This is a genomic window from Leptolyngbya sp. CALU 1928 (genome assembly GCF_056784215.1).
Genome location: NZ_JBXBCE010000002.1, coordinates 115,343 through 170,104, shown reverse-complemented (window position 1 = coordinate 170,104; position 54,762 = coordinate 115,343). Strand labels below are relative to the sequence as shown.

Annotated in this window: 64 protein-coding genes (2 of these 64 only partly in view); 47 read left to right on the top strand and 17 right to left on the bottom strand. The window is 49.6% G+C overall.

Going from position 1 to position 54,762, the window contains the following annotated elements:
• From AC1S5B_RS16425 to AC1S5B_RS16360, 14 genes are all read left to right on the top strand, one after another.
• Positions 1-520, top strand: partial view of a hypothetical protein gene (locus AC1S5B_RS16425; RefSeq protein ID WP_482036784.1) — the 3' portion only. It extends 128 nt beyond the left edge of the window; 520 of the gene's 648 nt are visible here — the last part of the coding sequence; the start codon falls outside the window, past its left edge; the stop codon is at positions 518-520.
• A 71-nt stretch (positions 521-591) separates the two neighbouring features.
• The gene (locus AC1S5B_RS16420) at positions 592-1,041 is read left to right on the top strand and encodes a hypothetical protein (RefSeq protein WP_482036783.1); all 450 of its coding nucleotides are present in this window, start codon (positions 592-594) and stop codon (positions 1,039-1,041) included.
• Between the two features lie 198 nt (positions 1,042-1,239).
• Positions 1,240-2,382, top strand: a complete 1,143-nt coding sequence (locus AC1S5B_RS16415; RefSeq protein WP_482036782.1) for an RNA-guided endonuclease InsQ/TnpB family protein — start codon at positions 1,240-1,242, stop codon at positions 2,380-2,382.
• A gap of 121 nt (positions 2,383-2,503) precedes the next feature.
• Positions 2,504-3,991: a hypothetical protein gene (locus tag AC1S5B_RS16410; protein WP_482036781.1), complete on the top strand. Its 1,488-nt coding sequence runs from the start codon at positions 2,504-2,506 to the stop codon at positions 3,989-3,991.
• A gap of 91 nt (positions 3,992-4,082) precedes the next feature.
• Positions 4,083-4,520, top strand: a complete 438-nt coding sequence (locus AC1S5B_RS16405) for a hypothetical protein (protein ID WP_482036780.1) — start codon at positions 4,083-4,085, stop codon at positions 4,518-4,520.
• Between the two features lie 4 nt (positions 4,521-4,524).
• Positions 4,525-4,713 (top strand): hypothetical protein, encoded by a 189-nt coding sequence (locus AC1S5B_RS16400; protein WP_482036779.1) that lies wholly within the window; start codon positions 4,525-4,527, stop codon positions 4,711-4,713.
• Positions 4,714-4,769: 56 nt separating this feature from the next.
• Complete coding sequence (locus AC1S5B_RS16395) at positions 4,770-4,937, top strand: hypothetical protein (RefSeq protein WP_482036778.1); 168 nt, start codon at positions 4,770-4,772, stop codon at positions 4,935-4,937.
• A 76-nt stretch (positions 4,938-5,013) separates the two neighbouring features.
• Complete coding sequence (locus AC1S5B_RS16390; RefSeq protein WP_482036777.1) at positions 5,014-5,412, top strand: hypothetical protein; 399 nt, start codon at positions 5,014-5,016, stop codon at positions 5,410-5,412.
• A gap of 19 nt (positions 5,413-5,431) precedes the next feature.
• Positions 5,432-5,635 carry a hypothetical protein gene (locus tag AC1S5B_RS16385; protein WP_482036776.1) on the top strand — a complete coding sequence of 68 codons (204 nt, stop codon included), beginning with the start codon at positions 5,432-5,434 and terminating at the stop codon, positions 5,633-5,635.
• A complete protein-coding gene (locus AC1S5B_RS16380; protein WP_482036775.1) occupies positions 5,635-7,710 on the top strand; it encodes a hypothetical protein in 2,076 nt (691 codons plus the stop codon). The genes AC1S5B_RS16385 and AC1S5B_RS16380 overlap by 1 nt, the downstream gene beginning before the upstream one ends.
• A gap of 8 nt (positions 7,711-7,718) precedes the next feature.
• On the top strand, positions 7,719-8,210 hold the full coding sequence (locus AC1S5B_RS16375) for a hypothetical protein (protein WP_482036774.1): 492 nt from the start codon (positions 7,719-7,721) through the stop codon (positions 8,208-8,210).
• 12 nt (positions 8,211-8,222) lie between these two features.
• A complete protein-coding gene (locus AC1S5B_RS16370) occupies positions 8,223-8,954 on the top strand; it encodes a glycoside hydrolase family 19 protein (protein WP_482036773.1) in 732 nt (243 codons plus the stop codon).
• Between the two features lie 93 nt (positions 8,955-9,047).
• On the top strand, positions 9,048-9,179 hold the full coding sequence (locus AC1S5B_RS16365; RefSeq protein WP_482036772.1) for a hypothetical protein: 132 nt from the start codon (positions 9,048-9,050) through the stop codon (positions 9,177-9,179).
• Positions 9,166-10,419, top strand: a complete 1,254-nt coding sequence (locus AC1S5B_RS16360) for a CIS tube protein (RefSeq protein ID WP_482036771.1) — start codon at positions 9,166-9,168, stop codon at positions 10,417-10,419. The genes AC1S5B_RS16365 and AC1S5B_RS16360 overlap by 14 nt, the downstream gene beginning before the upstream one ends.
• Before the next feature lie 18 nt (positions 10,420-10,437).
• On the opposite strand, the gene AC1S5B_RS16355 is transcribed toward AC1S5B_RS16360, so the two are convergent.
• Positions 10,438-10,581: a hypothetical protein gene (locus tag AC1S5B_RS16355; protein ID WP_482036770.1), complete on the bottom strand. Its 144-nt coding sequence runs from the start codon at positions 10,579-10,581 to the stop codon at positions 10,438-10,440.
• 99 nt (positions 10,582-10,680) lie between these two features.
• Here AC1S5B_RS16355 and AC1S5B_RS16350 point away from each other — a divergent pair, with 99 nt between their 5' ends.
• The gene (locus tag AC1S5B_RS16350) at positions 10,681-10,926 is read left to right on the top strand and encodes an excalibur calcium-binding domain-containing protein (protein ID WP_482036769.1); all 246 of its coding nucleotides are present in this window, start codon (positions 10,681-10,683) and stop codon (positions 10,924-10,926) included.
• Positions 10,927-11,006: 80 nt separating this feature from the next.
• On the opposite strand, the gene AC1S5B_RS16345 is transcribed toward AC1S5B_RS16350, so the two are convergent.
• Positions 11,007-11,339: a hypothetical protein gene (locus AC1S5B_RS16345; protein WP_482036768.1), complete on the bottom strand. Its 333-nt coding sequence runs from the start codon at positions 11,337-11,339 to the stop codon at positions 11,007-11,009.
• A 230-nt stretch (positions 11,340-11,569) separates the two neighbouring features.
• Between AC1S5B_RS16345 and AC1S5B_RS16340 the strand changes: the two genes are divergently transcribed.
• The 5 genes from AC1S5B_RS16340 to AC1S5B_RS16320 all read left to right on the top strand — a co-directional run bounded on the left by AC1S5B_RS16340 (position 11,570) and on the right by AC1S5B_RS16320 (position 14,009).
• Positions 11,570-11,725: a ribbon-helix-helix domain-containing protein gene (locus AC1S5B_RS16340; RefSeq protein WP_482037104.1), complete on the top strand. Its 156-nt coding sequence runs from the start codon at positions 11,570-11,572 to the stop codon at positions 11,723-11,725.
• A gap of 86 nt (positions 11,726-11,811) precedes the next feature.
• Positions 11,812-12,900 carry a KilA-N domain-containing protein gene (locus tag AC1S5B_RS16335; RefSeq protein WP_482036767.1) on the top strand — a complete coding sequence of 363 codons (1,089 nt, stop codon included), beginning with the start codon at positions 11,812-11,814 and terminating at the stop codon, positions 12,898-12,900.
• Positions 12,897-13,223 carry a hypothetical protein gene (locus tag AC1S5B_RS16330; protein ID WP_482036766.1) on the top strand — a complete coding sequence of 109 codons (327 nt, stop codon included), beginning with the start codon at positions 12,897-12,899 and terminating at the stop codon, positions 13,221-13,223. Before AC1S5B_RS16335 ends, AC1S5B_RS16330 begins: the two co-directional genes overlap by 4 nt.
• Positions 13,223-13,522, top strand: a complete 300-nt coding sequence (locus AC1S5B_RS16325; protein WP_482036765.1) for a hypothetical protein — start codon at positions 13,223-13,225, stop codon at positions 13,520-13,522. The genes AC1S5B_RS16330 and AC1S5B_RS16325 overlap by 1 nt, the downstream gene beginning before the upstream one ends.
• 109 nt (positions 13,523-13,631) lie before the next feature.
• Positions 13,632-14,009, top strand: coding sequence for a hypothetical protein (locus tag AC1S5B_RS16320; RefSeq protein WP_482036764.1), 378 nt, complete (start codon positions 13,632-13,634; stop codon positions 14,007-14,009).
• Here the strand turns inward: AC1S5B_RS16320 and AC1S5B_RS16315 are convergent.
• The gene (locus AC1S5B_RS16315) at positions 14,006-14,179 is read right to left on the bottom strand and encodes a hypothetical protein (RefSeq protein WP_482036763.1); all 174 of its coding nucleotides are present in this window, start codon (positions 14,177-14,179) and stop codon (positions 14,006-14,008) included. The genes AC1S5B_RS16320 and AC1S5B_RS16315 overlap by 4 nt on opposite strands.
• On the opposite strand from AC1S5B_RS16315, the gene AC1S5B_RS16310 reads away from it, so the two are divergent.
• A complete protein-coding gene (locus AC1S5B_RS16310) occupies positions 14,178-16,457 on the top strand; it encodes a CHAP domain-containing protein (protein ID WP_482036762.1) in 2,280 nt (759 codons plus the stop codon). The two genes, AC1S5B_RS16315 and AC1S5B_RS16310, sit on opposite strands and share 2 nt — an antisense overlap.
• Positions 16,457-17,095 carry a phage baseplate assembly protein V gene (locus tag AC1S5B_RS16305; RefSeq protein WP_482036761.1) on the top strand — a complete coding sequence of 213 codons (639 nt, stop codon included), beginning with the start codon at positions 16,457-16,459 and terminating at the stop codon, positions 17,093-17,095. The genes AC1S5B_RS16310 and AC1S5B_RS16305 overlap by 1 nt, the downstream gene beginning before the upstream one ends.
• Before the next feature lie 2 nt (positions 17,096-17,097).
• Here the strand turns inward: AC1S5B_RS16305 and AC1S5B_RS16300 are convergent, their stop codons facing one another.
• On the bottom strand, positions 17,098-17,286 hold the full coding sequence (locus AC1S5B_RS16300; RefSeq protein WP_482036760.1) for a hypothetical protein: 189 nt from the start codon (positions 17,284-17,286) through the stop codon (positions 17,098-17,100).
• A 262-nt stretch (positions 17,287-17,548) separates the two neighbouring features.
• On the opposite strand from AC1S5B_RS16300, the gene AC1S5B_RS16295 reads away from it, so the two are divergent.
• From AC1S5B_RS16295 to AC1S5B_RS16280, 4 genes are read left to right on the top strand one after another with little or no spacing between them, the layout of a single operon-like run.
• A complete protein-coding gene (locus AC1S5B_RS16295) occupies positions 17,549-17,896 on the top strand; it encodes a GPW/gp25 family protein (RefSeq protein WP_482036759.1) in 348 nt (115 codons plus the stop codon).
• Positions 17,896-18,192, top strand: coding sequence for a hypothetical protein (locus AC1S5B_RS16290; protein ID WP_482036758.1), 297 nt, complete (start codon positions 17,896-17,898; stop codon positions 18,190-18,192). Before AC1S5B_RS16295 ends, AC1S5B_RS16290 begins: the two co-directional genes overlap by 1 nt.
• Positions 18,193-18,206: 14 nt before the next feature.
• Positions 18,207-19,370, top strand: a complete 1,164-nt coding sequence (locus AC1S5B_RS16285; RefSeq protein WP_482036757.1) for a baseplate J/gp47 family protein — start codon at positions 18,207-18,209, stop codon at positions 19,368-19,370.
• On the top strand, positions 19,370-20,020 hold the full coding sequence (locus AC1S5B_RS16280; RefSeq protein WP_482036756.1) for a phage tail protein: 651 nt from the start codon (positions 19,370-19,372) through the stop codon (positions 20,018-20,020). Before AC1S5B_RS16285 ends, AC1S5B_RS16280 begins: the two co-directional genes overlap by 1 nt.
• Here AC1S5B_RS16280 and AC1S5B_RS16275 read toward each other — a convergent pair whose 3' ends face one another.
• A complete protein-coding gene (locus tag AC1S5B_RS16275; RefSeq protein WP_482036755.1) occupies positions 20,021-20,866 on the bottom strand; it encodes an NUMOD3 domain-containing DNA-binding protein in 846 nt (281 codons plus the stop codon).
• Positions 20,867-21,046: 180 nt separating this feature from the next.
• Here AC1S5B_RS16275 and AC1S5B_RS16270 point away from each other — a divergent pair, with 180 nt between their 5' ends.
• The 5 genes from AC1S5B_RS16270 to AC1S5B_RS16250 all read left to right on the top strand — a co-directional run bounded on the left by AC1S5B_RS16270 (position 21,047) and on the right by AC1S5B_RS16250 (position 26,292).
• The gene (locus tag AC1S5B_RS16270; RefSeq protein ID WP_482036754.1) at positions 21,047-22,384 is read left to right on the top strand and encodes a hypothetical protein; all 1,338 of its coding nucleotides are present in this window, start codon (positions 21,047-21,049) and stop codon (positions 22,382-22,384) included.
• Complete coding sequence (locus tag AC1S5B_RS16265; RefSeq protein WP_482036753.1) at positions 22,385-23,698, top strand: hypothetical protein; 1,314 nt, start codon at positions 22,385-22,387, stop codon at positions 23,696-23,698.
• Entirely contained in the window at positions 23,699-24,235 is a 537-nt protein-coding gene (locus tag AC1S5B_RS16260) for a hypothetical protein (protein ID WP_482036752.1), read from the top strand. It abuts the gene before it with no gap.
• A gap of 19 nt (positions 24,236-24,254) precedes the next feature.
• Positions 24,255-24,908: a hypothetical protein gene (locus AC1S5B_RS16255; RefSeq protein WP_482036751.1), complete on the top strand. Its 654-nt coding sequence runs from the start codon at positions 24,255-24,257 to the stop codon at positions 24,906-24,908.
• A gap of 337 nt (positions 24,909-25,245) precedes the next feature.
• Complete coding sequence (locus tag AC1S5B_RS16250) at positions 25,246-26,292, top strand: zinc-dependent dehydrogenase (RefSeq protein WP_482036750.1); 1,047 nt, start codon at positions 25,246-25,248, stop codon at positions 26,290-26,292.
• Between the two features lie 7 nt (positions 26,293-26,299).
• Here AC1S5B_RS16250 and AC1S5B_RS16245 read toward each other — a convergent pair whose 3' ends face one another.
• Positions 26,300-27,007 carry a DUF533 domain-containing protein gene (locus tag AC1S5B_RS16245; protein ID WP_482036749.1) on the bottom strand — a complete coding sequence of 236 codons (708 nt, stop codon included), beginning with the start codon at positions 27,005-27,007 and terminating at the stop codon, positions 26,300-26,302.
• A gap of 113 nt (positions 27,008-27,120) precedes the next feature.
• Here AC1S5B_RS16245 and AC1S5B_RS16240 point away from each other — a divergent pair, with 113 nt between their 5' ends.
• On the top strand, positions 27,121-27,486 hold the full coding sequence (locus AC1S5B_RS16240; protein WP_482036748.1) for an EamA family transporter: 366 nt from the start codon (positions 27,121-27,123) through the stop codon (positions 27,484-27,486).
• A 19-nt stretch (positions 27,487-27,505) separates the two neighbouring features.
• Here the strand turns inward: AC1S5B_RS16240 and prmA are convergent, their stop codons facing one another.
• Both prmA and serA read right to left on the bottom strand, forming a co-directional pair.
• The gene (gene prmA, locus AC1S5B_RS16235) at positions 27,506-28,417 is read right to left on the bottom strand and encodes a 50S ribosomal protein L11 methyltransferase (RefSeq protein ID WP_482036747.1); all 912 of its coding nucleotides are present in this window, start codon (positions 28,415-28,417) and stop codon (positions 27,506-27,508) included.
• Between the two features lie 138 nt (positions 28,418-28,555).
• Positions 28,556-30,139, bottom strand: coding sequence for a phosphoglycerate dehydrogenase (serA, locus tag AC1S5B_RS16230; protein WP_482036746.1), 1,584 nt, complete (start codon positions 30,137-30,139; stop codon positions 28,556-28,558).
• A gap of 348 nt (positions 30,140-30,487) precedes the next feature.
• On the opposite strand from serA, the gene AC1S5B_RS16225 reads away from it, so the two are divergent.
• The 5 genes from AC1S5B_RS16225 (at position 30,488) to AC1S5B_RS16205 (ending at position 36,014) form a co-directional block, all read left to right on the top strand.
• On the top strand, positions 30,488-31,867 hold the full coding sequence (locus AC1S5B_RS16225) for an LCP family protein (protein WP_482036745.1): 1,380 nt from the start codon (positions 30,488-30,490) through the stop codon (positions 31,865-31,867).
• 301 nt (positions 31,868-32,168) lie between these two features.
• On the top strand, positions 32,169-32,966 hold the full coding sequence (locus AC1S5B_RS16220; protein ID WP_482036744.1) for a hypothetical protein: 798 nt from the start codon (positions 32,169-32,171) through the stop codon (positions 32,964-32,966).
• 121 nt (positions 32,967-33,087) lie between these two features.
• Entirely contained in the window at positions 33,088-34,218 is a 1,131-nt protein-coding gene (locus AC1S5B_RS16215; RefSeq protein WP_482036743.1) for an ABC exporter membrane fusion protein, read from the top strand.
• A gap of 11 nt (positions 34,219-34,229) precedes the next feature.
• Entirely contained in the window at positions 34,230-35,387 is a 1,158-nt protein-coding gene (gene devC / locus AC1S5B_RS16210) for an ABC transporter permease DevC (protein ID WP_482036742.1), read from the top strand.
• A 147-nt stretch (positions 35,388-35,534) separates the two neighbouring features.
• The gene (locus tag AC1S5B_RS16205) at positions 35,535-36,014 is read left to right on the top strand and encodes a Dps family protein (protein WP_482036741.1); all 480 of its coding nucleotides are present in this window, start codon (positions 35,535-35,537) and stop codon (positions 36,012-36,014) included.
• A 34-nt stretch (positions 36,015-36,048) separates the two neighbouring features.
• Here the strand turns inward: AC1S5B_RS16205 and AC1S5B_RS16200 are convergent, their stop codons facing one another.
• Positions 36,049-36,216 (bottom strand): hypothetical protein, encoded by a 168-nt coding sequence (locus AC1S5B_RS16200; protein WP_482036740.1) that lies wholly within the window; start codon positions 36,214-36,216, stop codon positions 36,049-36,051.
• A gap of 96 nt (positions 36,217-36,312) precedes the next feature.
• Complete coding sequence (locus AC1S5B_RS16195; protein ID WP_482036739.1) at positions 36,313-37,371, bottom strand: metal ABC transporter solute-binding protein, Zn/Mn family; 1,059 nt, start codon at positions 37,369-37,371, stop codon at positions 36,313-36,315.
• Positions 37,372-37,432: 61 nt separating this feature from the next.
• Here AC1S5B_RS16195 and AC1S5B_RS16190 point away from each other — a divergent pair, with 61 nt between their 5' ends.
• The 4 genes from AC1S5B_RS16190 (at position 37,433) to AC1S5B_RS16175 (ending at position 41,375) form a co-directional block, all read left to right on the top strand.
• On the top strand, positions 37,433-38,182 hold the full coding sequence (locus AC1S5B_RS16190) for a metal ABC transporter ATP-binding protein (protein ID WP_482036738.1): 750 nt from the start codon (positions 37,433-37,435) through the stop codon (positions 38,180-38,182).
• Positions 38,183-38,215: 33 nt separating this feature from the next.
• Positions 38,216-39,091 carry a metal ABC transporter permease gene (locus tag AC1S5B_RS16185; protein ID WP_482036737.1) on the top strand — a complete coding sequence of 292 codons (876 nt, stop codon included), beginning with the start codon at positions 38,216-38,218 and terminating at the stop codon, positions 39,089-39,091.
• 154 nt (positions 39,092-39,245) lie between these two features.
• Positions 39,246-40,424 (top strand): hypothetical protein, encoded by a 1,179-nt coding sequence (locus AC1S5B_RS16180; RefSeq protein WP_482036736.1) that lies wholly within the window; start codon positions 39,246-39,248, stop codon positions 40,422-40,424.
• Positions 40,425-40,547: 123 nt separating this feature from the next.
• Positions 40,548-41,375: a metallophosphoesterase gene (locus AC1S5B_RS16175; RefSeq protein ID WP_482036735.1), complete on the top strand. Its 828-nt coding sequence runs from the start codon at positions 40,548-40,550 to the stop codon at positions 41,373-41,375.
• Positions 41,376-41,397: 22 nt separating this feature from the next.
• Here the strand turns inward: AC1S5B_RS16175 and AC1S5B_RS16170 are convergent, their stop codons facing one another.
• Together AC1S5B_RS16170 and AC1S5B_RS16165 are read right to left on the bottom strand one after the other, a co-directional pair.
• Positions 41,398-42,024: a dioxygenase family protein gene (locus tag AC1S5B_RS16170; protein WP_482036734.1), complete on the bottom strand. Its 627-nt coding sequence runs from the start codon at positions 42,022-42,024 to the stop codon at positions 41,398-41,400.
• A 42-nt stretch (positions 42,025-42,066) separates the two neighbouring features.
• A complete protein-coding gene (locus tag AC1S5B_RS16165) occupies positions 42,067-44,868 on the bottom strand; it encodes a sensor histidine kinase (protein ID WP_482036733.1) in 2,802 nt (933 codons plus the stop codon).
• A gap of 269 nt (positions 44,869-45,137) precedes the next feature.
• Here AC1S5B_RS16165 and AC1S5B_RS16160 point away from each other — a divergent pair, with 269 nt between their 5' ends.
• The 3 genes from AC1S5B_RS16160 to AC1S5B_RS16150 all read left to right on the top strand — a co-directional run bounded on the left by AC1S5B_RS16160 (position 45,138) and on the right by AC1S5B_RS16150 (position 48,810).
• Positions 45,138-46,367, top strand: a complete 1,230-nt coding sequence (locus AC1S5B_RS16160; protein WP_482036732.1) for a quinone-dependent dihydroorotate dehydrogenase — start codon at positions 45,138-45,140, stop codon at positions 46,365-46,367.
• Between the two features lie 272 nt (positions 46,368-46,639).
• Entirely contained in the window at positions 46,640-47,716 is a 1,077-nt protein-coding gene (gene acsF / locus AC1S5B_RS16155; protein WP_482036731.1) for a magnesium-protoporphyrin IX monomethyl ester (oxidative) cyclase, read from the top strand.
• A gap of 122 nt (positions 47,717-47,838) precedes the next feature.
• Entirely contained in the window at positions 47,839-48,810 is a 972-nt protein-coding gene (locus AC1S5B_RS16150; RefSeq protein ID WP_482036730.1) for a hypothetical protein, read from the top strand.
• Here AC1S5B_RS16150 and AC1S5B_RS16145 read toward each other — a convergent pair.
• Positions 48,807-49,220: a hypothetical protein gene (locus AC1S5B_RS16145; RefSeq protein ID WP_482036729.1), complete on the bottom strand. Its 414-nt coding sequence runs from the start codon at positions 49,218-49,220 to the stop codon at positions 48,807-48,809. The two genes, AC1S5B_RS16150 and AC1S5B_RS16145, sit on opposite strands and share 4 nt — an antisense overlap.
• 63 nt (positions 49,221-49,283) lie before the next feature.
• Here AC1S5B_RS16145 and AC1S5B_RS16140 point away from each other — a divergent pair, with 63 nt between their 5' ends.
• Positions 49,284-50,123: a prephenate/arogenate dehydrogenase gene (locus tag AC1S5B_RS16140; RefSeq protein ID WP_482036728.1), complete on the top strand. Its 840-nt coding sequence runs from the start codon at positions 49,284-49,286 to the stop codon at positions 50,121-50,123.
• Positions 50,124-50,130: 7 nt separating this feature from the next.
• Entirely contained in the window at positions 50,131-50,295 is a 165-nt protein-coding gene (locus tag AC1S5B_RS16135; RefSeq protein WP_482036727.1) for a hypothetical protein, read from the top strand.
• An 83-nt stretch (positions 50,296-50,378) separates the two neighbouring features.
• Here the strand turns inward: AC1S5B_RS16135 and AC1S5B_RS16130 are convergent, their stop codons facing one another.
• The 4 genes from AC1S5B_RS16130 to AC1S5B_RS16115 all read right to left on the bottom strand — a co-directional run bounded on the left by AC1S5B_RS16130 (position 50,379) and on the right by AC1S5B_RS16115 (position 54,068).
• Complete coding sequence (locus AC1S5B_RS16130) at positions 50,379-51,284, bottom strand: ABC transporter ATP-binding protein (protein ID WP_482036726.1); 906 nt, start codon at positions 51,282-51,284, stop codon at positions 50,379-50,381.
• Positions 51,285-51,340: 56 nt separating this feature from the next.
• Positions 51,341-52,132 carry an ABC transporter permease gene (locus AC1S5B_RS16125; RefSeq protein WP_482036725.1) on the bottom strand — a complete coding sequence of 264 codons (792 nt, stop codon included), beginning with the start codon at positions 52,130-52,132 and terminating at the stop codon, positions 51,341-51,343.
• A 22-nt stretch (positions 52,133-52,154) separates the two neighbouring features.
• Complete coding sequence (locus tag AC1S5B_RS16120; RefSeq protein ID WP_482036724.1) at positions 52,155-52,943, bottom strand: methyltransferase domain-containing protein; 789 nt, start codon at positions 52,941-52,943, stop codon at positions 52,155-52,157.
• A 162-nt stretch (positions 52,944-53,105) separates the two neighbouring features.
• The gene (locus AC1S5B_RS16115) at positions 53,106-54,068 is read right to left on the bottom strand and encodes an orange carotenoid protein N-terminal domain-containing protein (RefSeq protein ID WP_482036723.1); all 963 of its coding nucleotides are present in this window, start codon (positions 54,066-54,068) and stop codon (positions 53,106-53,108) included.
• Between the two features lie 230 nt (positions 54,069-54,298).
• Between AC1S5B_RS16115 and AC1S5B_RS16110 the strand changes: the two genes are divergently transcribed.
• Positions 54,299-54,762, top strand: partial view of a hypothetical protein gene (locus AC1S5B_RS16110; protein ID WP_482036722.1) — the 5' portion only. The gene runs 319 nt beyond the window's last position; the window shows 464 of its 783 coding nt (coding positions 1-464); it begins with the start codon at positions 54,299-54,301; its stop codon lies off the right edge, out of view.

The following is a 54,762-nucleotide window of genomic DNA, read 5'->3' as shown; positions in this document are numbered from 1 at the left end:
TGCAGCGGTGGAGATCCCGGTCAAAGATTTTGGGCTGATGATGGCGGAGGGCTACACCGAAGGCGAGGGGCGCTTTACCTATGGGCTGCTTTACCGTTTCAGCGGGAAAGCGGCAAAACATCAACTGCCTGTGTCATCGGTGGAAAACTTGATTTGCTTTTTATCGGAGTACGCGATCGCTAACCCTGCGGCGCTCTGGGATGGAATTTTACACATTGAAGTGGATAATGTTGCCAGCCCGGTGAGCATCAATCGGGTGGAAGGGGAGGATCAGGACTGGCTGATTGTCGGGCGGCTGGAAATGAAGATTAAGTTTGTTGCCAGTGCCGCCGACCTTGAACCCGGTCAGTTCACGGGCTTTGATGTGTTGCAGCCTGCGACATTAACAGAAACCACACCGCCCATTGAAATCAACGAAATTCGCACCGGGCTATATCGGGCAACGTTCCCACTTAACCCTGATGATCCATCTACTTACATCAAAGACCAGGAAATTAAGATTGATATTTTAGGAGATTAGATTTTGGAATTTTTAATAATCGCCTTACTCCTAGGCATTTAGTAGCTCCTGGGTTTGCCAATAATTCAGAGTTGAAAGATATTGCCGAAAAGCTTAGATCAGAGCTTAATAGCTTGGTTCGACCTGACGATGACTGGAATAAGCCAGAAGACTTGAAACCATTGAACATACAATCTCCGCCAGACTGGAATGATTACAACGAATATTTACTTGAAGGCGGCAAGCTTGAGTACTCGGAGTGGAGGCTTCAAAGATTAGCAGCGCTGACTCAGATCCCTGAAAATATTTTGAATAAAACGCATGAAAACTCAAACGAGATACCTCGTCGCAATCGCCTTGACTTGCTTGTTCCCTCTGAACTTGCTGTGTGGCAAGCCAAGCAAACCGTAGAAGAATCGGGCTGTCATCCATTGCTAACCGAGGCAGTTATCTTGCTGGCGCAGGCTCAAGATAAGGTTTCAGACTATGTTGACCAAATCAAAACAAATGAACAAAATTCATCTGAAAGGGATTCCTTGTAAGTCAGGCTCTCGATGGTCTAGCAGTGTTCTTTCAAGTACAACAAACGCAGCAAAAGTCACCTGCCTGCTTTGCAAAAAGCAGATTGTTAAAAAAGTAGAGACTGAAGTGTTTCAACCGTCAAGCATTCAACAGCCCTCAATGCGAACTGATCTTGATGAGTATGTGTTCAACTCGTTTGTTGAACGGTGGTGCGAGGAATGAAGCGTACCGTCTCTATTCCCGTCAACTTACCCCGTGAAAGGTTTCTGCCTTTGATGGGGTTTTGTGCTGACATCTTTAATCAGCACGTTGATTGGGCGTTGAAGGAACGGACGTGGAACAAAAACAAAGCTCACAAAGCCTTGTATGCTGACCTCAGAGCACAATACCCCAACGTACCATCAGCATTGGTGCAAACGATTCGGGATAACGCAATGGAGGCAGTTAAGGCGACTAAGTTCAAGAGGCATCCGAAGAAGAAGCCGACATCAGGATTAAGGTACGACAAACGCACCATGACACTGAGAGGTCATCAATTAACCCTTTCGTGCATCGGCAAGCGTGAAAAGCTCATCCTGAATGTGCCAGAACACTTTAAGGAAATATTTGAAACCTGGGAGTTTTGCGCGGCTACGCTGACCTACTCAAAGCAAAGTAAGCAGTTTTGGGTGAGGTTGGTGTTTGAAGCTGAAACGCCTGAAGTTCAAAACGATAACGCTCAAGGAATTGACCGAGGGTTGTACCATCTGGCAACAACCTCGGACGGTCAGTTCTTTAGCTCCAACAAAGTTCGTGCTACCCAAAGACGGTATTTGTACAATCGGCGTAAGTTGCAGCAAAAAAGCACTCGAAGCGCAAAGCGTCGTCTACGGGCGATGTCAGGCAGAGAGAAGCGGTTCATGCGAGACGTTAACCATTGTGCAACCAAGAAGCTTGCTAGGCAGTCTGATTACACAGTTTTCGTGTTAGAGGATTTGTCAGGCATTCGCACTCAGCGACGGGGTAAAAAGCTCAATAAGTGGCTCTCTAGTTGGAGCTTCTATCAGTTTGAGCAATTCCTTTCCTATAAAGCTGAGGCGCTTGGGAAACGTGTTGTTTTTGTGGATGCTCGATACACCAGCCAGAAATGTTCTCGGTGTGGGCATCGCAGTAGTGCGAACCGCAAGAAATCTCGATTCCGTTGTGGCTCTTGCGGCTATACGGCACACGCAGACATCAATGCTGCGGTGAATGTGCGAGATAACTACATTCTTTCCCTTGCTCAAATTGAGACGGGGGAACAGGGGTCAGTCAATGCTCCTCATGGTTCGGGGACTCTCGGTTCCCAGAGCCAAGCCGCATCCCCTTGTGGGTGCGGTTAGTTGACGAGGGTTCTTTCACGATGCGATCTTGATTTAGCTCGGACAAATTCTAAAGAATAAAGCCTCAATCTCTACCCTTCACCCCGCCTCAAAAGCGGGGTTTTTTATTGGAAACCCCACTATGGTTAATACTCTCAATTCCAACATTGTTCTTGCTCCGGGCACTTACGTTTTCGCGCAGGAACAAGGTTTTCTCCCTGTAGAACTTGCCCCCTTCAATGCCACATACCTCATTGGAACCGCACCCCTAGGGGAATACAATGCCCCTACTCAGGTGATCAGCGCTGAAGATTTTACCAACCAATTTGGTAGCAGTTCCAGCCTCCAAATGGTGAAGCTGTACTTTATCAACAATCCCAATGGCGTGCTGTTTTTCGTCAATGCGCGATCGCCCCAAGTACACGAAATCACCATCACTAGCCCAGTAGAAGGCGATTACAGCCTTACGATCGCGGGAACCACGGTCACCGTTGCTTATGCCGATGCCACACCCAGCAACCCTGAAATCGCGGTGGCGCTGGTGAATGCGATTAATGCCAACAATGCCATTAATGCCACCGTGTTTGCCTACGATGCATCGGTCGGTGACAACAAGCTACGGATTCGGGGGCGATCTGCAGAAACTGCGACCTTTACGGTGACGGGTGCGACGGCTCCAGTCGGTTCAACCATGACGATCGGTGCTGATTTGGCTGAAAACGTGAGCCACTTGGATGCAGTCTGGGCGTGTGAAAATGCCTTTGATGACGAGATGGTGCAAGGGTTTCTCTGCGCTCCTGAGTTTTTCGCCACATTGACTAATCAGAGCGATCGCACGTCTGTTGCAGTCGCCATGGAAAATTTAGCCTCCAAAGAAGGTTTTGACTGGATGGCGTTTATTGATTCAGGTCCATTCGAGACGATTAACACTCACGCGAAAGCCGTGACCGAAGGGCAGCTATACACCAGCCCTAGAGGGCACATTGCTTATTTCTTCCCCTATGTCGTGGATTTAGAGGATTCTGTGATTCCGCCATCGATGGCGATCGCGGGTCTGGCAATCCGTCGCTATCGCAATGAGGGGTTCCAAGAGCCACCTGCGGGTGCAAAATTTCCGGTGAAGGGCGTGAAGGATGTGGCGTACAAAGTCACGAAAGCTCATCAAGAAATTGGCAACCCGCTGGGTATCAATGCGATTCGCAATCTGCCGAATAAAGGCATCGTGGCGTGGGGTTCTCGCACTCGCAGCAGCAGCCCGTATTACAGATTCGTGAATACTCGGATCATTCTCAACATCTTGTCAGGGACGCTGAAACACGCTTTTGATACGTTGATTTTTAGCGCGATCGATGGGCAAGGGATTCTGTTCACTCGGATTGCTGAGACGATAAACCAAATTTGTTACCGCCTGTGGATTGGCAATGCGTTGTATGGGCAGCGCCCCACAGATGCATTTCACACAGAGGTTTCAACCCGCAATAATCCTGCACTGGATTTGGAAGCTGGCATCGTGAGGGCGGATCTGTGGGTGGTGCCCGTGCCCACGATGGAGCGCTTGTTTATCAACGTGATCCGCACTCCGATCGGGCAAATTCAAACTGTCGTTCAACAAGCATTTGCTAACCGATAAGGACATCAACAAGGTGTAGACCCCTAGCTCAGTAGTCACCCCACGCGATCGCCTCCCACGGCGATCGCTTTTTATTTACCCCAAAAAACCCATGCCAACAACTTTAAAACCGCTCTCCCAGAGCGATTATCTGGTCACTATCTCCGATGTCCAGGGCTATTTTACGAAATGCAGTGGATTAGAGGAAAAATTTGAATCCACCGAGTATTCAGATGGCATCTCCAAGCGGATGAAGAAAATTCGCGGGATGTCGCAAATTGATGACCTCAAACTAGAAAAGCCCTTTGATCCGGTTTTTGATGACGCTCTGTTGACGCTTTGCCAAGAGTATTGCGACCTCGAAACCGAGATTACCGTTACCATTCAGCCGATCAAACGCTGTGGCGAAATCAGACAGTATGGCAATAAAAAGCTGACCTTGTTGGGCTGTCGGATCATCCTACTCAAAGGCTTTGAAGTCGATGCCAAAGGCAAAGATGTTTCGATGCTGGAGATCCACTTGAGCGTTGATGATTGGCAGTGGGCTTAAACTCATGCCTAAATCTGCACGGATCACCATTGGACTCGCGATCGCCCTTCTAGGCGTAGGCGAAATATCTGGAGCCGTGATGGGGCTATCCCAAAACCCGCTCACCTGGCTTGCCTTTGCGATGGGCGGCGGCGTGAGCCTATTGATTATCTGGTATGGGCTAGCGATCGCGGCTGGAGTGGACTGGGAATAGATTAAAACGCTGAATCGCGGTTTCTCCTGACAGATCAACACTCTGGAGAAAAACCGATGAACTGGCGTTTAGCTCTATCTTTATTGGCTCTGATCATTGGGATTGCTGGCTTTTGGGTGCAATGGCATCAGGCTGAGCCGCAAAAGCAGTTGATTCCAGTTGAGGTGATCACCGCAGCGCGTGACGGGATACCCGATCGCAGAATTGGCGGTGGAACCCGGTAGGACAAAACCAAAAGTTAGATGTGGCGGTGTGCGACAGATCGCCGCATCTTTCCTGTCGCACTGTCAGCTATAAACCATGAAACTAACGCCCATCGTTGAACCGACTGCAACAGCCAACAGCGTCGATCCTTCCCCCGAAAAGGTGATTGATCGCTTCTTTATCGAAGAAAACGACGATAACTCGGTGTCCTTTACCCTGACTGATGGCACCCCCATTGTCATGCGAGAACTGCTGACAGAGGACATTACCAAGATTGAACAGTTTGTGTTGCAGCAAGACGGTAAGTCGGGGTCAACAGCGATCGCGATGAAGCTGATCTCTTTGCTCTGCATTGCCTGGGGCGACAAAAAAACCGTGAGCTATGAAGAGCTATTGAAAAAACCGCTTCGCAAGTTCGCACCAGATCTGAAGAGGTTTAACAAAGTATTTGAATTTTTTCGGCTTGAAGATCTTCTGTCCGACGAAGGCGACTGATGGTGAGGTAATTTTCGAGTTGCAGGGGCGATTATTTAAGCCCGGTGACATTGCCAAATCGCTGCTGCTGATGTGCGGTGGCGATTTTAATGATTTTTATGTGAGTGCTCAAAAGATGGCGATCGCTCAGGTGCTGTATCTGTTTGAGATGTGGCTGGACTTGAAGCGTGAGCGCAATGGTGGCGATGGCAGCGATGTTTTTAAGGACACTGAGTACTCCTGATGGTTAGATCGAGAGTCGAAGTAACTATAGAGGCTGTGGACAACGCCAGCCCCGTGATTGCAGGGATTGGGCGTGGGTTGGCAGGCGGTGTGCTGAGTATGGGCTTCGACCTGGCGGCTAAGGCGGCGGGTGGGTTCATGAGCGCGGTAGACAAAGCCTCTCAAGCGGTGACCGACAATATCATGGCGGTGGGTTCCCTTGCGTCTGTGATGGGCACGGGGTACGACACAGCGGATAAACTCAACAACAAAATCACCCAAGGACTTGCAAAGCAAGCGGCGATGCTGCCGGGAACGACTGACGATTATGTCAGGCTCTACCGCACGGTTTCCGACGATGTGATGGATATGAGCAAAGCGCTCAATGGGGGCAGGGTTGACACTGCCAAGTTTGAGAAGCAAGTGGTGTCGCTGACCTCCAAGTTTGGGGCGTTGGGTGTGGGCGGTGGCGCGGGTATCGCCGAGACTACGATGGGCTTGCAGGCGATTTTGGGCGGACGGGATGCGAACAAGCTGACCAAGCTCAAGTTTTTCCGGGAACGCAACCCGCTCCTGACTAAGAATCTGGGCAAGATGGAAGAAAAAGAGGGGAAATCCCTCAGCAAGATGGACAAGGGCAAGCGACTTGAAGTCATTCTCAAAGCCGTGGACATGACCTTGACCGATGACACGATCGCCCGAATGAACGCCAGTTTTGATGCGATCAAACAGTCATTCCTGACAAAATTATTTGACCCGAATGTGGGGATGTTTGGGCTGTTGCGAGATGTGGATAATAATCTCGATAACGGGATGCAGACGGCATTTGAGGGCATCACCGCAGCGCTCGATAGCGTGATTGGCGAGAAGGGCATTTTGATGTCATTGGCGGGATTGCTCAGCGCTTTGGGCTTGGGTGGGCAAGATCCAATGATTACGATGCGGAACGGGTTTCTGAGCTTCGCCGCGTGGATGAAGGATATCGCCAATTGGCTGCAAAGCTTGACGGGGATTATTAATGCGGGGGGTGATGGCAAGCAGGTTGCGATCGCTAATCTGCTCAAAGGGGCAATGAAGATCCCAGAGGCTTTGGGTAAGGGAATAGCGCGACTTGTCAATAGTGCGACAGGAGCTTTGTTCAATCTGGGCGCCTGGACTGGAGCGGCGCAAATTGGCGGCTTGCTGATTACGGCGATCGGTCGGGGGTTGGTTTCCTTTATCACTAACTTATCGCCCCAATCTTGGTTTGCAGCGAGTGGGGCGGTCGTGCTGATGGGAATCGCCATGCCTGCACTAACAGCACTGGCGACTACCTTGATGGGTGGCATAATCTCAGCGGTAGCAGGGGCGCTGGTTGGGGTTCCGGTGCTGATGATTGCAGCCGGGGGGCTGTTTTTGATCGGAGTAGGGCTATTGATTGCCCAGAATTGGCAGACGATTTCAACCTGGTTTGCAACAACATGGCCGGTCGTCACTGCTCAAATTGTTGGGTTTTGGAATGGACTGACCGGGGCGATCGGCGGCTTTTGTAGCAATGCGGTGATGTTTATCCAAACCAAGTTTACTCAGGCAGTTGAGTGGGCATCGGCGCGGGTGACTAGCTTTGTGCAGGGAATCCAGAACGCGATCGGGAATTTCTTCAACATGATTGGAGCCAAGATTCAGGAGGCGATTAGCAATATCAAATTGCCCGATATTGGCGCGATCGCTGGCGGGGTTGCTGGCGGGGTGCCTGGGATGGTGGCAGCCGGAGCCGGATCGATGCTGTCGGGGGCGGCTTCTAAGATTATGGGCGGCGCTGCGACGGGATATATGCCTAGTAGCGGTTTGGGCGGTTTGCTGGGCGCGGCGATCAAAGAGTCACGGGCGATGCCATCGGGTTCTAGTTTGATGATGGCGAATAGTTCTGAAGCCATCTTGAACCGTGGGCAGCAGGGCGCAATGGCAGGAGCGGTGAATGGGGGAAGAGGCGGCACGTTTGCGCCTAACATCTCGATTCAGGCAAGCGCCGGGATGGACGTTGGGGCGTTGGCAGATGAAGTGATGAGGCGGATATCGAGCGCCTATAGCCAGTATGAAAGCGGATTTTTAACCTAGGAAAAATAATGAAACCTACCCTTCGCCCAGGCGATGTCCATGTGATCATCAACGACTGGGAGAGCAAATATATTGGCGAGGCGAAAGCCTACGACACAAGCGGAAAAATACTTTGGAAGATTCCAGCGCTGTGCAAAGGGATTGAAGGATCGCGCTGGAGTGTGCGAAATGGGGATACGCCACCGGGGTTGTATTTGGCTGGGGAGTTGATCATCACATCCCAGAATGAGCCTGCCTCGATTTGGAACGCTTACGGTAGGCACTGCATTGACATGATTGAGCAGGAAAACCAGGAAAGACGCTATGACCGGGGTGGAATTTGCTGGCATGGGGGTGGAACCGCAGCGCCCGATCCATTGGCTCCATTGCAGCAGTTGGTGCCGACGTTGGGCTGTGTGCGATCGCATAACGCGGATCTGGCTCAATACGTGGTGCCGTTGCTGCAATCGTTGAAGGCTAAGGGCAGCAAGTTATGGATCACGGTCAACCAAATCAATTAACGAGGTTTAACTTTGAAAATTACTGCAAAGGTGCCAACCAAGCTGAAGAAAGCTCCGGTTAGCTCTGCCCATCTGTCAACCGCTGAAGTAGTCGCAGTCGATGCTGGGAAAACTTTTGGCGTGGTGAGTGCGATCGCCGCCAAAAATGGACATACTGAAGTGACGCTGGGTTATGGCGGGGGAACTTGGTTTATTTTTAATCAGCATTGGCACGGCTTGAATCCCTGGATTGTCAGCAGAGCGACGGCTGAATACGTCTTTGAGCGAACTATTAGCGATGTGCTTTTAGCGGATCTCAATAGCTGCCTAAATCGCTACGAAATCAACACCTCACAGCGGCTGCGTCATTTCCTCAGTCAGATTGCCCATGAATCTGGCGGGTTGAAGTGGCTCAAAGAATTAGCGAGTGGTGATGATTACGAATGGCGCGAAGATTTGGGCAATGTGCGGTTTGGAGATGGGCGCAAATATAAAGGCGCGGGGGCAATCCAATTAACCGGACGGGCCAACTATCAGGCGTTTGCTGACGCGATCGCTGATCCAAAAGTGATTGAGCAGGGCGTTAATTATGTGGCTGCAAAATATCCGTTCACTTCGGCGGGGTTCTTTTGGAGCAATAACCACATGAATGATTTATGCGATCGCGATGCCACTGTGGAGCAAATCACCCGGCGCGTCAATGGCGGTTTGACAAACTTGGAAGATCGCATTTACTACTACAACCGTTGCTGCAACGTGATTTAGCGACCCAGCACTCTTTTAATATCCCACCCTTTTTTGAGTCTCTTGTAGAGCAGGACAAGAAAGATAGATAGAGCAAGCATTTTGGCGAGATAGATGGCTGACCGAGAAGAACGCCCCTTAAGCGATCGCATGAAGGAAACGGGCTGGGTGCGAATAGGCGACGTGCATTACCCCCCGGAAGAAAAGCCCAAGCCCAAAGAGGAGAAACCCGATGGAAGGATTTAGCGGTCTGAGTCCTGCGGTGATTAAGGATTTGCAGAATCCACCGGGCAAACTGGATAGCCTGTTTGAGCAAGGCGGGGCGTTAGCAGATCCCAGCGGTTTGCAGAGTGGCAGTGGGCAGCAAAAAGGGAAAGGGCAGGCTCCAAGCTGGATGAATCCTGCGGTTTTAAGTCAACTGCCACCCGCTGAAAAAACAGCCCGGATTTTTGCCTATTTATTAGAGGAGCCTCAAACCGCGAAACCTAAGCCCCTGAAACCGCCTGAACCGACTCGCGCTGCCCAGGATAAGATTGCCACCTTTAATCCAAAGGATGCGAACGGGCTGGATGAACTGCTGAAAGGCGGCAAATTGGGCACAAGCAAGAACACTGCTTTGGATGGGCTGCTGCAATCGAGCGCCCCTGCTCAGGGATTGCCACCGGGGGCGGAGGCGACCAGTGGCACGGCTCCTGATAAGCAACCTGTGTTTACGTTTTTAGTGAATCCGCAATCGCTGAAATGGAAGCGGAAGGCGGTGTATGCTCAGGCGGTGACGGCTGCAACCTCCACTCAGGCGCAACAGTATTACCATACGACCGGGCGCGAATTGCAGGTGGATGGGCTGCTGATGGAAACGTTTAGGCTGGGGCGATCGCTCAGACCGATTTTGGAACAATTGCAGGCATTGTTGGTGCCTGATGTGGCAAATCAAAGCCTCGCGCCCAAAGTGTTGAATTTTATTTGGGGCAATCAGAGTTTTCGCCCGTGTGTGCTGACGGATATCAACTGGACTGAGAAAAGCTGGCTAAATGGGGAGCCTGCCACGGTGGAATTGAGTCTATCACTGGAGGAAATTCCTGCGAGTGACGATGACCCGGTGAAGCGGTGGGTGAGTGACCAAAAGAAGGCGACTGCCACCAGTGGGCAACCGGGCGCGACGACTGCCGATAGCAAAGACGGCAAAAAAACGATTCAGACCGGGTTGACCGATCGCCAGGTTCAGGATGCTTCTACAAAAAGCCAAGAATTTTTGAAGGCGAACCAGACTAAATATAGTCCTACGGTGCGCGATCGGATTAAGTCGGGTAATTATTTGCTTCAAACTGACCGGAAAACTGGGAGCGTAGAGATGTTTACAAAATTGCCCGATGGCAGTCCGGGCGAAAAGTTGGGCAAGGTGGGGTCGTGGGATGGCAAGGTATTTGATGCGGATAAAAACACGCTGAAGAAAGCTGCAAAGGTGCCAAAGAAGAGAAGAAGATAATCCCCAACGGTTGGGGATTTACTTTGAACTGTTGCGTAACAGCGCTTCCATAACGTCTGTGGCTTCCGCTTGCCAAGCCTTTTGAGCAAATAAATTGGCAATAACGACTAGATCAAAGGCGATCTGTCCAACGATAAGAATGATGGCGAGTCTTCGGGTCATGGTAGATGCTTTGTTTGGACAATTTTAGAGTGCCCAAAGTCCGTTAGCGATTTGAGCATTGGGGAACCCTAAAACTGCAAACGTTTTTAGGTTTCTATTATGTTCAAATGGTTCTGTGGCATCGCGATCGGTTTGTGTCTGACCTTTGCCTTTTCTGCTTTTACGCCTCAACCGATGCAGGCGGCTAGCGGCTGTGACAAGTCCTACCCTGATTTCTGCATTCCACCTGCACCGCCTGATCTGAACTGTAAAGATTTTAGTCAGAAGAATTTTACGGTTAGGCAGCCTGATCCACACAAGCTTGACCGCGATAAAGATGGGATTGGCTGCGAATCTAGACGCTAATAAACAAAACCCCAGGGCTGTTAAAGCCTTGGGGTTGTAAACGTTTTAGGTGCCTGGTTTAAGTATGCCCAAAACTAGGGCTATGCTGCTAGCTCAGCTTTGCGCTGCGCTAGTTTTTGCTCTTGCTTTTGCTCATATAGAAACCAGCTTGCTTCTACTGGGTCAAGGTAGACATTGCTCTCTAGCTTGGGGATTTTGTTACGCTCGATTTCGGTGATGAACCAGCCCTGCTGCTTTTCATCGCGCTCGATTTGACCCAGGTAGACGCGACGGTTTTGGCGACGTTCATGATAAATGTCGTAAACTGTGCGCCCCAAATGCCACTCCCATTGAAAGACGATGGCTGAACCATCATCTAACATGGCGTAAGCGGGTGGGTTTTCTGGTGTGTATTTCGGAATTGCAGATATCATTGGTTTAAGAACCTTGTTACTAGGGTTTGTGAGAGAGGGCGGTTTTGCTTCCAGGCGATCGCCCTCTCTCTTTGTCTATTATGGCATACTCAGTAATACTTTACGGTATTTTTATATATTGAGTAATACTTGACAATACGGAGTATTACCTGATAATACTTTAGTTATACAAAGACATCCGCAGGCATACTAGATATGTCGTCTTGGGATGTCATGCTGTGAGCGAAAAAATGAGTAGAACGAGTGTCACAATTCCTGAGCCTCTTTTGCAGTGGTTCCAGGATTACTGCAAAAAGCAAAAACGCTCCGTTTCATCGCAGTTCAGCTTCATGATTGAACAAATGAAGGAGGCTGATAACCCAAGCGATGAAAACAAAGCTAAGTAAAAAAGTCTGAAGCGATCGCCGCGAATTGAGACCTCTCAGCGATCGCCTTGTACTCCACCTACCAACGTTTAGCCATAGGTAAAGCCATGTCTATTATTACCCGCCAAATCAATTCTGTTGAAATTGGTCAACGTGCTGAAGACGGTTATGTCGATTTGACCAAAATGGGTCAAGCAGCCGGAAAGCTGATTACCGACTATTTACGCTTAGATTCCACAAAAGCCTTCCTGGAGGCGCTTTCGAGTGATACGGGAAATCCCGTAACGGTCTCTGAAGAAAGTATGGGATTTCCCATAGTTTCTCTTCTTTATGTCAAAACTGGTCGAAACGGTGGCACATGGGCACATCCTCAGATCGCCATTCATTGCGCTCAATGGTGCAGCCCTCAGTTTGCAGTATTGGTCAGCAAGTGGGTATTTGAATGGATGACTCAGGGCAAAACCCCAGTTCTCAAATCAGAACCTCAACCTCAGATCGCGCCCCAAACCATCACCATTACTCCGCAGCCCATCACAGCCACCCCACAGATCACGAGCAATCCCTTTTGGGAATCAACCTTAGCAGCATTCAAACCTCAACAGGCTGTAGATTTGCTCAGCCAGGTGAAGCCGCTGGCTTTCATGCGCTATAGCAACCGCTCTTATGTGATCAACGAAGATCTGATCCTCTTCTTTGAGGTGGAGCTTAAAACCATCCGGGCGGTGCAAACCCGGTTACGAACCGAACTAAAGCAGCATGGTTTTAGAACCATCAAAGGCAAAGCGGTTAGAGCGTTTCGCAGCCATCCGAGGGTGCATGAATGTGCCAACGTTCTGAACGTATGGACTCCCCATTCGGTTTTGCTGCTGGCGTTGTCACTAGACAGCCCCATCGCCAGACAAGTGCAGGTGCAACTGCTATCGAAGGGCGATCGCACTGGTAAAGCTCTCCCCAGCCAAACCGCCACTCTGTATCGACGGATTTCTGAAAAGTGGGAAAACCGGAAAGCAGAGAAAGCCCCGACCCCGCCAGACTCAGCCGAACATGAAGTGACGGGTTCTTCTAGATCTCGCCTGTTTGTGCTGGATAAAGCGATCGCGTTGGGTGAAAAGCTGGGCGGTTTTGACGTAGAACAGCGGACACAACTGAAAAATCAACTACTTGAATTAGCGATGGAAGGGAGGACAGACGCATGAAAACCCTGAAAGACACCATTGAATTTGTGATTCCGCCTGATGTGCCCATGCCCCGGTTCAACCTGTTCCAGAAAGTTCATGTCAATCGAAAAAATCGAGGCAAAGAGGGCAAGCTTGGCAAAGTTGGCACCATCAGCGGGATGTATTACGACGACTTCAACACCACGATGCTAAAACACTCCGGTTTCATGGGCTGGCACTACATCGTCAACTATGCGATCGGTGCATCCCAAGAAAAGCTGTTGCGATTGATTGACGAAGACCCCATCGATTATGTGGGCGAAGATGAGCTAAAAGAGTACCGCGAAGTAGAGGTGGCGTGATGGAAGAACTATTTCTTTATCGCTATTCCCTCAACTACAAGGGCTATCTCATCGTGCCAGTGCAGCGGTTTAACTCAGGCAATCACTGTTTAGGCTGCACCGCAACCGTCTTTGACCCCTTCGGTTTGCCCATTGCTTGGCAAGGAACCCAGATTGTTTCATCGTTTGAAGCTGCCTGGAAACTAGGGAGGGATGCCGTTGAATCGGATATCAACTTGTGGAGGAATAACCCAGACTTGCTAGGTGGTTCAGTTGGGTTTGTTTTCAACCGGGTTGGGGCTTTGCCTAGCAAGCAATAAGGTGAATAAGCAAAAATGAATCAACAAACGCCCTGGCAAATCGTCAGGGTTTTGTTTTGGGACTAATAGAAAGAGTAGAGCAAGGCAAATCCCCAACCGTTGTGTTTTTATGCTGCAAAACATCACTTCTCTTTCCCCAGGTGACTCGCTTTCCAAAATCGCCTTCGATAAAATGGGCGATGCCTCCAAATGGAGGGAGTTGGCAGAGTTTAACGGACAAGATATTTTTGAGCAGTTGCCCATTGGGAAGGACTTGCAGATTCCCAACGCTCAGGACTTACAGGCGATCGCAATTAACCAGATTCAGCAGCAGTTGGGCAAACTGCCGGGGGATTTGGGCAGTATTGCTGGCGACTTGGATTTGAGTTCTATCGCCAGTGGGCAATTTCAAGAGGCGCTGTTGGGCAAACTGGCTGGCAAGTTGCCTGGGAAGGCGGGGGAGTTGGTGCAGCAGTACAAATTAATTGACTGGTTATTCGGGAGTTAAGCAGCTAGCTTAAACCCTTGCCGTTCTAGAGTTTGCTGGCTTCCCGTGACTGCCGATTCTTTATCCAAATCCTGTATCTGCAACACGATCGCCCAATCGGTGCTAACGACCTGATGCAATTTGCCAACGGGTGATACGACGCGATCGCCCACAAACCATTTACGCCCCATGACTGCATTAATCTCCATCAACTCGAACCCAGCGAGACGGGTTCTAGTTCCTATTGTGCGTTGCCAGATTGGGGTTGATATTTTCATGTCGGGGGATGGGTCGCTAATGAGTGCCAGCGTGACACTGGGCGAAGGCGATCGCAGCAGTCGATGTAGTTTTGAGCTATATGACCCCTTTCAGCAGTGGGCACAAAAGTATTTTTCCGCTTCTTATGAGCAGGGCGGTTTGGTGGGGATTGGGACAAATTCATCAGGAAGCGCCGCACCTGTAGGTCAAATTGTGGGCGGGGTCGGGGGCACGGCTGCGGATATGACCCCAAGACGCAAAGCTTTTTTAGACATGATCGCCCTCGCTGAAGGCACCAGTGGGCAGAACGGTTACAAGACGATGTTTACGGGTAAGCAGTTTTCTAGCTTTGCAGATCATCCACGGGCGATTCAGGGGGGAGGGCGCTTGCGATCGGATGCGGCGGGGCGGTATCAATTTCTATCAACGACTTGGGATGGTGCCAAACGATCGTTAGGGCTGAAAGATTTCACGCCAGCCAGTCAGGATAAGGCGTGTATCTGGAAAATTCAGCAGCGGGGCGCGTTGGGAGATTTGGATAGTGGCAACTTTGAAGGAGCCGTCAACAAACTAAACCTGGAATGGGCTTCCTTGCCCGGATCTCCTTATGGGCAGCCGACAAAATCCATGTCAGTCATTAAGGCTTACTACAATCAGCGCCTTAAGGTTTATCAAAATGGTGGGCAGGCGCAAGAAGGGGCGAAACAGTCAGCGGTTTCGCCTGTGAAAGAGGCAACGCCCCAAGTGGAAACTGCCGATAAGGGATGCCAGATCATTATCTCGATGGGCTATGAGATGGCTCAATTGGTGGATTTTTCGTTTATCCACACAGGTTCGCGGTTTAGTGGAACCGATAAAAACATCACCAGCTTTGAGGGACAGTCGGTGCGCTGGCTGCTGTCGCGCCGGACGAAAAACACGACCTATCAGGGCATCACTTTAAGGCAGCTATCGGAAAAGGTGGCGAACTCTTACGGGCTAAAACTGGAAATGGTGGGGGATGGTCCCAAGTTTGAACACCTGGATCAGACGGGCATGAGCGACTTTAAGCTGTTGCAAAGAGAGTGCGATCGCATTGGCTACCGCCTCTACGACAAAGGCGCGAAACTGATCGTAGAACCCAGACACAGCAAGCCGTTGGGGTTTGTGTTGGAGTATGGGGTAAACATGGATTCGTTCGAGTGTACGGATTCTGCCCAGAAAGACAGCAGCGCGGGTGCGACGGCTTCGCAACCCAGTACCACGGGATCTGAGGGTGAGATTAAAACGGTGACCGACCCATTGACGGGGGCACTGGAACAGAAGAAGCAAGAGAACAAGGCGGCTACTGGATTAGCCAGTGGAACAGCGGCGATCGCCCAGACGGGTGCAGCGATTCCGACGATTACGCCCAAGCTGTTGCCTGTCACTCCGACGGATAAAAAGGGCAGAAAGAAAGAGAAGAAGGAAGATTCTAAGGTGCTGTTTTTGCCCGGTGTGGCAGACAAGCCGCCAACCGCAGTGCCGAAAGAGGTAACGGATGAGGCAACCGCCCAAACATCGAAGGAATCGGTACAGCGGGTGAAGGGGTTTCCCGGTTCTGCGACATTTACCACGACCGATGCAGCGCTGACGGTGGCACCGGACACGCCATTTGTGACGGAGGGGCTAGAGGCTGACTTTTTTAACCGGGTGTGGGCGATCGACACTGTGACCCATACCTATCAAGGGGGGAACCTCAAGACCAGCATCAAGTTTTATAGTCCGATGCTGGCTCCGGTGACGGGCAGCGTGGAAGCAACAATTACGCCCAATGTCCAGGGAAGTAACTGTAATCAGCGGATTTTGAATGCTGCAAACGCACTTAGAGGGATGAACACGAAGGCAGGACCCGATGGGGGGAACAATGCTTGTGTTTGGGCGATTAACAAGGTGCTGGCAAAGGCAGGCGTAGCGAACCCGTGGGGAACTAGCGTTTATGTGCCAACCGCAGAACAAAGCCTGAAAAGCAGCGGCGCTCAAAAAGTTCCTGTCGGGCAATCCATTCCGGGGGATATCGTGATTTGGGATGATGGCGTGGCAAGGGGGCATATTGGGGTGGTGACCGCAGCGGGGGGAGCCAAGGTTTTAAGCAATTCGTCCAGCCGGGGTTCGTTCGCCTGGGAAGCGCCCAATAGTTCCTATGAAAATTTCTATCGGGCAAAAGGACAGATTTACCGGGTGAAATGCTGATGGACAATATTTTTGCAGTCATCAAAGATTCTAAAAAAGCGAATCAGCAGGCAGCGGATTTGGAGGGGCGATCGCCGTTTACTTGTCTGGGAATCGTCACTGAAAACGAAGACCCGACGAACAAGCGCCGGATCAAAGTGACGCTGCAATCGAAGGGTGGAATGGTAAACACAGACTGGCTCTGGCGCAGCCTCAACACGCCTAGCCATGATCCGCCGTTGCCTAAGATTGGCGCGACAGTGGAAGTTTCATTTATTGATGGCGATCCTCATAAGGGCAGCTATGGCGGGGTGCTGACGAATGAACCCAACCCTGAACGGGCGAAAACCAGCGGGGTGCTAGATGACTGGCTAAGCATTGAGGGGAATCAGACGGTGGAGGTGGGGGGCGATCGCATTCTCACGACTGAGGGCAAGTGGGATATTGAGACGAAGGGTAAAACCTTTCACAAAACCGAACTGGTGATGGAGGATCTGTTCCGGTTGCAGTTGGCAGATAACCTGCCGGAAGCCAGTGAGGAGAATCGGGGGAAGATGGTAGTGATCAAAGGGCTTCCGGGCGATCGGGATAGAGCTTTTATTTGCCTCAAGAGTGTTTTGGATACTTATTCTTGGAAAGAGTTTGCGAATGGGGGTTAGGGCTACTCTAGCCTTGCTCTAACAAAGCAATCTTTAGCTTCTAGCAATTTTCGCATTCCGGTTGATTTTTCTGCCCCATCTGGTAATGATGCCTCCATTAATTTTGCAAGCTCTGCTATGGGCTTACTAATTTCTTGTAGATGTTGAGGTAGATGCTCAAACGTGAAAAATTTATCGACATTGGTAGGCATGGCGGATGTTGTGTTTGTTAGTTATTGGGTGCGATCGCGCTTGCACCGTTGCCGCCTAGACGCTCTTAACTGGGTTTGCTAATTAGTGAAGGCACCCACGCCTCACTCTAGACAATCAGTGCCCAGTCCTACAACACTGGTTCTTCGGTTTCCCTACTCCCTCAGTTATCGGTTAAGGCGCGGCTTGCCAATGGTGCGCGATCGCCTGCTAATTATATCAACCTAGGACAAGCGCAATAATTGAAGCTTCAAAACTATTGCTGTGCCCATCCTTCGCGGAATCGCCTATCGTCTAGCCGTAAAGGATGGGCAATTGGTCACTCATACCGATTTGGATCTGATTCTTGACCACATCATGTCAGTGCTGGAAACGGAGCCGTACGAGCGGGTTATGCGCCCAAATTTTGGGACTCCAGACTTCCTGTTCACGGGTGTGAAGGATATCAACCTGATCGCCCAATGGGTGAGGCAATGCCTAGAGCGCGAGATCCCGGATGTGGTGTTTGGGGTGCAGGGCGCAATGTCTGACGATGGCGCGGGTGTTTTACGTGTAAATTGGGCGGTCAATGGGCAGCCTCAAGCACCGTTGTTGTTTCGGTTGGCAAGCTAATGAGTGACGATATCAAAAATAATATTCCTGATGGGTGTGAGACTTGCCCCAATCGCCGCAAAGAACAAAGCGATAGAGACAAAGGGAAGTGGGGCGCTTATGTGTTTGCTTTGATTTTGGGTGTGTTGGTGCTGATGTTTTCTGTGGAGAGAGCGCCGGATGGCACCTATCAACGCACAACCGAGCCGCCTGTAATGGTGTGGGGCTTGCTTTTGCCTATGATGGCAGTGTGTTTGGGCGTACAGGTTGATCCTGAGCAGATTGGACAAGCGATCGCCCGTGCCACAACAAAGTAATTTAAAGAGGCGATATGGCTGATTCAGAACCGTTACCCCTACCGCTGCTCGATCCTCGCAACGAGACAGAATTGGTAGAGCAAGCGCTGGTCAGGGTTTTTAATGCGTCTGACGGGCGCTTGAATGACTTCAGTTCTAGTTCTGTGGTACGGGCGCTGGTGGAAGGGCAAGCGTTCGCAGGTTCCGAACTTCTGTTCTACCTGAATCAATTGCCCCTGGCGATCGTGATGAAGTATCTCCAAATTGCGGAGGTACAGCGCAGGCTAGGAACCAAAGCCCAAGTGACGCTGACGTTTACGCTAAGGCAGGCGCTAGGCGCTCCCTATACGATTCCCCAAGGGTTTCAAGTGTTGGGGGGTCGCTATAGCTTTTTTACTGACGCGATCCTGATTATCCCTGAGGGGGTGATCAGCGGGGAGATGAGTGCGACGGCTGCGGAAGTTGGCAGTGCTTATAATCTGCCTGCCTACACGATCGCGTCATTTACCCAACCGCTGGCGTTTCTGTCGTCGGTGATCAACACGGAGCCTGCAGGGGGTGGGACGGATGAGGAACCGTTAGCTGAGGCGATCGCCCGTGGGCTGGCGGCAATCCGCAGACGAAATCTCGTAACCGCAAACGACTATGAAGAAGAGGCGGTGTCGATTTTGGGTGAGGGTTCGGTGGCGAAGGCGATCGGGCTGTTGGGTGGCGACAAACTCAGCTATCAATTGGGTGCGGTTCATGTGTTTGTGATCAATGGCAATGGCAACCCGCCCAATGATGCTCAGTTAGCAGAGATGCGGCGATCGCTCTCGGAACGGGTGCAGATTGGCACGGCGTTGTATGTGTCGCCGATTGAATTGCTCGATATTGATGCGGATTTGGTGGCAAAACTGATACCAGGTCAAGATCCGGATGAAGTGGCAGAAACACTTTGGGAGGCGCTGCAAGAACACCTCAATCAGTTGAGTTTTTCCGTGGGAGAGACTGTGATTTTGAAGGAAGCGGAATATGCGCTGCGGTTGGCTGGCGGGATCGAGTACATCCAGGCGTTGACGCTGAACGGTGAGGGCAGCAATATTCCCATGCCCACCGAATTTAGTTTGCCTAAAGCTCACAGCCTGTATTGTCAGCTTGTGAACGATGAAGGTGAAATTTTCCAGATAATTAAGGGCGCTGGGGAGTCATATATCTAATGGACACAGCTACCGCTTGGGCTTCGCTCCGCCCTGTATATAATCGCTTACCTGGGATTTCTGAAGGCTACCGCAAGGATGAAAACCCCGATGTAGTACGGGATGTGGGCGATGATGATACGCCTGTGGCGCTGTGGCTAACGGATTACTGGGATAGCTTTTTGGTGGGGTTGAAGGGGAAACTGGATGAGGTGCGCGATCGCCAGATGAACCCGATGCTCTGTGATCCAGAATGGCTGGATTTATTGGGGGCGATGGCAGGCTACACGGGCGATTACTGGGATAGGGCGTGGTCAGATTCGATCAAGCGCGTGTTGATCCGTGATGCGTTTACCCGCATTTGGTCGAATAAAGGTTCTGAGGCAACGCTACGCCACTTGCTGGACACCTTTGGAATTATTTATGACGTTTGGATGGGCGATAGCCTTTTGGCAGGTATCCATTCAGTTCCCCACATTGTTGGATCTCCAGAATGGCGTTATGTAATCCGGGTGGGGTTGAACTATCTGCGGGATAGCTATGAGTTTAAGCTGGCAGAAAGAATCAACAGATTATACGGTCCGCTTTTCGCTGATAGCAGAGTGGCTTATAAACAGTTCTACGCTGGTTTTTCTGTGGCGAACGATAATGTTTTCACGCTTGAACCCTAGTTAGCAAAATTTCTCCATCAGCCATCCCTTGTGAGTTTTCTGCTTCCCTTGTGCAACCTTTCTCATGGCTGATCGGTGCAAGCCAAACTCCTCGCAAAACTGAGCCAAATTCATAATGTCTTCGTAGGTTGTTCCGTCTGGAGAAATTGCTCTGTATCTGTAGCTCCTGTGAGCAGCGCTCATTCTCGCTCTAACTTCAGCGTCGTGCTTTCTGCCAAGGTTGGCTGCACTTATTTTTGCCTTGACTTCCTGCGACACAACCCTGCCAAGATGAGCGGCTCTTAAATTTGCTACATGTTCAGGAGTGCGTTTTCTGCCTTTTTGAAAAGCGCTCATATTCGCTCTAGCTTCAGCACTGTGCTTTCTGCCAAGGTTAACGGCTCTAGTCTTTGCTGCATGTTCAGGAGTATGTTTTTTGCCCTTGTGAGCAGCACTTATTTTCGCCCTAGTTTCCTGCGATATCACTCTGCCAAGATTGGCGGCGCTCATTTTTGCTCTGGTTTCTTCTGATTGGTACGATCGACCCGCTCTAGGAGCGATGTTGAATCCGTATTTGCGATCGAATGACTGATAGAGATCAATCCATTTCTGCTCGCAGTCGATCAAATCTTCAATAAATGCAACAGGCTCTAATGGATGAAACTCAAAGACATCCTCGCCGTACTTGTTCCAGGAGCCTTGAAGGTGTCGATTGGGGTGGCGATTGCCTTTAAGCTCACGACAATGCTGCCGCCATCTCTGTCTGAATTCGTGCTTAGTGGAGCCGACATAGCTCTTGCCTGTTGCTTCACAGGTAATCCGATAGATCCCGCCAAGGCAAGGTGTTTTTGATATTCTTTTAGACATTGACCTATTGATAGTAGGTTGATCGCGCCCCTTGGTGTTTCCAGCACCGAAGGGGTATCTTCATTATACCCTGAAACCCTTGCTAGAAGGGGATTTGATGGCTATTTGTCTAGTTTTTCCACGCCAGTTTGATATTGCACTTAGGACAAGCGCAAAGAATGAGTCCTTAGCTTTTAAAACATGTCTACCTGCAATATCGTTGGGCGAATTCTTAACAGTGGTGGAATTCCGCTTAACGGTGAATTACATGTGCAGTTAGATGGTCAAATAATTGACGAAACGCCTTCTCCTGATGACACATATACAGTAAAACTTCATCGATTCACCATCACCGCTGGCGTGGTCAATATCACTCTGGCGGAGTCAGAAACGTCTCAGGTCACCTACTGGTTTCGTTTTTTTGCAGCCAACGCTGAAAATTTGGAAACCGGGCTAGATGACGAACCCACCATTGATTTCCATAGCTTTGTGCCCAATGTGGCATCGGTGCAATTTTCTCAACTGGTGCCCACAGGCATTACCAAAGACACGCTCGATACCGCGATCGCAAGGCTTGCCCGAATCCTTACCCAAACCGCTGACTATGCCGAGGAGTTGCGGGGTGGACCTAACGCCAAAGGCGCGTGGAGCGCAGGCACCTACTATCGCAAGGGCGATTTAGTCAGCTATGGCGGCTCATCGTGGCTCTATATTTTCAATCAGCCAACCTTAAACATTGCGCCCTCAATCGCGAACCCTGCCTACTGGATGCTGGCAGCGGCGAAAGGTGACGGCGGGGGGACGGATGGGCAAGATACCGCCTACAACTCTTTGGGCTGGGATGGGGCGTTGTGGGCACCAACCGCAAATGTGCTGCGAGACATCATTGAAACTTTGGCACCCAAGGCAAGCCCTGAATTTACGGGTAATCCCACCGTCCCGCTGCAACTGTTGACGGATGAGGATTTCAGCATCGCTTGCACGTTGTATGTCGCGAATAAGATCAGCGATCGCCTGAGTAATGCCACTTTCGCAACTCAGGCAAACACTAACAGCAGCACGCTCCCTGCGACGACTGCGTTTGTCAAAAATGTAGCGTTTCGCTACTCGCGGATGACCGACACGAAAGCCAGTGGCACCAATGGCGGATCGGCTATTGCTGGAATTCAAACTCGCACTCTCAACACGATTGAAGTGAACGCGGGGGATATTGTTGCTCTCGCCTCAAATACGTTCACCTTGCGCCCTGGCACCTATCGAATACGGCTTGAAGTGCCTGCTTACACGGTTAGTCGCCACAGAGCAATTTTACGGAATGTGACATCGGGGGTGCTGGTGCGGGGACGATGCGCGTTTAGCATATCTGGTGTGACCAGCGACGCGATTTTGACTCACATTTTTACACTAGCTGCCAATGCGGATTTTCAGGTGCAGCACTACTGCGAGAATGCCGTCGCAACTTTTGGTTTAGGGGTGCAGGTTGGCGAGGCTGGGATTTCTGAAATTTATACTCAAGTTGAAATTTGGAGGATTGACTAAATGCCTAAAACTGTTTTCGTGAATGGAACGGTCGTCACTCCAGAATTTCTAAATTCGCTGAATAACCCGGTGTTTGTGGATACGCCAGACAATGATGGCGAAATTCGCAAAATTCAAAATAGCGATTTTTCGACAACCCCAGGAGAATTGCTACCCGAATGGCAGGCGTTTCGAGACGAATTCAAGGTGAGTCCCGGCGTTGGGCTGTCGGTCACTTATGCGGGCGGGCGGGTTTTGTTGCCCAACAATACCTATGCGACTGTGGCACCCGGAACGCTGGCATTAGCAAATAACGCCACCAACTTTATTTACGTCAGACCAGATGGGACGGTCGAGGCAGGTCTGGCTCTGCCTTTGAATTGCACCCCGCTTGCTCAAGTAACGACAGTGGCAGGGGTGATTAGTGGGGCGATCGCTGATTTGCGACCTCGATATCGAATATTGCCCAGAGTAAACGCCATCCGCGTTTTTGGTGGGAGCGGTGATGAGGGCGACTACACGCTCAATACTGGTTCCGCAACATTGGGCAATGGCGAATATTATTTTCGTAATTTCACGATTGGCGCGGCGGCAACCATCAACATTCCGCAGGGCGCGACGATCAACATTTCAGGTGACTGCAATATCGCGGGGACGATCAACGTTTCCACTGCGATTTCGGGCGGCGCGGGGGTTGCGACCAACACGGCGGGTAGCTGGTCGCAACCGGGCGCTGGAATTGGGCGGGGAGGGTTGCAGAATGACGTTTCCGGGACGTATAGCCTCGTTATTAGCAAAATTGGCAGTTCTGGAGGGAGTGGGCAGCTACTTATTCCGACTTCGGGCACAGGCAATGTAGGCGGCACAGGCGGTGCCGGGGGTGGCTATCTTGAAATCAACTGCGCTGGGACGATCGCTATCTCTGGGTCGGTTTTGTGTCGGGGTGGCGTTGGCTTTCTGGGCACAGTTGGCACGGGCACGGGCATCCTCATCTCTGGAGCGGGCGGCGGCAGCGGTGGTGCAATCATCTTGCGATCGCTCTCTTCAGTCGTCATTTCGGGCACTCTCGACGTGCGCGGTGGAAATGGGGGGAATGCGTCGCTCAATGGGGTTGGTGGTGGTGGTGGTGGTGGTGGCGTGATTGCCCTCACAAGCCCATCAATTAATACAACAGGATCTAATTTGCTATTAGCGGGAGGCTCCTTTGGAGCAACTCAAGGAAGCCCTTCCGCGACGGCGGGATGCGGTGGCAGCTTTGGGGGTGCTGGGGGGACTTCCGGCACGGTTGGATCGGCTGGCTTGCTGATTGCGAGATCGTTTATTCCGGTGGGTTAAATGTTTTTTTTGATTTCTGACGATGATCAAGTAGTGGGCACTAGCGATGCAGTCGTGGCGTTGCCGGATGGCTGGCAATGCGTAGAGGGGGGCGATCACGCTCCTGATGCGGTGTATTTTGCGGATGGGCAGATTTTTGATCGCCCTGAGAAACCAGAGGCGGGTGCGTTTTGGGATGGGCAGCAGAATCAATGGCGATCGCCCGATCCTTTGCCAATCATCATAGGGCAAGACTGGAAGGGGCTAGAGGAAGATTTTCGGGGGAGCGCGATTTACGCCAAAGTCTATGTAGCAGGCAAGGTGCCAGAAGCCAACACGATCGCGGCGCTCACCAAAACCCAAGCGGCTGCCCAGGCGGGAAATTTGTTGACCGCCTCGCTGACTGCAACTCACTCCGTCGCGGATCTGATGTTTGCGATATCGGAGGTCAGGTCAGCCCTAACCAGCATTAATAGTATTGGCGACTTTACAGCAGAGCAGGTGGCATTTATCAACGAGCGGTTGCTCGCTCGTGGTTTTGATTTTCAGCTAGATTAATTTATGCGCCTACTCCCCAATGGATATTTTCAGGTCGCTTTGGGTGTGGCTGCAAGGCAAACTCCAACGCAGGTTGCGGCGTAGGCAAGTGAATGTCCTTGCTGAAAAGCTGGCTTATGGATCAGTTTTTCCTAAAAAAATTACCAACCCCACCCCTTTTACGTCTTATGCAGGGCACTTCACAACCAAACCAAAAGTCGCTTACACCGTTTTCGCTCATGGGTCGCTACCCAGAAATAGAGGCAAAACCAACCACTATCTCAGGATCAGACCGTATCTGGGAACAAGAGATCCGGCGATTTCAGCAGGCGTTCCGAATCGCAAACGATTCGCACGGATCGTTCTTGCCACGTCAATTTCGCCAGAGAACCGGGTTCTTTGGCTGGCTTTCTTTAACAATCCTCCGACACACGTTGTAAGGCTGGGTTTTGTTTATTCCAACGGGGTTGCTCAGGATATTCTCTATATTCCTGTGTCGTTTAGTTTTGCCAATCACGCCTCTAGCAGCATTGCTCTTTCGGTCGGAAAACGACTGATAGAGCAGTTGGAGAAGGAGCGATCGCCAATGCTGTGCCCTTCCCCTGAGAAGATGGGCGGGGTGCAAATGTTCTGGATTGGTATGATTTTTTTGAATTGGCGATGGCTGGTGAGCGATCGCTATCACCTCGAATAATGGGTACGGGATTGACCATGCCCAAGCTCTAGCGCTTGTAACTGCTGCTAATTATAGGTTTTGGCGCTTGCCTTCACCCTTGGTAAGGGTGAGGTCACGAGTTCAATCCTCGTCACGGGCTTAGCTTGAAACCTGTATGTTCGCACATTAGAAAAATCCTCTCTAGTGGAGGGTTTTATGTTTAGCAAAGATTTTTGGAGTGGCTTCAGCCACTGGGATCTGAAAACCCCTTCAATCAACTATTTCACTAAAAAACGGGCTGCTGCTTGCTAAGACTCAACCAGCATTAGCCGTTAATGATACAGTCTACAGCGGAGGATCTTCAGGAGAGTAGTGAATGAAAGCGCAGGTGTTTCGTGGGGTGAATAACCTGAGTTACGAAGAGGTGCCCATGCCGGAACTGCTGCCGGACGAAGTGCTGGTACAGGTGCAGGTGGTGGGATTATGTCAGTCAGATATTAAGAAGATTCGCTATCCACTGTATGAGCCACCGCGCATTTTTGGACATGAAACAGCCGGGACAATTTCAGCCGTAGGTGCGGAGGTGAAGGGCTGGAATGTGGGCGATCGCGTCGTTGTATTACACCATATTCCCTGTATGCACTGTGGCTATTGCCTGAACGACAATTTTTCCATGTGTGATGTGTACAAAAATATTACAACTACCGCCGGATTTGCGCCCAGCGGTGGCGGCTTTGCAGAGTATGTGAAGGTGCCGGGGCACATTGTCCGAAATGGTGGCTTAATGACCATTCCAGACAAAATCACCTTTGATCAGGCTAGCTTTGTGGAGCCGACCAATTGCTGCTTGAAAGCGGTGAAAAAAGCCCAAATTCAACCCGGACAAACGGTCTTAGTGACAGGCGCAGGACCCATTGGGCTGATGTTCATCATGCTGGTGAAGTATTTTGGGGCGAGAGCGATCGCCACTGATCTGCTGCCCAGCCGTATCGAAAAAGCCTTAGCAGTGGGTGCCGATGCTGCCTTCGATGCAAGAGATCCAGAGTTATCTGCCAAAATTCAGGCGATGACGCAAGGCATGGGAGTTGATACTAGCTTGCTGGCGGTTCCCAGTGACAAAGCCTTTTTTCAAGCCTTAGACTGCACTCGGAAGGGCGGCAAGATTTTGTTCTTTGCCGAGTTTCCCGATGAGCTAGAAATTCCGATCAATCCCAATATTCTCTATCGCCGGGAGATTGACTTAATGGGTAGCTACAGTTCCTCTTACCGGGTGCAGCAGTTGGCAGCCGATATTGTCTTTAACCAATGGATCGATGTGGATGCATTGGTCAGCGATCGCTTTTCGCTCAAAGACCTATCTGCCGCCGTAGATCGGGCGATCGCGCCAACCCCTGATACCTACAAAATCTTAATTTATCCGTGAATTCGCCTCACACATACTCTGAGATATCTTCCTTGCAGTCATCAGCAAGATAGGAAAGCGCACGAAATCGTAAGCCCACTAGCTGGTCATAGAGCGGATTAAGCTTACATAGAGGCGGAACATGAACGACTTTGCGCCCAAATAAAGTAATGTCCCGCTCAAAGGGACATTGAGCAGGAATCATTTTGCACATCATCCGTGCAATCTTTGGATCTTGAACATCCATGCGATCGAGCCAATCGCGCACAGGATGCAAAACATCGACCTGAGCACCATCAACAGTAGACGGCATTAAGCCAGAAGCCCTAACTGGCTCCGTGCCATCACTGGGCTGGGCATCTGCAATACTTTGTAGTGTGCTTCGGAGGATATCCAACGCATCGAGCTTCAGCCCTAAAGCTTGACAGTACTGCTGGAGCATTTTGTCCTCACTAGAGGAGTAATCTTCATCTGCCAGTGCCACCATAACGGCAGTTCTGAGAAAATTTTCTGCTAAATTGCGATCGCTGCTTAAAATCTTTGCCAGATCATCCGTAGAAATTGGCTCCATTGCCTTTGCTTTTTCTTCAGCAGTAAAATCCTTATTGAGCAGAGTAGAAATCATCGCCTGCTCTTTCGTATCAAAGTGTCCGTCTGCCCACGCCAAAGAAACCAAGCCACGAATCCAAACAGCGGTTTGCTCGTCGGTGTAAGCAGACTTGGTAGTGCTAGTCATTTTCGCTACAGCCCGATTAAGTTCCGAGTCGATTCTAGCCCGTTCTTCCGATAAATTATTCAACGACTTAACGGTAAACTAAGAGACTGAATCCATCGTAGAAAAGTACACCTGTGACCCTCCAAGAATTTCTGCTGTTTCTATCGGCTATATTGATGGCATCTGGAGGACAATTCCTGCTCAAGTTAGGGGCAGGGAAGCTAGGCAAAGTAAATGCCAATAACGTCATCTCTCTGATTCTAAATATTGCCTTAACGCCGGAGCTAATCGCTGGATTGGCGCTATATGCTTTTAGCTCCATCTTTTTTATCTTGGTCTTAACCCGCGTCAAGCTGAGCGTGGCAGCCCCAGCGGTTTCCATCAGCTACATTTTTGCAGTGCTGCTAGGCTACTTCATTTTTAATGAACCCATTTCTCGATACCAAATATTTGGGTTAGGGCTAATTGTTGCCGGAGTGATTTTAGTGGTGAAACGGTAGATAGTAGATAGGGGCTAGCTTACGATCGCCGAATATTAAGACAGCACCAATCTCCTCGCTTCCATAGCGCAGTAACCATCCACCCGTTCGCTTCCAAAGTATCTGCGACTGGTTTCGCCTGCTCAACTAAAATGCCGCTGAGAATTCCCCAGGTAGTTGGTTTAATAATGGCGGTCATTTGAGGAATTAGATCAATAATCACTTCTGCCAAAATGTTGCAAACAATGCCATCCACCGGAGCATCGAGCATCTTAGCAACTTGGTCTACGCTCCCTTGAGCAATGATTAACCGATCTGGATCAATTTGATTCAGATCTCCATTTTCACGGGTTGCTTTAACGGCTAGGGGATCGGTATCGACGGCATACAGTTGCTTGGCACCTAACAACAGTGCCCCAACCGACAAAATGCCAGAGCCACAGCCAATATCAGCAATCACTAGATTTACAGGTAACGGCTCACTAGCCATGGCAGGCGCTCCCAGCCTCATTTCTAGCGCTTCTAGGCAGAGTTGCGTAGTGGCATGTTCACCCGTGCCAAAGGCGACTCCAGGCTCTAGTTTGAGCAACACGCGATCGCCCAATTCGGGAGTTGGGAGCCATGCCGGGTTAATCAGCAAGCGATCGCCCACTTTTTGCGGCTTCCAATGCTGCTTCCAATTACTCGCCCAATCCTCCTCCTCAATCAAGTTCCATTGAACAACAGGAGCCGATAAACCAAGACATAAAGCATCTTGCCGAAATAGCAGGGAAAGTGCCGCCAAATCCAACATTTGGACTTGTGCTTCAGGCACATAAGCCCGCATCAAACAAGATAATCCCTTCATTTGGCTAGATGATCCCAAACAGCCAAACGCATCCAATCGCCAAGAAAGCATATCTTCCAGCAATGGATCAGCAAGAATCTGAATTTCCCACCAGCTATTTGCCATGATTTAAGGGAACTAGAAGATAGGAAAAAATTTAATCAAGGATTTACCCACTCTGCGGGAAGCGAGTTACATCCCAACCTTTCCCCTCTCCCGGCGGGAAGGAGCTAGGGTGAGAGTCTTTCGCAGTCTTAAACGCTCCTATAGAGTAACGGTGTAGGCATCTCGGATACCAGGAACTTTGAGAAACTCAGCCAGAACGTCATCAGGAAGTGGATCATCAATGCTGAGAACCATAACAGCATCGCCTCGGACAATCTTTCGTCCCACCTGCATACTGGCAATGTTGACATTAAAGCTGCCCAACAAAGAGCCAATTTTGCCGATAATTCCTGGCATATCTCGGTGCATGGTGAAAACCATGTACTTATTGGGCGGCACATTGACTGGAAAGTCATCCACGCTAGTAATCCGAATTTCGGAATCGCCGAGGAGCGCCCCCGCCACGGAATGTTCCCCTAAAGAACCCTTGGCAGATAGATGGAGCGAACCCGTATAGTCCTTAATCGACGCATCGCGAGTTTCCACAACCCGAATGCCGCGCTCTTTGGCTTCAATGCTGGCGTTTACATAGTTAACCCGCTCTTGCAACGCATGGGAGAGCAGTCCTTTGAGGGCGGCAACAACGATGGGCTGGCTTTGGTTCGTGGCAAGCTCCCCTTGCAGGCGAACATTGAGAGCTTCCACACGTCCGCCGACCAACTGAGCGACTAGGTTGCCCAGGGTTTCTGCCAATTCTAGGTAGGGTCGCAGTTGTTCTAGCAGGTCGGGACGCAAACCGGGAATGTTGACCGCAGACCGGGCAGGCAAGCCTAGCAGGACATCGCGAATTTGCTCAGCAACATCGATCGCCACATTCACCTGAGCTTCTTCAGTTGAAGCACCTAAATGGGGAGTCAGTAGTAATTCTTTGCCCACTCCGCGCAGAGAAGAGTTTTCTTCCAGCGGTTCTTGCACGTAAACATCTAAGGCGGCTCCTGCTAGCTTGCCTTCTTGCAATGCTTGGACGATCGCCGCTTCATCCACAATTCCCCCACGGGCACAGTTGATAATACGGGTAGTGGGCTTCATTTTGGCGATCGCTGCCGTATTAATCAAATTTGCGGTTTCAGGCGTTTTGGGAAGATGTAGCGTAATGTAATCCGCCTCTTGAAACAAGATATCCAGTTCAACCAAACGGCATCCCAACTGTTCAGCGCGTTCGTGAGACACAAACGGATCGTAAGCCAGTAGTTTCATGCCCATTGCATGAGCCACTGTTGCAACATGGGCACCAATTTTACCCAAACCCACAACGCCCAGCGTTTTTTTATATACTTCAACGCCCATATAGCTTTTGCGATCCCACTTGCCGCTTTTCACCGATTGGTTCGCTTCGGCAATATAGCGCGACATCGATAGCATCATCGCCAGCGTATGTTCAGCAGCAGCGATCGTATTCCCTTCAGGAGAATTAACAACCACAATCCCTTTTCGAGTGGCAGCAGGGACATCTACATTATCTACCCCTACCCCTGCTCGACCAATAATTTTAAGTTGGCTAGCCGCTTCGATTACCTCTTGAGTCACACGAGTGCCAGAGCGAATCATTAAGGCATCGTAATTTGAAATAATGTCAATCAGATCTTGAGGAGACAGGCTGGTTTTTACGTCAACCTGAGCCACCTGAGACAAAATATCAATTCCGGCTTGATCAATCGGGTCAGAAACAAGAACCTTCGGCATAACAGGCAGATGGGGTTAAACAACAGGGCTTCTTCAACGTTCCAGCAGCGATCGCCTTGCACAGGTTTGTAGAAGGAAAAGCTTGCATATCGTCATCAAACCGACTCTTTACGATACGGCATTTTTGAACCAATCGACAAAAAGTGCTGGATTTCTTTAAAAAGAACGTCAGGGGCAAGTAGCAAAGCACTGATGCAAAGTACGGAGTTAGGGGCTAAAACCTGAAACCCGAAACCTACCCAAACTGCCAAAGATTATTCACAATTTTCAGCCATTCTGAAAAATTGTTGTTAACATTCTGCTGCTACGGTTGTTTTCGCGCTCAGTGATGTTGCGTATTTAAAGTCCGTGAAAGATCATAACTCGCTTTCGGGTCAGCCTAAAAAAGTCAATCTCAGCTTAAAAAAAGTTTCTAAACAAAAAAAATACCGCTGGTTATGGGTTGTCACTGGCTTGACAGGCGTGGCGGCTTTGTCGGCAACCGCAGGGGCGATTTTGGCGATGACGATGGCAAGCGCACCCCTCTTACAGCGCAAAATGAGTCCTAAAGATGCGGCAGTATTTGCGAAAGGTGACCTTTCTAGTATTAGTAACTTGCAGTTGCCTGAATTGACCCGCCCAGTCAATGTTTTGGTTTTAGGCGCTAAAGTGCTGACCAGTGATGTATCGGGTGAGCTACCCCAGGAACAAAAAAATCTAGGATATCAAGCCCTGGTGAATTCCTTTGAGGGATTAACCGATACGATGATGCTGGTTCGGTTTAACCCTGAAGCTCAGAAAGTGGCGCTACTCTCAATTCCCAGAGATACCCGCATTGAGATTCCGGGTCATAGCGTTGGCAAAATCAACGAGGCAAATTCCGTAGGCGGACCCGCATTGGCAGCTCGAACCGTGAGCCAGCTATTGGGCGGGGTTGGGGTTGATCGCTATATCACCATCAATGTCCAGGGGGTTCAAGCCTTAGTAGATGCATTGGGCGGCGTAACCGTCTACGTGCCAAAAGACATGAAATATAGCGATGATAGCCAACATTTGTATGTCAACTTAAAAGCAGGGAAGCAGCACCTAAACGGCGACCAAGCGCTCCAGCTACTCCGCTTTCGTCATGATGCAACCGGCGATATTGGGCGAGTGCAGCGCCAACAAATGGTGATTCGCGCCCTATCTGAGCAAGCGCTCAATCCCATGACTTTGGCGCGGCTACCTCAGATCATTTCAGTGATTCGGGCTTATATCGACACCAATTTGACGGTGGAAGAGATTTTTGCATTAGTCGCTTATGCGAGTCGGGTCGATCGCTCGAAGATGGAAATGGTGATTACTCCGGGTGAATATGGCGATATTGAAACCTATGGCACAAGTTACTGGCTGCCAGATTTAGCGAAAATTCAAGTGATCATGGCTCAGCATTTTAATCTAGGTCTCAATCCAACCGCGCCCAATATTTCGCCTGGAAAAGTTCGGGTTTCCATTCAAGACACTACCCATCAAGGCGCGCCTAATTCTTGGATAAATTCACTGTCCAAAGCGGGCTATAGCGATGTTGCGATCGCCGAACCCTATGGTGAACCGCTAGATGTTACACGCATCTTGGCGCAGCAGGGCGATGTTGCTAGTGCTGAGAATATTCGCCGCTTACTAGGGTTTGGCGAAGTGCGGGTTGATGGCAATGGCGATCTCAATGCGGATGTGACGATTCAACTTGGCAGAGATGCAATGAAACGTTGATTAAGCTGTAGGGCGATCGCATCTAATTCCGATCTGACGAGTTTGTTCTACTGCGCTACGACTCACACTTTCTCAGAGCAGCGATCGCGATGAATATCTCATACTTATCAACGTTGCAAAGCCAATCGCGATTGGCTGTTGCATCGACCAGAAATTTAGAGGGGCATCTGTAATAATTCATTAGAACGCGATCGCTACAGCCTACTTCTTAAAGTTTGATACATCTGAATGGAGATATGTAGACAGCCCTTCTATTTTGGGCATTCTTTTAGATAGAATCAAATCTCTCATAAAAAGTGCTATGTCCGTTCCTATCTTTATTGTGAAACCTCTGCTAGCCCAAGCTCCTAGCAAAGCGACGAAACAAAATCCCACTGCGATCGCCCAACCTGCAAAGCCTGCCGATACTAGTTCTAATCCTTTGTGGTTAGCCACATCGGGTGGCTTGCTTCTGCTTCTCGTTGCTTTAGGCGTTTTTACTAAAGTAAGCATTGATAAAGCTGCGAAACAACTGAAGTTTGAAAATTTCAAGAATCGTGAACTGCAAAAAAAGTTGAAATATGCCGTTGAAACAATCGGCAAAATGGAGCGTAACCCTGATCTAATTCACTCTCGCGAGTTTAATTTAGATTATTTGCGAATGCGGATGGATGAAGAAGTTTTTCACTTTGCAATTTTGAATCAAATCAAAATGAAAGTGAAGGACAAAATTACCATGGCGTTGCGATCGTCCCAGCCCCATCAGGGAGAAATTGGCATTGCCAGTGGCGGTCGGCAAGTCGATGAGGTGTTTGATGTAGAATATGAACCCGGCGATTTGCCAAAAGGCACGAAGCGAGTGTTGTTTAGGATCGAAATCAGAATTCTTAAGCTACCTACTCAGCCAACCTCCGTCACCATCAATCAAATCATTGACTGTATCGAAACTTTTCTTAAACCGACCAACGACCACGATAGCTGGCAGCCCACAATCCAAGGGCGTATCGCCAATATGCGCTGGGATCAAAAAGCAAAACCCACTCCACTGCTGGTGCTAGAGCAAACTCAGGAAGGCTCAAACGTCACGTTTAGAACGACTCGCATGGCGCAAGGTGCATAAACTTCCCATTCGTGGAAATTAAATAAACAATCAACAGGGTGCATGAATACTTTCACGGGCTTTCACTAGTTGTGTAACAATCTGTTTTATATTGTTTGCACACATCAACGGGTAGAGCGCATTGGGTGAGAAACAGTTACTAAAGTCTCCAGGGACGTTGATCGCCGTGTTGGTAATTGCGGCGTTGGGAGTGGCAGGATTGGGAATCTATTTGGCGTTACGCCCTTCATCCACCAGCCAGTCCAGTTCTTTGCCTCCCTCTCCAGCGGTTGAACAGCCAGCCAATACCATTACGGCTTTAGGTCGCTTAGAGCCAGAGGGTCAGGTTGTCAAAGTCGCGGCACCTTCCACTTCAGGGTCTGCCGTCCCTGTGTTTGGCAGCCCAAGGGTCGCTCGCTTGTTAGTTCAAGAACGGGCACAAGTGAAAGCGGGGCAGCCGATCGCTGTACTCGACGTATATGATCGCTTGATGGCAGCAGCCCTGCAATCTCAAGCGCAGGTGCAGGAAGCCCAAAGTCGGCTGGCTCAAGTGCAAGCGGGTGCAAAGCGTGGCGATATTGCAGCCCAGCAATCTGCTGTTGAAGCCAGTGTCGCCACAGTTCGGCGATTAGAGGCTGAGCTGAAAAAAGCCGATTTAGAGCTAAAGCGCTACGACAAGCTACGAAAAGACGGCGTGATTACCCAGCAAGAATTGGATAACCGCAGTTTGACCTACGCTACCGCTAGTCAAGAAGTCGAACGTGCACGGCAGGAGCTGAACCAGGCAAGAGCCACTTTTAATAGCGTTGCGGAAGTGCGCCCGACAGATGTGCAACAAGCACAGGCAGAAGTAAATGTGGCAATGGCGGGCATGCAGCGTGCTAAGGCAGATTTAGAATCAGCAGTGGTGCGATCGCCCATCAGTGGGCAAATTATCAAAGTCCACGCCCGTGAAGGAGAACAGATTGGCAACGATGGACTCGTCGAAATTGGCAAAACCGATCGCATGTATGCCGTCGCTGAAATTTATGAAACGGACATTCAAAAAGTGAAACAGGGGCAAAAAGCAGTGATTACCAGCCCCGCGTTCCCAGGGGAAATTTCTGGAGTGGTCGATCAAATTGGGCTTGCCATCCGCAAAAATGACGTATTGAACACCGACCCCGCCGCCAATACTGATGTGCGCGTCGTGGAAGTAAAAATTCGTTTAGATGACAGCCAGCCCGTTTCTGGCTTAACGAATTTGCAAGTTAAAGTCACCATTACGCCCTAAAGGAATTCATCATGTTTGCAATTCCTTTAGCCTGGTTACAGCTTAAACGCGAGAAAATGCGCTTGCTGATTGCCCTAGCGGGAATTGGGTTTGCGGTCATCTTAATGTTCATCCAGCTAGGCTTTCAAGATGCGCTGTTTGACAGTTCTATCAGTATGCACAAAGAGTTGCAGGGAGACATCTTTTTAATTAGCCCCCAATCGACCTCCATGATTGCGATGAAAAGTTTCTCGCAGCGGCGGCTTTACCAAACATTAAGCTATGGCGGCGTAGAGTCGATTAGCCCAATTTATTTGGACTTTGCCCTGTGGAAGAACCCAGAGAACCAGCGGACACGGGGCATTTTGGTGATTGGATTTGATCCATCCAAACCGATTTTTAGCCGAGAATTGGTGCCCGATCTCACGCCAATTCGCTTGGCAGATGTAGTGCTGTTTGACGAAAAATCGCGAGCAGAGTTTGGTCCGATTCCTAAGATGTTTGCGACAGGCAAGCCAGTGGTTACGGAAGTGGCAGGACGGCGATTAACGGTCGGCGGATTATTCGCCCTAGGGGCATCCTTTGGAGCCGATGGCAACCTTATCACCAGCGACACGAATTTTCTCCGCATCTTTAGCCGTCGGGCTAGCGGCATGATTGATGTGGGCATGGTGACGTTGAAGCCGGGTGCTGATTTAGAGAGTTTGATCAAGCAAATGCGGCGAGATTTGCAGGATCCGTTTGAAGATGTCAAGGTGCTATCAAAAGCGGAATTTATGGAGTTTGAGCGGGATTATTGGCGTAGCAGTACGGCGATCGGGTTTATTTTTAGCTTGGGAACGGCGATCGGTTTTTTGGTAGGCACCGTGATTGTGTACCAAATTCTTTATACCGACATTACAGATCACCTGGCAGAGTACGCCACCCTAAAAGCGATGGGCTACCGCAACTTTTACTTGCTGAGTCTAGTGTTTCAAGAGGCCGTGATTTTGTCTATTCTGGGCTTTATTCCAGGATTTTTCCTGTCTTTAGGACTGTATAATTTGACCCGAGATGCGACCTCTTTGCCGATCTACATGACTACCGATCGCGCCATTCTCGTGTTGTGTCTAGCAATGACAATGTGTACTATTTCGGGAGCGATCGCGGTTCGCAAAGTTCAAGATGCTGATCCCGCTGACATTTTTTAGCTGTCATACTCTAGATATAAAACCGTTCTACGCCCAGGCTTAGATTCTTCTTGCAAAGCGTACTCATAACGAGTATGATTAAGAAGTTCGGTAAAGCTACCTTTATCCAAGCAGCCGAAGCAATACACCAGTCTTATAGGAGATGCTATGACAACCACATTAGAAGCGTCACAAACAGCCTTAGTCAAAGCGCTCAATCGCAATCAGGCAAATGCGCTAGTTGCCTACCTCAACTACAAAAAATATCATTGGCTCACTTTTGGTCCGCTCTTCCGCGATCTTCATTTGCTATTTGAAGAGCAGGGCGGCGAAGTGTTTGCCATGATTGATGAACTGGCAGAGCGCAGTCTAATGATTGATGGTGTCCCCGTAGCAAATCCGGCTGATTATTTGCCGACGGCTTCGATTCAAGGTTCCACGGCTGAAATGTCGGTGCGGGAAATGATTGAAGAAGCGATCGCCACTCACGAGCAAATCATTCGCGAGATGCACGAAGATGCAGATGCGGCGGCGACTGCGGCTGACATCGGCACGGCAGATTTGTATACGCGATTGGTGCAAGTTCATCAAAAGCACCGCTGGTTTCTGAAGGAACTGCTGAAAAAGGGTAATGGGTTAACTGCGTAGGTGAGTTTGCAAAATAACGCAGTGGCGGCGAGGGCTAGAACCAATGAAACACTTTCTCCGCCACTTTTTCTACATACTCTCTAGAAAATGCATACTCTCTAGAAAAAATGATAGACGTGGGTTGAGAGACTTCATTTGCAAAAACGGCAGATGATCTGATTACAATGAGTGGGGCGGCGATCGCCATGGGTTTCATTTCCAAATCCTAACCGCCTACCCAAGAGATTCCCCAGTGAGAAATTTGACATATCCACGATATGGATCAAGTCGCCTGCTGAATCACGCGACCTTTTTTGATCTAGTGACTGTCTGCCATGGCTAAGTGCTTTAGATTAGAAAGACTAGAAGTTTTGGGTTGAAATGGAGTGTACTTGCCGCCCAAACCTTCAACAATCGTTTTAGTATTCGCAATAAAGAACTTTTGGTATGTCTCGGCGATGCTGCCCTGTTCGCCCAATCCATCGGCAAATAGATCCTGGTCTGCCACCTTAATCCCTGCTTCTTTCGCCACCGCTTCAATCAACTTCGGGTTTACCGTCGCCTCTGCAAAAATCGTGGGCACTCCCGCCGCTTGAATCGCTTTAACCAACTCTGCTACTCGTGTCGGAGTCGGTTTTTCATCAGTGCTAATGCCTTGAAGCGCTCCCACGACTGGAATTGCATACTCCTTAGAATAGTAGCCAAATGCATCATGAGTAGTGACTAACTTGCGTTGCGTCGTCGGAATAGTGGTAATTTCAGACTTAATCCAGGTGTTGATTTGGGACAGTTCATCCGTCACCTTTTTTGTGTTTGTCGCGTAAACAGAGGCACTGCTCGGTGCCAACTGACTCAGATTGTTGCTGATCACCTCGGCAATCTGAACCCCATTCGCAGCACTGTGAAAAACGTGAGGATCGGTTTCAGTTTCGCCATCCTCCTTAAAGGTGAGGGTTTTGGGAACCGCCAGTTCATAAACCGCAATTTTGGGAGCGGGGTTTGAGCTAGCAGTGATTAGTTTAATTAGGGAGTGTTCAAAGTTATGTCCGCCATACAACACTAGCTTTGCTTGTTCCAGGGCTTTGATATCCTCAGGTTTAGGTTCGTATTCATGTGGGTCGGCACCCGCAGGAACTAGGCATTTGAGGTTGATCGTGTCGGCGGCAATTTGCCGGGTGACATCGCAAACAACGGAGTTTGTTGCGACAACCAAAGGGCGATCGCTGGTCATCGCGCCACTCGTCGCGGTAGTAGCTGGGCTAGGACTCGCAGATTGATTGGGTGAAGGGGAGCTACAGCCGTTGATGCCCAGCACCAGTGATAAGGCAGCGAATCCACCCACCCGGCAGAGTTTTGAAGGAAATTGGTTATATGTCATTTGTTTACAGACCCTCAGTTTTCCAGTAATGTTATGAGAATGGTTATCATTACAGGTTGTTATGCTACTGGTTCAGCACCTCTCTGTCAATTACCGGAGCGTAAAAGCACTGGAGGATATCACCTTCCAACTGCCAGGGGGAAGCTTAGTCGGGTTGCTGGGTCCCAACGGAGCCGGAAAAAGCACGCTGATTAAAGCTTTGTTGGGGTTAATTCCTAAACAATCCGGCGAAGTGATTTATCGAGACGCGCCCCTGCAACAGCAGCGTAAGCAGGTTGCTTATGTGCCTCAGCGATCGCAAATTGACTGGGATTACCCCACCACCGTTTGGAATGTGGTGATGCTAGCTCGGACGACTCATGCCGGATGGTTTCGGTCGCCTAGTCGGCAATCGGCAGAAATTGTCAAAGAATCTTTGCGGCGCGTAGAACTGTTTGACTTGCGCGATCGCCCGATTGGATCGCTCTCCGGCGGACAACAGCAACGGGTTTTTTTGGCAAGGGCGATCGCCCAACAAGCTGACCTGTTGTTGCTTGATGAACCCCTAGCAGCCGTCGATAAAAAAACAGAAGCACTGATCTTTCAAATCTACGATGAACTGAAAGCGGAGGGTAAAACATTATTGATTAGTTGTCATGAATGGGGCGGAATCTTGAACCACTATGATCAATTACTGTTGATTAATCAGCGACTCGTGGCTCAAGGTGTTCCCAAAGAGGTGATGACCCCTGCCAATATTGAACTGGCATATGGCATTCCGCCCCAAACTAGGCATTTTCACGATGCGCTCGAAACTACATTCTTCTGCTAAATCCTCTATTCAATCGCTTTTATCAAACCGCTTATGTTGGACTGGTTGCTGGAACCGCTTAGCTTTGAGTTTATGCGGAATGCCCTGATGGTTGGCATTCTCGCCGGTATCCTCTGCCCCGTTGTGGGCACTTACCTATTGGTGCAGCGGATGGCGATGTTGGGCGATGTCATGGCACATTCAGTGTTACCCGGATTGGCGATCGCTTTTTTTTTGCAGATCAATATCCTAATTGGCGCATTTGTATCTGGCGTTATCAGCGCCTTTCTTATTGCTTGGATTCGCTCCCAAACCCGAATTAAAGTGGATGCCGCAATGGCGTTGACGTTTACTAGCTTTTTTGCTCTCGGCGTACTGCTGATTACCCTGCTGCGAAATAAGCTCGATCTCGATAGTTTTCTGTTTGGCGATATCTTAGGTGTGACTCAAGCCGATGTCATTCGCACCGCCATGATCACGCTGGTTGTGTTAGTGCTCATTCGACTGTTTTATAAAGAACTGTTTTTCTATACCTTCGATCGCTTAGGCGCACAGGCGATCGGCTTACCGATTAACAGCATTTATCTAGGCTTAATGGCAGCCGTGACGCTAACGATTATTGCCAGTATGCAAACGGTTGGCGTAATTCTAGTGGTGGCGCTACTCGTGGGTCCCGCTACCACTGCCTACTTACTGGTTAAAGAGCTACACCAAATGATGGGTCTGGGCGCAGTGCTGGGAGTTGTGGCTAGCATCATGGGACTATATACCAGCTACTACTTAAATGTACCCTCCGGTCCTTGTATTGTTCTAATCAGCTTTAGTTTTTTTGTGCTAGCAATCTTGTTTAGCCCTTCTCAAGGGTTGTTGACACGACCAGAGACAATACGTTCAGCCCGTATCACTCGCAAAAACAAGCTTAACCGCTAGCTTAAAAGGAATGGCTATATGTAAAGACAGGCATTGCCAAATCTAGATTTGGCGAATGAATTGCTGAAGCGTTGCATAATTTCAAGAAATGCCTTAGATAAATTGGGAAAGTTTCTAATTTTCCATTACACGCTAAAGCATGAAGGGAACGAAGATGAATCGTCAGATTTTGAGCAGCCTATGGATCGCAACTGTGAGTATTGGCGTTTTTCCGACGTTGATACAGGCAACTCCCGCCGCAAGTCGCTTTGAGAACCCATCTAGTATGACGGTGCGCCGCAATCTGCAACTGATGGCGCAGGGCAGACAGCCGATTTATCTCAAAGTTCCCCAGGCGCAAATTGAAGAGTTGCGATCGCTGGGAATGAGGGTCGCAATGCCGATTAATCCGCCCGCTGGAATGAAGTTGACTTCTGTTTCTGGGCGCTCTGATCCTCGCTTTGGTCGTAGTTATTTGCTAGTCTATCGCGGCGATTCTAAGTGTTTTGCGGTAGAAGGAACCAGTGGTGGGATTGGCGGCGTTCCTGCGGGTACAGCGGGTAGCTTTAAGGTGCAAAATCCTGCCATGGGTAAGGGCGCGATCGAGGTGCGAAAAACCAGTGAGTCATCACCGCTGCTGATTGGACAGTGGATGAGCCGAGGTCCGTTCTATCGGATTGTGGGTGCAAACTATACGACGGATGGCATGGGTTCGGATTTGGCAAATTGTCAGGATTTATCTGCAAAAGATGCGGTGGCGGTGTCTGAGTCTCTGCGTTTTCTGGATCTAGAGCCTGCAACTATGGCAAAATTGCCACCAAACACTTTGCAGGCGCTTGATCCAAACTCACCGACTTCAGCAGGCAAGGGCTATCCAAGCAATCAAGAATTAACCCAATTCAAACGCAATTTGAAGTCGGGTGCCTATGGTAAAGGAGCGTCACTCGCTACGATCGATCGCACTCAGCGGCAAGCATTTCAGGCTACGATCGCCAAATCAAACCCAACGATCGCTAAATTTGTGGGTGCTTGGGCAACAGGCGATCGAGTGTATTACGTTTATCCCTCTAAGGTGAAAAGCCGAGTCTGTGTCGTCACAAACTCTGGAAACAATGGCACACTAGAGTTTTCCAACGGCACTGCGATTAGCCGCGAATTAAACTATCAAAGTAACGGCATGTACTGGGTTGATCAACCGGATGTGCTTGCGTCTAGAGATACCGGTGGAACGCTCTACCCAATTTTTCCAGCATCTAGTGCGCCCAGCCTCAGCGCTCTGGCTAACTTTGACTATGGATTCCGTAATGCAGAATGCTCGATGCAACTTCCTGGCATGGTAGAAGCTGGGCAATAAAGCTTTGAGTGTCCTGAAACCTGAAACCCGAAACCTGCTCCCCCCATTTTCCTCAAGTGTCGCCTTTTGAACTAGAGGCAACCTCTTCCCTCTGTTAGGCTAGTATCGCTTGATAGGGTGAGGATGATGCACAAGTTATTGACAGGAGCGCTAACGGTTGAGCATCTGCGGGTGTCGATCGCCAATTTGCCAGCCCATCTCAAGGGATTGCGTTTGGTGCAGCTTTCAGATCTTCACTTTGATGGAATTCGATTATCGCCAACCTTGTTAGATGAAGCGATCGCGGCTAGTAATTCTGCCCACCCTGATCTAGTAATGCTAACCGGAGATTTTATCACCGATGATCCGGCACCGATTCATGATTTAGCACAGCGGCTCACTCAGTTAGAAAGTCAAGCGGGAGTGTATGCCGTGTTAGGAAATCACGATATTCGCTATCGCCATTCTCGTTCAGAGGTTACCAAGGCGCTTGAGGATCGCAATATTCGGGTACTGTGGAACCAAATCGCCTATCCGGTGGGCAAAGAGTTGGCGATCGTGGGCTTAGCAGACCTGTGGTCATCCGAATTTCGCCCTGCGCCTGTGTTAGAACAGCTTGATCCCGCGACTCCTCGAATCGTGTTATCTCATAATCCCGATAGTGCTGAGATCCTGCAAAAATGGCGGATCGATCTTCAGCTTTCTGGGCATACCCACGGGGGGCAAGTGTTTGTTCCTGGAATGGGCAACGTAGTGCACCGCCTTTCAGAGTTTTACCACAACCTGCCGCAGCGGATGAAGCGATATGTGCCGTTGCTCAAACAATTCGCCTGTACGATGAAGCATTGGGAATGGGCACAGGGCTTACATGCTGTGGGAGACAATCGCCTGTATGTAAACCGAGGGCTGGGAACCTACTTGCCAGGGCGACTTTGGTGTCCTCCAGAAGTGACGGTCATTACCCTTGATTAAAGCCATCTGACGCTAAACAAAGCTACGCTAATACAAAGTTAAACACTGCTTGATTGTTTGGCTGAGTAGAGTTCATCCGCAACAATAACACTGGTTTAAACAACCCATCAGATGCGTTGCCTGCTTCACCCGGAAAAAAGAGTTGGGTAGTTAAGATCGGCTGATTGGCTGCTTGAACAGCGACATGGATATGACGCACACGACCAGGATAAAGCCCCGGCACAATTGTTTCCAGCCTGTAGCGTCCTTGAGAGTCGGTAAATTGGTGCCCACGCAGTTTATAGCCTGAGTTATCGTAATTGCCAGCCTGATCCGCCTGCCAAAAATCGATTAAAGCGCGAGGAATCGGCTGACAGGCTCTGTTGAGGACTTTTCCGGTGAGGATAAGCTTAGTGCCATTGATGCCGGGTTCGATCAGGGAATTGCGGTTGGGTGAGTTGGGTGTGTAGAACGGTCCAGCAGTGAGGGATGGGGTGGGGCGATCGCCTTTGCCACAGGCTGGAGTAAGCGCCAGCAGTGGGTCTGAAACCAAACTGGATTGATCGATTCTCTGAGTAGATGATGGATGGCTACTGATTACGATCGCGCTAGAGGCGATCGTCAGTGAACCGATTTGCAGAAACTGTCGGCGTGTTTGTAGTGGCTGCATTTTATCCTTTTTGTTCCTACCTTTAATCTCAACTCTCTCTTTCTAAGGTTTACCGCGAGATTTTGATTTTGGGTTAGTGGAGCCTGCGATCGGGAGGATTAATCGGCTCGTATTGCGCCCATCTTCTAGTTTGTAAAAGTTGAATTCGCCGCCTACTTGTTTCATTAAGGCTTGACAAATCGACAGGTGCAAACCGGGTGAATGATCCAAGATGGAGGGTGCTAGCCAGTCAATCCGACCCGTTTCTAGTTCTGTAAACAAGCGTGATTCAACCTGACCGCTGTCCGTAATCGATAGCTCAAACCAGCGGGTATCAATTTGCCGACACCACAGGTCAATGCGTCCACCCACACTCGATCGCTGGCAGGCATCCAGCAGCACCTCATAGACAATTAGCTCGATTTTAGGAATATCGCCACCGATATTGATGTTCGTTTCATCGTGAACCTGTGACCAAAGTTGTCGTTCTTTGATCACGCCATCAACCCGCTCTAAGGCTCTTTTGAGCAGCGTAATTAGGGTGATGCTGGCGGATTGGGGTTGAAATTGCCACTGCTCCGCAGCAATAACTTCGTTTACGGGCGCGATCGCGTCTTTTAACTGCCGTAGGATCTGCTGTTGTCGGGTGGCGAATAGCGGTTCTTTGGGGGCACCCAGTTCATCTAACCGCTTCACTCCAGTTTCCACCAAGCGCTGCATATCTTCTAGACGGCGATGTTTATACCAATTGAGCCGCTCTAGTTCTAGCCGCTGAGCAATCAGTTGTTTAGTCAAGCTGAGGTAGCGTCTCGTCCAAGCAAGTTGATTGGCAAGAATGCTAAAGGTCGCAGTGTAGCGGTCTGCCCAACGGCGTTCGGCATCATCGACAACGATCAAAATTCCGGTAGGTTGATGGTCTGGTGAGGTTCGTAGGGCGATCGCGAGGATCTGACCAATGGCAGCACCATAGAGCCATCGCCGACTGTTGATCGGCAGATCTGCCACACTCAGAGGCAATACGCCATCTTTTTCTAGCGTCCACTGCACTAAAAAGTCGGTGTGAATGGGAATGGCAGTTTCAACATTCGCCGCAAAGCGATCGCTGGGGGGCGGTGAAGTGATGAGTTTAGCATCGGTCTGACCAGGAGTCCATGCCACCAATAGCGCCAGTGGAACCTCCATCACTTTTGCCACTTGTTGCAAAGCAGACTGCTCTAGCTGGTCGGGATCATGAGTTTGCTGCATTACCATCAAACCCCACTGCATTGACTCGCTTAAGGTTTGCAGTTGCTCAGTTTGGCGTTGCAGTTGCCACTGGTGCAGGATAAATCCAATTTGTTGACTAACCACTTGCACTAGCTCTCGCTCAACTCGATTCCAGCCACGCGGCGATTCATGCCCAATCAGAATCAGTCCTTCTAAAGGTTGCCCAATGGAGGTACTACACAACACGAGCGATCGCACGCCTGCTTCAAGTAAGCGATCGCGCCATGCCAAAAGTTTGACATCAGTATCCAAATTTTCGATGCTGATTGCTTCCGTGCTTCTTTGCACCATTTTTAGATCAGTATCGCTGAGGGCTTCTAGGAGGGGCGCGAGAGGACGGCGATTGCTCGGATGATTTTGATAGGAGACTTCAAACTCTTTCAGATCTTTTTCATAGAGCAGCACCAAAAACCGTTCTACTTTAAGCCGCTTGCACAAAGTATCAGCAGCGTTTTTCAGGGTGTTTTTCCAGTCCTCTTCGCTATAGATAGAACGAGCAATCTCAGCAGTCAGTTCGCGATCAAGCCGAATTTGGGCGATCGCGCTTTCCATTTCATCCAGGGGAGCCGTGAGGGCAATCATTTGGGCAGCCCCCCGAATAAAATTTTTCTCGTTGTCCGTCCAAATGCGGGGTTCGTTACCTTCCACCGCTAAAAAGCCCAAGAGTTCGTTCTGATACAAAATGGGTGCAGCAAGTAGCGATCTCGCCTTGATTTGCTGCATCAAACGACTGGTGGCATCGGCTTTAAGAGAACTATGCGCCTCCCCAATCGCAACCACCTGATCGCCCATCAGCGCTTGATAGAAGCCATTAATCTCTTGTACCGTGATACCCGAAGTCAGTTGATTTGCTTCTTTAAACCCCACAGTCCGCTGACGATTGCCCAATCTGCGCCAAAAATAGCGGCGTTCCCGTTCATACCAATAAATGTTGGTGCGGGTTGGCTGAATAAATGAGTGAGTTTCTTCTACCACCGCTTCCAGCCGTGGTCCTAACCCAGACAGCGATCGCATCTGAGTTAACAACTGCAACAGCGGCACATCAGGATGTTTCGTTTGTTGGCGCTGCCACTCAGTTTCAATCTTGAATAACGCGGCTGCCAGTTGACCCAACAGCATCGATAAGCGTGCCTTTTCATCCGATCGAGGAGAGATGCCCCAAGCCGTAGAACCCAACAGCGCCACCCCATAACAAAGGTCACGGTAGCGAATCGGAAAAATCACCGTGCCTTGAATCCCAGCCTTTTGGGCTGCTTTTCGCCACTCTCCGCCCCGGATTTCCTCGCGCAGATCGGGAACGGCTAGCGCTCGCTGCTGAATTACCACTTGCTCTAAAATGTCGCCCGGTTGCAGGTTAAACCGCTGCTTTAAGAAAGATTGATCCCCGGTCGGGATGATGCCGCCCTTACCAAATAGCCGATGCTCTAGGCGATCATACAAACCCAGCCATACCAAGCTGTAATCAAACTCAGTTTTGAGATAATTCAGAACCGTATCAATTAAAACATCAGAATTTTCCTCTTCCCGCAGCGTTTGCAGGATTCTCCCTAAAGCAACCAATTGCTTATCGTAAGACTGCGGCTCTTTGGGCTGAACCATTTCAATTAGAGGTTCCTATGAGATAACGGGCGCAATATAGTAAAACATACCCAGCGCGGAGTTTTTCAACGACTCCCTAGGCTTCACAATGCATTTAAGCTAAACCCTCACTCAATCATCGTTAGGAGGTCAGCTTTCAGTGAGGTGCTACTAATAAAGACTGTACCCTGATCACAGAGCATTGATGACATTCTTGCTACCATCCCATTCTAGGTGCTGTATATCCTGGCGATGGTACGGCAATTCAGGAAACTCATTGCCCAACGCCTGTGTTAACTACTGCTGAAATTCCAATGGATTTATATCAAACGCTGCTGCGTCCTTTACTATTCTCAGGTCTGAAAGCCGACCCGGAATGGCTGCATCAGCAAAGCTTAAAAGTGTTGGGTTGGTTAGATGATTCAACCAGCCAATTGCCTTGGGTTTTGCCTCAAATGGAGCGATCGCTGAGCCTATCCGATCCACGGTTGCATCAACAGCTTTGGGGCTTAAATTTTGCGAATCCAATGGGACTAGCCGCCGGATTTGATAAAGATGGCATTGCCGCCGGATTGTGGTCGCGCTTTGGTTTTGGCTTTGCCGAACTGGGCACCGTCACCTTTCATGCCCAATCGGGTAACCCATCGCCGCGCCTGTTTCGCCTGCCGTTGGATCAAGCCGTGCTAAACCGTATGGGATTTAATAATCAGGGATCGGCGGTGTTGGCGGAAAGACTTAGGGGAAAGGGATTGGGGGTCAGGGGTCAGGGGTCAGAAGAAACTCAAAATTTAGAACTCAGAACTCAAAGCTCTCCATTTTCCACTCCGCACTCCGCACTCCGTATTCCAATCGGTATTAATCTCGGTAAATCTAAAGTGACTCCGCTTGAAGAGGCGGCGGCGGATTATGTCAACAGTTTTCGATTGCTGAAGGATCTAGGCGATTACTTTGTGGTAAACGTGAGTTCGCCGAATACGCCGGGATTGCGATCGCTTCAGGATAAAGCCCAACTAGAGCCAATTTTGCAGGCACTTCAGCAGGAAAACACAGCCCATAAACCGCTGTTGGTGAAAATTGCGCCAGATTTAGAATGGGAGGCGATCGCGGATGTGATTGCCCTTACCCAACAGCATCAGCTAGCAGGCATTATCGCCACCAACACTACGATTCAGCGCGATGGATTGCAGACTCAGAGGCTCTCAACTGGCAACCCTGTCAGACAAGAAGCGGGAGGAATTAGCGGCGCACCCGTGAGACAGCGATCAACGGAAGTCATTCGGTTTATATACAAAGAAACTCAAGGGCAATTGCCAATCATCGGTGTGGGCGGCATTTTTACGGCTGAAGATGCCTGGGAAAAAATCACCGCTGGAGCCAGCTTGGTGCAGGTTTACACTGGCTGGATTTATGAAGGTCCCTGGATGGTGCGGCGAGTGCTAGAAGGGTTGCTGCAAAAGCTCGATGAGGCTGGATTGCAAAAAATTGAGGATGCGATCGGGATTAGATGCGATCGCTGCTAATGCCGATCGCATGAAACGGCTATTTTGAGCGCGGGTATAATTTGAGAACGCCCGGTCATCAACCTAAATCCAGTTTGATTTTGTGTTGCAAGTCTTAATATTTTCTAGGTTTTTAGTCATGGGCTGGCTTGGTAGACTGATATGGCATAGCGATCGCAGGATATTACCCCTACAATAGCTATCATTGGTAGGCACTCTTGGCTCCGAAAGGGGTGCTTGCATCGAACCACTTAATAACCATTCTGTAGCTCAGAACCTAGAGAAAACGACTCATGGTAGATTCCCTTAAAAAGCCAAATTTTGAAGAGTTGCGTCCCGGCATCAAAGTTCCGGCAAAAGAAACCATTCTCACGCCTCGCTTCTACACCACTGATTTTGATGCAGTGGCAAACATGGATATTTCTGTTAATGAAGATGAGCTACAGGCGATTCTAGAAGAGTTTCGGGCAGATTATAATCGCCATCACTTTGTTCGAGATGCGGAGTTTGAACAATCCTGGGATCACATTGACGGTGAAACCCGCAAGGTGTTTGTAGAATTTTTAGAGCGTTCCTGCACGGCTGAATTTTCTGGCTTCCTGCTATACAAAGAACTCAGCCGCAAACTAAAAGGCAAAAACCCAACCTTAGCAGAGTGCTTTGAGCTAATGTCGCGGGATGAAGCCCGTCATGCAGGCTTCCTAAATAAGGCACTATCTGATTTTAATCTCCAGCTTGATCTCGGCTTTTTGACCAAGAGCCGCAGCTACACTTTCTTTCAGCCTAAATTCATCTTTTATGCGACCTACCTATCTGAAAAGATTGGCTATTGGCGCTACATCATGATCTATCGCCATTTGGAAGCTCACCCCGAAAATCGCGTTTATCCAATTTTTAGATTTTTTGAAAACTGGTGCCAAGATGAAAACCGTCACGGCGATTTCTTTGATGCGATGATGCGCGCTCAACCCCAGTTTTTGAATGACTGGAAAGCAAAGCTGTGGTGTCGTTTCTTCTTACTTTCAGTGTTTGGCACGATGTATCTCAATGACGTGCAGCGATCGGGCTTCTATGAAGCTCTGGGGTTGGATGCACGAGAGTACGACAAGGGCGTGATTGAAAAGACCAACGAAACAGCGGCGCGGGTTTTTCCGGTCATGCTAGATGTCGCCAATCCAGAGTTTTATGAACGCCTAGAAGTGTGTGTGGGCAACAACGAAAAGCTGACCCAAATTGCCCGGTCTAACACACCGAAACCCCTGCAACTGGTTCAAAAAGTGCCTTACTACCTGGCAAATGGCTGGCAGTTCTTGAAACTATACTTTATGAAACCCATTGATGTTGCCCATACTCATGGTGTAGTTCGTTAGAACATAGTATTCTCTGATTAACAGCTAATAAAACTCTGCATCTGTGATTTTTTCAGGTGCAGAGTTTTGTTTATGTAGCATTATTGTTGAAGCGTGCGTGTTTTAGGTGTGAGGATTTTTGTATGACTAGTCAGAAAAGGCGATCGCCCCAATTCCCATCCACTTTAATTTCATCCTCTGTTTGTTTAGCGATAGGGATGTTTGGCTTCTCTGGAACTGCCCAGGCAAATCCGACTTCTAGTCTCTTGCTTTCGTTGAAAGAAGACTTGCAACCCTTATCAGAAAATGTTTCTAGCCAGCCGTTCAACAATGAGTTGCCGCAAGACCTGAACAATTCGCTAAATGCTTCTAGCCAGCCGTTCTATAATGAGTTGCCGCAAAATTCGTCTGATCCCGACATGACAGTTAGCCCTGAGGGTCAGACAGAGGAGGAATTATTGACGCGATCGCCCATGCAGGTGTCTCATTCTGCCAGCGATCTTGCCCAAGCTGAGCCTGCGCCAGAAGCTCCCACTGTCAGACCTGATGATGCTAGCCCCGTATTGGATAAGTGGGAAAAACAAACGCCCAATGTCCTAGAAGATATTAGACGCGACCCTAGTTTCCGCACCCGCCTTCGTTTAGGGCTTTCCTACTTTCCTAGCACCAATGATGCTCTCGGCTGGAATGTTGGCGTAGAAGATTTTTTTATTGGCAAAACCAGTTTGACAGTCAGTGGCAACTATATCGCTTCTTTCAACGGCGATCGCAAAGCAGGCGGTGCCGATCTGCGTTATTACCTGTTGCCATTAGGCGGTTACTTTAACATTGCTCCGGTATTGGGCTATCGCTACTTAGAATCTCCGCGATACACGACCGATGGTTTGAATGTGGGGTTTCGGGTGCAGGTAGTACCTTCCCGCACAGGGGCGGCAGATTTATCATTTATGCTGACCTGGGTTGATCCCGGTCAATATGATGAGGTTGGGGTTCTAACGCTGTCCTTTGGCTACGCGCTGACTAAAAATGTCCGGCTGTCAACCGATATTGAGAAGCAAAACTCGCGCTATAAAAAAGATGATCGGTTTGGCGTGTCGCTGGAGTATATGTTTTAGGATGCGGAAGCGGTAAATAGCGATCGACGAGCTAAACAGACTTGGCGGATAAACTGGCTGAGATGCTGAGAGTTTGTATACCCAGTTTTGCTGGTGAGGAGGCTCTCTTCTTCATAGAGACGCGACAAAATAGGTATTACTTCTATATCGATCGCGAGTCTAAACAAAGCGATCGGCAGTAATAAATCCGATCCCTGGCGTAAATCATGGAGTTCGGGGAGCGCTTCCAACGCGATCGCCGGATCTCCTGTAATTAAGGCTAACGGTCGTACCCAACACACTTGGCGCTGCTCTGCCACTTGCACCACCTCTGCATACAAACAGGTATAACCCTGCTCTAGGCAGACCATTTGAGACGGCTGAAAAGACTGGGCGAGATGAGTGGACGATGATTCAGAAAACAGACTCATAGTGGCGATCGCTTAATCACTCATTTTATCGGCAAAGTCTTATTTTAGAAGAACCAAAACAGCATGATTGTTGGAATTGTCGGGCTGGGATTGATTGGCGGATCGCTGGGGCTAGATTTTCGAGCGCAAGGACATCGGGTTTTGGGAGTCAGCCGCAAGCTGGAAACCTGTGAACGGGCGATCGCAAAAGGTGTCGCTGATGAGGCGAGCGTCCATCCTGAGATTTTGCGAAAAGCGGATGTGGTGTTTTTATGTACACCGTTGGGCGTGATGGAAACTGCTGTAGATGAAATTTTGCCTTACTTGTCACCGGATGCCGTGTTAACAGATGTAGGGTCTGTGAAGGGGTGGGTGATGCAGGCGATCGCGCCCAAGTGGGCAAATTTTGTGGGCGGGCACCCAATGGCGGGAACGGCAGAAAGCGGCATTGAGGCAGCCCAGCAAGCGCTATTTGTAAATTGTGCCTATGTGCTGACACCTGCTGAAACTACGTCGCCATCAGCCGTACAACAAGTGGGAGACTTGGCGCGATCGCTGCAATCTCATGTTTATATCTGTTCTCCAGAAGAACACGATCGCGCGGTTGCTTGGATTTCTCACCTGCCAGTCATGGTCAGCGCTAGTCTAATTTCTGCTTGTCTCAGCGAGGCTGATCAACCCGTGTTGGAATTGGCAAAAAAGCTGGCTAGCTCAGGATTTCGGGATACTAGCCGAGTGGGGGGGGGCAATCCTGAATTGGGCGTGATGATGGCGAAATACAATCAAGAGGCGCTATTGCGATCGCTCTATGCTTATCGAGAGCAGCTTAATCAGGCGATCGCGCAGATTGAACACTCTGATTGGACAACCTTAGACCAGCACCTTCAAGCAACCCAACACCACCGACCTAACTTTATGCAGTAAGGGATTCATGAGAACCAGTGCTGCTGCATTTGAGCGAGAAAATCCTGGGCAATGGGATAACCAGATTCCGAGCCAATCACCAAATCAATGCCGCAGTGGGGACAAATTGCCGTATTTCCAATTCCCTCAAAGTCGTCTGTCCACTGCTGAATTTGCCCAAGCGAAAAAATAGCACCACAGTAAAAGCAGCCGCATTGTGGACTGGCTAAAATCTCTTGTCGATGGTGGCTAGAGTGACGATGAGCGCGGATGATATCAGGCGTAGATATGGGCAGTATGGGTGACTTCTAAGTAAATATGCTCTAAGCGGACAGGCTGCCGAGCGATCGAACTCAGTGGAATGTTCTCAAACAAAGTCACAATTTCCTTCAGTTCCAGGCTTTGGGGTAGCCAAAAAGCAAGGTCGCCGCCATAGTAGCGATGCGTCAAACCAAGCTCAGTCGCACGGGCGATCGCGCTGGCTTCGTCAGTCGTTTGCACGGTAACGACTTCTTGAGCCGGAATGCGGCGACGCAGTTCTGCTAAAGTGCCCTCTGCCAATAATCTACCCTGTTTGAGAATGCCAATGCGATCGCACAATCGTTCCGCTTCATCCAGCAAATGAGTCGTTAGCAAAATCGTGATGCCCTGGTTTTTAAGCTGGCGAATCAGGTTCCATAACTCATATCGGGCTTCCACATCTAGCCCGGTCGTCGGCTCATCCAAGATCAGCAGTTTAGGTTGATGCACTAGGGCGATCGCTAAACTGAGTCGGCGCTGCATTCCGCCACTAAGAGTTTCGGCTAGACTCGCTGCCCGGTCTGCCAATCCCACCGCCTCTAAGCAAGTTTGCACCCGTCGCGCTTTTTCTTTGCCCCGCAATCCATACAAACTGGCAAAAAAGCCAAGATTTTCAGCACAGGTGAGCGATCGATACACTAACGTTTCTTGAGGAGCTACACCAATCCAATACTTCGTTTTCTCGGAAATAGGCTGCTCATTCACCCGCACCGTGCCGCTGTCCGCCTTCAGCAAGTTGCAGAGAATATTGATTGTGGTAGTTTTACCAGATCCATTTGTTCCCAACAACCCATAGATTTGCCCAGACGCGATCGCCAAACTCAGATCATCCAGAATCACGTTCTGACCGTAGCTTTTGCAGAGATGTTGAATGTTTAGCATGGCAAATGGCGAAGAAATATAACTAACGCTTCCTATCTCCCGAAACCTGAAACCTGCTACAGTCGCCTCTCTACCTGAATCATGCGTCGATAAGAAAGCCAGCCGCCGCCCACCATCAGTATGGAAAACACAGCGAGGAACCAAAAGTTTGGGGCTATTTCAGACAAGTTTCTGCCTTCTGCTAAGACTTTAGTCAGGGCTTCGGTCATGTGATAGATCGGGTTGAACTGGGCTAAGTCGAGTAAAACTTTTGGGAAAATGAAGGCTGGCACGAAGGCACCGCCCAAAATCAGCAAGGGCACCCCAAATGCAGCAACAAGAGTATTCACGTCTTCGGTGCGACGAGCAAGCTGAGTCCCCAAAATGAAGCCTACGCCGACATAAGACAGAATGCTCAACAAGATAATGGCGATGCCAAGCAACGGTGACCCTTGGAATTTTGCACCAAGGGCGATCGCGACGATTCCCACCAAGAAAGTCTGGGCGATCGCGATCGCGCTGAGTGCCAACCCAATCCCTAGAAAGTAGGAGATGCCGCTCAACGGGCTGAGAAATAACCGCTTTAAGGTGCGCTGTTCCCGTTCTGAAACGACTGTGGCAACGCTGCCACCCAAACAGCTAAAGAACAAAGCTGCTCCGACTAAAGTAGCGGGTGCCGATCGCTCTAGTGCTTGCCCCAAGGTCAGCGGTTCCGGTAACGCCGTTTTGGAACGTTCTGCAAAAATCAACCCATTCAGCAACAGCACCGCGATCGGAAACACCCCCCAAAACACTAAGCTGCGCTGCCGTCGTCCCAGTTCCGTTAAAATGCGCTGGGCGATCGCGATCGTTTCATAGACATATTTCATAGCAAATAACCGCACCTACCTGCTAAATCTTGATTGCTTCGACTTCCAACCGCACCATTTTGACATGGGAATTTCCCTGGCGATCGAGGGGATGCTGATTCAGGTATTCCTCAAGAAATTCTTTAATCAAATCTTCCTGCCTAGATTCTGGCACTCGATGAATATAGGGCATCCAGGTAGTCCGAATCCAACCAGCTAGCCCCTCTTTCCCAGTGTGAATCATATCTTTCGGCACCAAATCGACCCGCACAGGTTGAAAGTCAGACTCCGGTAGCCAAGCTGCATACTCATCTGGACTATAGAAAAAGTAGGGAAACTGAAAGTCTGTGAAATAAGGCTGCCAAGAAGATTGCTGGATTAATGCCTCAAACACTCCCACAATATCCGCAGCATTGCCCTTCCCTCCACAAGAAATCACCAGTTTGCCGCCCGATCGCAGCACCCGACTGGCACCTCGCAAAAATGCTGGATGATCATCGACCCAGTGCAGCACCGCATTAGAAAAGACGATATCAAAAGAGCGGTCACTTTCAATGTGGCGGGCATCCATGCAGGCAAACTGCAAATTTGCGATCGCGGGCTGTATATGCTCAGTGGCGGCAAACTCCACCATCTCAGCCGAACTATCAATTCCTAAAACAAATCCATTGGGTAAACTCCGCGCCATTTCAGTCGCTATTTTGCCATCGCCACAGCCCACATCTAAAACAGTTTCATCGCCATTGAAGTTGAGTTGAGTAATCAGTTCTTGCGCCCATGCCGCCTGTGCTGACGAGCTTTTAGCGTAATCCTGAGCATCCCACTGCGCCATGATTAGTCCCTAACGATCTATCCTCTCCAGTTTCACCTGAAAATCGACCCAAAAAAAAGTAGGGCAACCATCGCTCACCCTACTTTCGATATTAGATTAGCGAGTTTGGAATAACTAACCCAAACTGCTTAAAACTCAGAACTCAAAACTTAGAACTCAGTTCTAACCCCGAACTAAGTTAAGAAGTTCTTTAGGCGATGCCAACAAATCAACTGCCACAAAGAAAATTTTACCTTGAGGATCGAGCAAAAAGCGCCATGCAATATTCATACCCACGCTTGCACCAAACCAAGGCGTTTGCACCTTGCCTGTCACCTTCACTGGGGTATAACCTTGGTCGGGGTCTTCAGCAACGCCCCGTTCTGGCATCATTTTCAAGCCCTGGCATTCTTCTCGCATATACGCCAAGATCGCCTGACGACCCACAATGGGTTTCTGGAACGGAGGCTGCAATGCACCCTCAGCCGAAAATAGTTCAATTGCCGCCTCAAAGTCATTGGCATTCATATTATTGATGTAGTCAAAGACGGTGGGGTTATCAATCCCTTCAATCTTGACCTTGCTCCGGGATGCCATCTCGGTTGGCACCACCACGGGATCTTCAACCTTCTTATAGCTACCGGGCGCGTTTGGATCAAATCCCATTTCGAGAACCATGTTTCTTAGAATGGTGATTTGTTGACCCGAATCTGCTTCCCGAACCGCTTGCAGCACACCTGCCGCTTTGGGTGAAAGCTTATATCCCTCTGGAATAGGAGCCACTAGACCTTGTGCCATCCATTCTCCAAGCTGATACCAAAAACCCAGCTTAATATTCATGCTGAAAGAGGCATAGGATCGGCAAATGGGCGTATCCGCACGGTTTGCCAAGTCACACATGACCTGAGTTTGCGCCATTGGAGGCATTTGCTTAATTTGCTCAAGAATGCCCTGAGCCAAAATCATGTTGGCAGCCCCAGGTGCAGCAACAGTGACGGTTGTGCCCATTTCAGTGTAGACAAACCAAATCAGCGCCAGTTGATCTTCTGCACCGAGTTGATTGAAAGACTCGATCGTCGTTGGGACGACATTAGCCGCCAACGTTCCCGAGAAAATAGAGCGGGCAGACTCAATATTAATTGCCATGTGTAAACCTCCAAAGCGCTCTCAGCGCAGAATATTGCGAACTGTTAAGAATTGTATCAAAACTTGTTACGGAATTAAGTGAGATTTATTTTTCAGTGCTCAAGTTTTACTGCTATGAAGGCTGAAAGTACTTTCTACCAAGCACTTGGTAAAGTGGCACAGCTTTGTAAAGTGCAAGAAAATACCTCACTCAAGATGAAGGATAACACTCTGATGTAACGGTTAAAGTAATGAGTCCTAGAGATCTGGGCGGATTCCTTAGTTTTACGATCGCCCTAGCGATATTGGTTTTAGGGATATTTGGCGTTCTGCAACTGCTGCATATTCCCTCTGGCAATTTTTTAGATTGGCTCGTTGGTGCGGCTAGCTTTTGGTGGCTATTGGTGATCGTGACAGTACCTTGGAATATTCACTTTGGGGCAAAAGCGGTGCTGGCAGATATGGCAGAGTCACGCAATAAAGAGATTGCTGTAGACGAGTCACAGATGCGGTATGTGCAGCAGTTAGCCCAACGATCGCTGTGGGCAGCGATCGCCCTACATCTTCTATCCGCGGTTGGACTGTATGCGCTGGCAGTGACGGGCATCAGCAGCATTGGCTACATCAGTTCTGCGGCGGCGTTACTGTTTACTATCCTGCGCCCCGCGATCGCGCTCTATCAATATTTGGCAGATCGGCTGCAAGCGATTGGGCG

Bases quoted from the DNA above. Each gene is read 5' to 3' on its own strand.
- AC1S5B_RS16415 (WP_482036782.1), top strand. From the start codon at position 1,240: ATGAAGCGTACCGTCTCTATTCCCGTCAACTTACCCCGTGAAAGGTTT.
- AC1S5B_RS16410 (WP_482036781.1), top strand. From the start codon at position 2,504: ATGGTTAATACTCTCAATTCCAACATTGTTCTTGCTCCGGGCACTTAC.
- AC1S5B_RS16405 (WP_482036780.1), top strand. From the start codon at position 4,083: ATGCCAACAACTTTAAAACCGCTCTCCCAGAGCGATTATCTGGTCACT.
- AC1S5B_RS16400 (WP_482036779.1), top strand. From the start codon at position 4,525: ATGCCTAAATCTGCACGGATCACCATTGGACTCGCGATCGCCCTTCTA.
- AC1S5B_RS16395 (WP_482036778.1), top strand. From the start codon at position 4,770: ATGAACTGGCGTTTAGCTCTATCTTTATTGGCTCTGATCATTGGGATT.
- AC1S5B_RS16390 (WP_482036777.1), top strand. From the start codon at position 5,014: ATGAAACTAACGCCCATCGTTGAACCGACTGCAACAGCCAACAGCGTC.
- AC1S5B_RS16380 (WP_482036775.1), top strand. From the start codon at position 5,635: ATGGTTAGATCGAGAGTCGAAGTAACTATAGAGGCTGTGGACAACGCC.
- AC1S5B_RS16375 (WP_482036774.1), top strand. From the start codon at position 7,719: ATGAAACCTACCCTTCGCCCAGGCGATGTCCATGTGATCATCAACGAC.
- AC1S5B_RS16365 (WP_482036772.1), top strand. From the start codon at position 9,048: ATGGCTGACCGAGAAGAACGCCCCTTAAGCGATCGCATGAAGGAAACG.
- AC1S5B_RS16360 (WP_482036771.1), top strand. From the start codon at position 9,166: ATGGAAGGATTTAGCGGTCTGAGTCCTGCGGTGATTAAGGATTTGCAG.
- AC1S5B_RS16355 (WP_482036770.1), bottom strand. From the start codon at position 10,581: ATGACCCGAAGACTCGCCATCATTCTTATCGTTGGACAGATCGCCTTT.
- AC1S5B_RS16350 (WP_482036769.1), top strand. From the start codon at position 10,681: ATGTTCAAATGGTTCTGTGGCATCGCGATCGGTTTGTGTCTGACCTTT.
- AC1S5B_RS16345 (WP_482036768.1), bottom strand. From the start codon at position 11,339: ATGATATCTGCAATTCCGAAATACACACCAGAAAACCCACCCGCTTAC.
- AC1S5B_RS16340 (WP_482037104.1), top strand. From the start codon at position 11,570: ATGAGTAGAACGAGTGTCACAATTCCTGAGCCTCTTTTGCAGTGGTTC.
- AC1S5B_RS16335 (WP_482036767.1), top strand. From the start codon at position 11,812: ATGTCTATTATTACCCGCCAAATCAATTCTGTTGAAATTGGTCAACGT.
- AC1S5B_RS16330 (WP_482036766.1), top strand. From the start codon at position 12,897: ATGAAAACCCTGAAAGACACCATTGAATTTGTGATTCCGCCTGATGTG.
- AC1S5B_RS16325 (WP_482036765.1), top strand. From the start codon at position 13,223: ATGGAAGAACTATTTCTTTATCGCTATTCCCTCAACTACAAGGGCTAT.
- AC1S5B_RS16320 (WP_482036764.1), top strand. From the start codon at position 13,632: ATGCTGCAAAACATCACTTCTCTTTCCCCAGGTGACTCGCTTTCCAAA.
- AC1S5B_RS16310 (WP_482036762.1), top strand. From the start codon at position 14,178: ATGACTGCATTAATCTCCATCAACTCGAACCCAGCGAGACGGGTTCTA.
- AC1S5B_RS16315 (WP_482036763.1), bottom strand. From the start codon at position 14,179: ATGGGGCGTAAATGGTTTGTGGGCGATCGCGTCGTATCACCCGTTGGC.
- AC1S5B_RS16305 (WP_482036761.1), top strand. From the start codon at position 16,457: ATGGACAATATTTTTGCAGTCATCAAAGATTCTAAAAAAGCGAATCAG.
- AC1S5B_RS16300 (WP_482036760.1), bottom strand. From the start codon at position 17,286: ATGCCTACCAATGTCGATAAATTTTTCACGTTTGAGCATCTACCTCAA.
- AC1S5B_RS16290 (WP_482036758.1), top strand. From the start codon at position 17,896: ATGAGTGACGATATCAAAAATAATATTCCTGATGGGTGTGAGACTTGC.
- AC1S5B_RS16285 (WP_482036757.1), top strand. From the start codon at position 18,207: ATGGCTGATTCAGAACCGTTACCCCTACCGCTGCTCGATCCTCGCAAC.
- AC1S5B_RS16280 (WP_482036756.1), top strand. From the start codon at position 19,370: ATGGACACAGCTACCGCTTGGGCTTCGCTCCGCCCTGTATATAATCGC.
- AC1S5B_RS16275 (WP_482036755.1), bottom strand. From the start codon at position 20,866: ATGTCTAAAAGAATATCAAAAACACCTTGCCTTGGCGGGATCTATCGG.
- AC1S5B_RS16270 (WP_482036754.1), top strand. From the start codon at position 21,047: ATGTCTACCTGCAATATCGTTGGGCGAATTCTTAACAGTGGTGGAATT.
- AC1S5B_RS16265 (WP_482036753.1), top strand. From the start codon at position 22,385: ATGCCTAAAACTGTTTTCGTGAATGGAACGGTCGTCACTCCAGAATTT.
- AC1S5B_RS16260 (WP_482036752.1), top strand. From the start codon at position 23,699: ATGTTTTTTTTGATTTCTGACGATGATCAAGTAGTGGGCACTAGCGAT.
- AC1S5B_RS16255 (WP_482036751.1), top strand. From the start codon at position 24,255: ATGGATATTTTCAGGTCGCTTTGGGTGTGGCTGCAAGGCAAACTCCAA.
- AC1S5B_RS16250 (WP_482036750.1), top strand. From the start codon at position 25,246: ATGAAAGCGCAGGTGTTTCGTGGGGTGAATAACCTGAGTTACGAAGAG.
- AC1S5B_RS16245 (WP_482036749.1), bottom strand. From the start codon at position 27,007: ATGACTAGCACTACCAAGTCTGCTTACACCGACGAGCAAACCGCTGTT.
- prmA (WP_482036747.1), bottom strand. From the start codon at position 28,417: ATGGCAAATAGCTGGTGGGAAATTCAGATTCTTGCTGATCCATTGCTG.
- serA (WP_482036746.1), bottom strand. From the start codon at position 30,139: ATGCCGAAGGTTCTTGTTTCTGACCCGATTGATCAAGCCGGAATTGAT.
- AC1S5B_RS16220 (WP_482036744.1), top strand. From the start codon at position 32,169: ATGTCCGTTCCTATCTTTATTGTGAAACCTCTGCTAGCCCAAGCTCCT.
- devC (WP_482036742.1), top strand. From the start codon at position 34,230: ATGTTTGCAATTCCTTTAGCCTGGTTACAGCTTAAACGCGAGAAAATG.
- AC1S5B_RS16205 (WP_482036741.1), top strand. From the start codon at position 35,535: ATGACAACCACATTAGAAGCGTCACAAACAGCCTTAGTCAAAGCGCTC.
- AC1S5B_RS16195 (WP_482036739.1), bottom strand. From the start codon at position 37,371: ATGACATATAACCAATTTCCTTCAAAACTCTGCCGGGTGGGTGGATTC.
- AC1S5B_RS16190 (WP_482036738.1), top strand. From the start codon at position 37,433: ATGCTACTGGTTCAGCACCTCTCTGTCAATTACCGGAGCGTAAAAGCA.
- AC1S5B_RS16185 (WP_482036737.1), top strand. From the start codon at position 38,216: ATGTTGGACTGGTTGCTGGAACCGCTTAGCTTTGAGTTTATGCGGAAT.
- AC1S5B_RS16180 (WP_482036736.1), top strand. From the start codon at position 39,246: ATGAATCGTCAGATTTTGAGCAGCCTATGGATCGCAACTGTGAGTATT.
- AC1S5B_RS16175 (WP_482036735.1), top strand. From the start codon at position 40,548: ATGATGCACAAGTTATTGACAGGAGCGCTAACGGTTGAGCATCTGCGG.
- AC1S5B_RS16170 (WP_482036734.1), bottom strand. From the start codon at position 42,024: ATGCAGCCACTACAAACACGCCGACAGTTTCTGCAAATCGGTTCACTG.
- AC1S5B_RS16165 (WP_482036733.1), bottom strand. From the start codon at position 44,868: ATGGTTCAGCCCAAAGAGCCGCAGTCTTACGATAAGCAATTGGTTGCT.
- acsF (WP_482036731.1), top strand. From the start codon at position 46,640: ATGGTAGATTCCCTTAAAAAGCCAAATTTTGAAGAGTTGCGTCCCGGC.
- AC1S5B_RS16150 (WP_482036730.1), top strand. From the start codon at position 47,839: ATGACTAGTCAGAAAAGGCGATCGCCCCAATTCCCATCCACTTTAATT.
- AC1S5B_RS16145 (WP_482036729.1), bottom strand. From the start codon at position 49,220: ATGAGTCTGTTTTCTGAATCATCGTCCACTCATCTCGCCCAGTCTTTT.
- AC1S5B_RS16140 (WP_482036728.1), top strand. From the start codon at position 49,284: ATGATTGTTGGAATTGTCGGGCTGGGATTGATTGGCGGATCGCTGGGG.
- AC1S5B_RS16135 (WP_482036727.1), top strand. From the start codon at position 50,131: ATGAGAACCAGTGCTGCTGCATTTGAGCGAGAAAATCCTGGGCAATGG.
- AC1S5B_RS16130 (WP_482036726.1), bottom strand. From the start codon at position 51,284: ATGCTAAACATTCAACATCTCTGCAAAAGCTACGGTCAGAACGTGATT.
- AC1S5B_RS16125 (WP_482036725.1), bottom strand. From the start codon at position 52,132: ATGAAATATGTCTATGAAACGATCGCGATCGCCCAGCGCATTTTAACG.
- AC1S5B_RS16120 (WP_482036724.1), bottom strand. From the start codon at position 52,943: ATGGCGCAGTGGGATGCTCAGGATTACGCTAAAAGCTCGTCAGCACAG.
- AC1S5B_RS16115 (WP_482036723.1), bottom strand. From the start codon at position 54,068: ATGGCAATTAATATTGAGTCTGCCCGCTCTATTTTCTCGGGAACGTTG.